The organism is Neorhizobium fuzhouense (assembly GCF_042611105.1).
Classification (GTDB): Bacteria; Pseudomonadota; Alphaproteobacteria; order Rhizobiales; family Rhizobiaceae; genus Neorhizobium; species Neorhizobium galegae_A.
This window is the reverse complement of sequence record NZ_JBHFFP010000014.1, coordinates 1-57,671: the sequence shown is the minus strand read 5'-3', so window position 1 is coordinate 57,671 and position 57,671 is coordinate 1. Positions and strand designations below refer to the sequence as shown.

The following is a 57,671-nucleotide window of genomic DNA, read 5'->3' as shown; positions in this document are numbered from 1 at the left end:
CAGGCCGATCTGCCGGGCGCGGAAGGCTGGGCGGTGGAGCAAATGACGCTGACTGCCCATGCCGGGACCCATCTCGACGCACCCTGGCACTTCGCCTCGACCATGAATGGTGGCGAGCGTGCCTGGACGATCGACGAGGTACCGCTGGACTGGTGCATCCGGCCCGGCGTGAAGCTGGACCTGCGCCATCTGCCGGATGGCCATGTCGCCACCGCAGACGAGATCCGAAGCGCCGTCGAGGCAACCGGCGCACTGCTTGAACCTTTCGACATGGTGCTCGTCAATACCTTGGCCGGCGCGGCCTATGGCCGACCCGACTATATCGGCCGCGGCTGCGGCATCGGCCGGGACGCAACGCTCTGGCTGCTCTCACAGGGCGTGCACATCACCGGCACCGACGCCTGGTCCTGGGATGCGCCATTCAGGGTCACCGCCGAACGCTTCGCCGCGACCGGCAATGCGGGCTTGATCTGGGAAGGCCACAAGGCCGGCCGCGACGGCATCTTCCTGCACATGGAGAAACTGGCGAGACTCGAAGAACTCCCTGCCCGCGGCTTCACCGTCTCCTGCCTGCCGGTGAAAATCAAGGGCGGCTCGGCCGGCTGGTGCCGGGCGGTGGCAATGTTTCCGGGTGATTAGGGGCCGAACCTATGTGTCCTAACCAGAAGGTGACAGTCGCCCTCCGACACATGATGGCAATCACTCACCCCAGCTGCGCTCGAGGACGGAGATCCAGTTCTCGTGGGCGATCTTTTTCAGCTCCTGATCACCAAACCCGTGGCGACGGAGGGCGTCGAGGAGACGCGGCAGGCCGGTCACGTCCTTCATGTCCGCCGGGATGGTCGTGCCGTCGAAATCGGAGCCGAGCGCCACGTGGTCGATCCCGATGCGGTCGGCCACATAGGCGGCGTGCCGCACAAGCAGGTCGAGACTGGTATTGGCGTCCTTGATGCCGTCATCGCGCAGGAAGAGAACACCGAAATTGATGCCGACCAGGCCGCCCGTGTCCCTGATGGCATCGAGCTGGCGGTCGGTCAGGTTGCGGCTGTGCTGGCAGAGCGCATGGACATTCGAATGGGACGCAACGAGCGGCGCGTCGGAGATCCTGGCTATCTCCCAGAAACCCGCTTCGTTCATGTGCGACAGATCGATCATGATCTTCAGTTCATTGCAGGCGCGGATAAGGTCTCGGCCGGCCTCCGTCAGGCCGGGGCCGATATCCGGCGAGGATGGATACCGGAAGGGAACGCCATAGGCGAACACGTTCGGGCGGCTCCAGACCGGGCCGAGCGTGCGAAGGCCTGCCTGGTGGAGAACGTAGAGGGCGTCGAGATCCGCCGCGATCGCTTCGGCCCCCTCGATATGGAAGACAGCCGCAAAACTGCCGATCTCCATCGATCGGCGGATGTCGGCGGCGCTGCGGCATACGGTAACGGCACCCTGCGAGCGGGCTTCGATATCAAAGAGCAGGCGCGCCATGGCGAGCGTTTCATTGAGCGCATCGGCCTGATCCGGCGTCGGGAAGTCACCATTCGCATCCTTGGCCGTGCCCGGCGAGGGCACGTAGATCGCGCAAAGCCCACCGGCAAGACCACCCGTCCTTGCCCGTGGCAGGTCGATGTGGCCTGCCTCCTCGCCGTCCAGAAAACGTCCCGCCGGATCCTCTCCACCGCTGCGTCTCAAACGAAGAAGTACATCGTTGTGGCCATCGAAAACGGGAATTGGAGGGGTGAGCATAACGTCAAACAGCCTCTGCGCGCATGGTGTGTGCGGATGTTAGTAGGCAGCCGGTGCACCCGCCGCAAATGCAAACCGCGCATAACCCGTTCGAAAAATGGAATTGGTCGCTCGAAAAGACGCCTGATATGAGGCTTGCATCATTTTTCAGCAAAGTCCGGGGAAGTCCGGGATTGCGAACATCTGGTCGTTCAAGGGGAATTTCATAATGGTATCCAGACGCAATTTTCTGATCGGCAGTGCTGCCCTGCCCTTCCTGTCCTATATCGAACTGGCGGACACGGCATTCGCGGCCACGCCCAAGGATATCCTGGTCGTTGCCCAGCAGCTCGACAACATGACGAGCCTTGATCCGCATGAGGGCTTTGAGGCCGTCGGCGGCGAGATGATCAGCAACATGTACCAGAAGCTGGTGCGCGCCAGTAACGACAATCCCGATCAGGTCGTGCCCGTCGTCGCGGCCTCCTGGGAAGCGGATGCCGACAGCAAGGTATTCACCTTCAAGCTCTCCGACCAGAAGTTCTCCTCCGGCGCGGAGGTCACGGCGGAAGATGTTGCCTTCTCGCTGCAGCGCGCCATCAAGATGAACAAGAGCCCGGCGTTCATCATCAACCAGTTCGGCTTCACGGCAGAGAATGTCGAATCTCTGATCGTTGCCAAGGATGCCAAGACCGTCACGCTGACCACGGAAAATCCGACCTCCATCTCCTTCCTGCTGTTCTGCCTGTCGGCCAACATCGGCGCGATCGTCGAAAAGAAGGTGGTGCTGGCGAACGAGGTCAACGGCGACCTCGGCAATGCCTGGCTGCAAAAGAACAGCGCCGGTTCCGGTCCGTTCATGCTGCAGGCGTGGAAGGCGTCCGAAAGCATTTCTCTGCAGCTCAACCCGCATGGTCCCTACAAGGGCAACCTGAAGCGCGTCATCGTCCGCCACGTGGTTGATCCGTCCTCCCAGCTTCTGATGCTGCAGAAGGGTGATGTCGATATCGCGCGCGACCTGACGACCGAACAGTTGAAGGCGGCCCAGAACGACAAGGACATCACGCTCGTTCAAAAGCAGATTGCGTCGCTTGTGCTGATCTCCCTCAATCAGTCGCATCCGAACCTCGCCAAGCCGCAGGTCTGGAAGGCCGTGAAGTGGGCGCTCGATTACGAAGGCATGCAGAAGAATATCGTGCCGCTGAGCCACGTCGTTCACCAGAGCATGGAGCCTCTGGGCTTCCCCGGCACGGTGAAGGATATCCCCTACAAGCGGGATGTAGAAAAGGCCAAGGCCCTGATGGCCGAAGCCGGCCTCGCAGACGGGTTCGACATTGCGCTCGATCATTATGCCGCCCAGCCCTATCCCGACCTTGCGCAGGCCATCCAGGCCAATCTCGGCGAGATCGGCATCCGGGTGAAGCTGCAATCGGCGGAAAACCGCCAGGTTCTCACCAAGATGCGCGGCCGCCAGCATGAGATGGCGCTGTCTGCCTGGGGGACCGATTACTTCGACCCGAATTCGAATGCGGAAGTCTTCTGCATCAACAAGGACAATTCGGAAAACGCCAAGAAGAAGCCCTTCGCATGGCGCTCCTCCTTCAAGGATGACGCGCTGACCGCCAAGGCCGAAGCCGCGCGCGACGAGAAGGATCCGGCCAAGCGCATCGCTCTTTACGAAGAGCTGCAGCGGGAATTCATGGAGAACAGCCCGTTCGCCATCATGTTCCAGACCACCAAGACCGCGGCTTGCCGCACCGGCGTGGAAGGCTTCCGTCTGGGCGTTCTGTCCGAAGGCAATAGCTATCTGGAGACCAAAAAGGCTTGAAGAACCGTCTTAAGTCCTTTTCCGCCATGCTGAGCAGCGTCGTCCTGACGCTGTTCGGCCTCACGGTTCTTACCTTCCTCATCGGCCGGGTCATGCCGGTCGATCCGGTCATTGCCGCCGTCGGCGACAATGCGCCGGAGGATGTCATCCTGCGTGTCCGCGCCGAAATGGGGCTCGACCAGCCCCTTCCGGTGCAGTTCCTGCATTATCTCAGCCAGCTTCTGCACGGCGATTTCGGCATGTCGGTTCTGACAAAGAACGCAGTCGCCACCGATATCGCCCGCTTCTTTCCGGCGACGTTCGAGCTGGCCACCGCAGCCCTGCTGCTGGCCACGCTTGTCGGCATTCCGCTCGGGGTGTGGGCGGCCGTACGGCAAGGCTCGTTCACCGATCAGGCAATCCGCGTCCTGTGCCTGGCAGGTCATTCGGTGCCGGTCTTCATGCTGTCGATGATCTCGCTTCTGATCTTCTATTCGGCCCTTGGCATCGCGCCGGGACCTGGACGTCAGGACATCATCTATGACGGCATGATCCCGACGGTCACCGGCCTGATGTCCGTCGATACCCTGCTTGCGGGCGATCTCGACGCCTTTTGGGATGCCTTGGCGCATATGGCCCAGCCGGTCATCATTCTTGCCTATTTCTCCATGGCCTATATTGCCCGGATGACGCGCGCCTTCATGATTGATGCGCTGAAGGGCGAATATGTCATCACCGCCCGCGCCAAGGGGTTGTCCGGCCTCAAGGTCGTCTGGAGCCATGCGTTTCCGACCGTTGCCGTCCAGCTCATCACCGTTCTGGCGCTCACCTATGCCGGCCTGCTCGAAGGTGCCGTCGTCACGGAAACGGTCTTCTCGTGGCCGGGCATCGGGCAGTATCTGACGACATCGCTGATGAACGCCGACATGAACCCCGTCATCGGCTCGACCCTTCTCGTCGGCCTGATCTATGTCGGGCTCAACCTGTTTGCAGACATTCTCTACCGTCTGCTCGATCCGAGGGTGCAATAATGGCGTCCGCTTTCCGTACCTGGGCGCTGAGCGAAATGCCCTCCTCGCGCCGGCAGGCCACCTGGGGCAACCGCTACCGCGCCTGGCTGAACCTCAAGGGCAATCCGCTCGGCATGATCGGGCTCACCATCATTGCGATCTTCGTGCTGATGGCGATCTTTGCGCCGGTGCTTTCGACCCACAATCCGGCCACGCAGGACCTGGCAAACCGGCTTGCGACACCCGGCGCCGCGCATTGGCTGGGCACGGATGAACTCGGCCGCGATGTCTACAGCCGCATTCTCTACGGCGCTCGTGTCACGCTCGGCATGGTCATCGCCGTCGTTGTGCTCGTCGCCCCGCTCGGTCTCGCCATCGGCTGCATCGCCGGCTATTTCGGCGGCATCATCGACACGATCCTGATGCGCCTTACCGATATCTTTCTGGCCTTTCCCCGCCTCGTTCTGGCGCTCGCCTTCGTCGCGGCATTGAAGCCCGGCATCGAAAGCGCCGTCCTTGCCATCGCGCTCACCGCATGGCCACCTTATGCCCGTATGGCGCGTGCCGAAACACTGACGGTGCGCGGCAGTGACTTTATTGCCGCCTATCGGCTGACCGGTGCATCCTCCTGGCGGATCATCTTCCGCCATATCGCGCCGCTCTGCACGCCGAGCCTGATCGTCCGCGTGACGCTGGACATGAGCTCGATCATCATCACCGCGGCGTCGCTCGGCTTTCTCGGCATGGGCGCGCAGCCGCCCTCGCCGGAATGGGGCGCGATGATTGCCACCGCCAAGCGCTTCATGTTCGAGCAGTGGTGGGTGCCGATGATCCCGGCCATTGCGATCCTGCTCGTGTCACTGGCCTTCAACTTCCTCGGCGACGCACTGCGCGACGTCCTCGATCCGAAGGGGAACTAAGCCGTTGCTCGTCGACATCCAGAACCTCCATATCGGCTTTGAGAGCCGCACCGGCTTCACGCCTGCCGTCAAGGGCGTCTCCTTGACGCTCGGCACGGAAAAGCTCGGCATCGTCGGCGAAAGTGGCTCGGGCAAAAGCCTGACCGCTCGCGCCCTGATGAAGCTTTTGCCGAAGCAGACGCGCATTTCTGCGGACGCCCTGACCTTCGACGGCATCGACATCATGTCCGCCAGCGAAAGAGAGATGCGCCAGATCCGCGGCAAGCGGGCGGGCTTCATCCTGCAGGATCCGAAATATTCGCTCAACCCGGTCAAGACCATCGGCAGCCAGGTGGCGGAAGCCTGGCGCACTCACAAGGGCGGCAGCAAACGACAGGCGGCGGAAGCAGCTGTGATGCTTCTGGAACAGGTGAAGATCCGCGATCCGAAAAAGGTGGCGGCCTCCTACCCGCACCAGGTATCGGGCGGCATGGGCCAGCGCGTCATGATCGCGATGATGCTTGCACCGGATCCGGAACTGCTGATCGCGGACGAGCCCACCAGCGCCCTCGACGCCACCGTTCAGGCAGAAATCCTGCGGCTGATCGAGGAACTGGTGTCGGAACGCGGGATGGGCCTGCTGCTGATCAGCCACGACCTGCCGCTGGTTTCGCATTTCTGCGACCGGGTTGCCGTGATGTATGCCGGGCGCGTGATGGAGGAGGTGAAAGCCTCCGAACTCCTTTCCGCGCAGCATCCCTATACGCGGGGACTGTTGAACTGCATGCCGTCGCTCCTTCATCCGAAGGACCGTCTGCCGGTGCTCACCCGCGACCCGGAGTGGCTGAAATGACCATTGAGATCGAAAACCTCTGCATCAGTTTCGGCGACAGGCAAGTCGTCAAGGGCGTCACTTTTCAGGTCGCCCAGGGCACGAGCTTCGGCATCGTCGGCGAAAGCGGCTCCGGCAAGTCGACTGTGCTGCGCGCCATGGCCGGTCTCAACACCGACTGGTCGGGACGCATCGCATTTTCCGGAGAAGCGGCACCGCTTAAACGGCCGCCGGCGTTTTTCCGCAAGGTGCAGATGGTGTTCCAGGATCCGTACGGCTCGCTGCATCCGCGGCAGACCATTGACCGCATTCTGTCGGAACTGCCGCTCGTCCATGGCATGAAGGACATCGATAGCCGGATTGCCAAGGTCCTGTCCGCGGTCGCCCTGCCGCAATCGGCGCGTTTCCGCTTTCCGCACCAGCTCTCCGGCGGCCAGCGCCAGCGCGTGGCCATTGCCCGCGCCCTGATTGCCGATCCGCAGGTGCTGCTGCTCGACGAACCGACCAGTGCGCTGGACGTTTCCGTGCAGGCGGAAATCCTCAATCTTCTTGCAGATCTGAGGGTTGAGCGGAACCTGACCTATGTGATGGTGAGCCACAATCTCAGCGTCATCGCGCATCTCTGCTCGCATGTCGGCGTCATGATCGATGGCCACATGGTCGAGCAGGTGACGGCACAGGATCTGCGTCTCGGACAGGTAGAGCATCCGCATACACGCGAACTCAGAAGCCTGAGCGTCGAACTCGAAGAACCGGCCTGACCTTTTTAAGGTTCTGGCGGACCCAGGTCCGGTTTTCGAGGATTATTGGAGAAGTGCATGTCGATCACGGCTCATTGGGAAGCGGCGCAAGCCGTTGCACGAAAATTCGCAGCCGGCTGGGGCACTGACCAGCCGGGCGGCGCCGTCATCGGCTTTGATGAAAGCGGCATCCGTTTCACTGAGGCCGGCGGCGTCGAAAGTCTTTCGACCATGGCGCCGTTCAGCGCCGACAGCGTGGTGCGTTACGCCTCCGTCACCAAACATGCCTTCTGCACCATGGTGCTGTCGCATCCGGACGTGATCTCCCTGAATGATACGCTCGGCGCGCATCTTCCGGAGCTTCAGGCCCCCCTGGCGAGCGTTACCGTGGGCCGCGCGCTCGACATGAGCGGCGGGCTTCCCGATACGCGCGAATGCCTGTCGCTGCTGGGGCTTTCCGTCTACACCGAGACGAAGGCCGGCCCCTTGCTGGAGTTCCTCGCCCGCCAGACGCGCCTCAATTACGCGGCCGGTACCGAGGTCTCCTACTCGAACACCGGTTACCGCCTCGTCGAAGCGGCGCTTGAACGGAAAGGGCTGTTCTTTCGCGACTTCATCCGCTCGGCAGGCGGACAGGAAATCGTGCTTGATGCGCCGGATGGGTGGAATGATGCCGTCGCAGGTCTTGTACCGGGATACTGGCATGACGGTGAGAAATGGCAGCTTTCCGCCGCCGGCCTGCATATCTCCGCCTCCGGCAGCATGACGGGCAGTGCAAAGAGCCTTGCCGACTGGCTACGCCTTCTGCTCTCCGACAAGCCCCCGTTCACCGGAATGCTCGATCGCCTGGCGGCGCCGCGTCCGCTGTCGGACGGCAGAGAGAGCGGCTATGGCCTTGGGCTTCGCCGCACACTGCTCGGAGGTCGCGAATTCACCGGCCATGGCGGCTCGCATCCCGGCTACAAGAGCTATTTCCTCATCGATCGCGACAGCAAGAGCGGCTTTATCATCGTGTCGAACCGGGAAGACACCAACGGCAACAAGATCGCCCAGGAGACGATGGCCGCGCTGCTCGACCTTCCCCTGCCCCTCCCCTCGGCGTTGCTGGCGGATGGTCTCTATGTCACGGAGACGGGACCCTTCTGGCTGGAGGTCAAGGGCTCTACCCTGACCTGGCTCGATGCCGATGAGACCGTTTACGAGGATGAAGGCGGCTTCGTTTCGACCTTTTCCGCCTCCTCCCCTCTGCGGCTGGCGATGGAGGGCGAGGCCATTGTCGGCGAGATCGGCCACGCCGCCCGCCGCCTCCTCCCGGCCGTCGATACGGGCGTACCCGCCTCTCTTGATGGTCAATGGCGATCAGAGGAAGGCGCGTGTTTCGACATCGATGGCGCAGACGTGGTGATGGGTGTCGGTCCCGTCCGTCATCGCATGCCACTTGCAGCGCTCGGAGGCGGTCGTTTCCTGTTCACGCTGCGGGACGGTCCCTGGACGAAGCGTGTCTGCCTCCATCTCCTGTCGGACAATCGCCTCGAACTCGTCCTGTCGCGGGCACGCATGATCGAGTATCGCCGCGCTGGCTGATTGCATTTTTCCGCCAATCGGACCAAGGAAAAACGTCCGTCCGTTTTTCCGTGAGGTTTGCTGTGGAAGTCAAATGGCTTGAAGATTTCCTGGCCCTCGCCCAGACGCTGAATTTTTCCAAGGCGGCGGAAGAGCGCCACGTCACACAGTCGGCCTTCAGCCGCCGGATCCGGCAGCTGGAAGCCTGGGTTGGCACCAGCCTCATCGATCGCGCCACCTATCCGTCGCGACTGACCGATGCCGGGGAGCGCTTCGTGCCGATTGCCGAGCAGACCCTTCAGGGTCTTTATCAGGCACGGCGCAATCTCCAGCACGAGGAAGGCGACAACGCCCGCACGATCACCTTCACGGCCCTGCACACGCTGTCGTTCACCTTCTTTCCCGATTGGCTGAACGACCTCAATGCCAAGCTCGGCCCCATCGTTTCGCATATGCGGCCCGATTCCGGCAGCATGGAGGAAAACCTCAATTCTCTGATCGACGGGGATTCTGATTTCCTGCTGACCTATCAGAACCCGCATGTGCCGATGCTGCTCGGCCTGCAGTTCGAACACCATCGGCTGGGCGCAGAAACCATCATCCCGGTCAGCGCCCCGGACGAGAACGGGCAGCCCCGGCACCGCATCGCGCCGGGTTTTGCCCATGTCAGCTATCAGAAGATCTCGTTCTTCGGCCAGTTGATCGCCGGTGCGATGGCCGATCGGCTGCCGGCGGAAAACCGCGTCCACGTCGGCAGCATGTCGGTCGGCCTGAAGGGCATGGTCATGGCCGGTTGGGGGCTTTCCTGGATACCGGAAAGCCTGGTTGCCACCGAGCTTTCCGATGGCCGGCTGGTGAGGGCAGCAGAGCCGGACTGGGATATCGATGTCGAAATCCGGCTTTATCGTTCGCGCGAAAACCGGCGACCGATCGTCAAGCGCACCTGGAACGTGCTGACCTCCGCTTAAGGCCTCATCAAACCGCAGTGCGCCGGGCGTTCTCCATGTAGAGCGTGCGCAAACGCTTGAACATCGGACCGGCCTTGCCGTCGCCGACGGGCTTGCCGTCGATCGAGGTGATCGGCACGATGAAGTTGGAGGCACTGGTCAGGCAGGCTTCCCGCGCCGACATGGCTTCGTCCACCGAGAACGGACGCTCCTCGATCGTCAGGCCCTGCTCGCGGGCAAGATCGAGAACCGCAAGCCGCGTGCAGCCGGGCAGCGTCGCGTGACCATTGCCGCGCGTGACGATCTTGTCGTCATGGGTGATGATATAGGCCGTCGAGGACGCACCTTCCGTCACATAGCCATCCTCGACCATCCACGCCTCGTCGCAACCCTCGGCCTTGGCGATGCGCTTGGCCAGAACCTGCGGCAGGAGACAGACGCTCTTGATGTCGCGGCGCTCCCAGCGCTGGTCCGCAACGATCTTGACCTTCAGGCCCTTTTCGACCGCCGCCACATGTTCCAGCGTCTTGGCCTGGGTGAAGAGAAGAAGTGTCGGCGCAAGGTCTTCCGAATAGAGGAAATTGCGATCCTCGGCGCCGCGCGTGTACTGGAGATAGACGACACCTTCGGTCAGCGCGTTTTCCGCAACGAGCCGCTTTTCGATGGCGACGATCTCGTCGGTCGAAATAGGCAGTGTGCCGCCGATTTCCCGCACGCTGCGCTCCAGACGCGCCATATGCAGCGGACTATCGATCAGCTTGCCATCGAGAACCGCCGTGACCTCGTAGATGCCGTCGCCAAAGAGAAAACCTCGATCGAAGATCGAGATATGCGCTTCGTTTTCGGGCAGGAAGGCACCATTGAGATAAACGATGCGGGGTGTTGCGGCAGGCATGGAAACTCCGATTGAAGGCATTAGAGGCGCTTGAGAGCGTCAAGGGAAATCGCTTGAATGGTCGAGGGCTTGCCGGATGTGGCATTGTAGCCATGGGTGGTCGTTGCCGTCGTCAAGGAGTTGAGGATGGCCTCCTCGCTGGCCTCGATGACGGCTTCGAAAAGAGGGGAGACGACGTCATTGGAGAGAACCGGGTAAGCGGCCAGCGCCTTGCGGCGCTCCGGCGTGCGGCGCACCTCCTCGGCCGTGGAGAAGGCAAGCGCATAATCGCCGGAACCGTTGCTGAGGGCAGCGCCCGTGCGGGCAAGACCGCCGAAACAGCGTTCGGCAAGACGTTTGAGGTTGCGCGCGCAGAGCGGCGCATCGGTTGCGACGACCATGACGATCGAGCCATCCTTGTCATGGCCTTCCGCCTCATAAGTTCGCCCGTCCACGCGCAGCCGGCCACCATAATTCGACTGGACAAGCACGCCGACCGTATAACGGACCCCGGCGACCGAGAGGATGCGCGAACTGGTGCCGATGCCGCCTTTGAGACCGAAGGCAACCGTTCCGGTTCCTGCACCGACGGCCCCCTCCTCCACCGGACCGGTTTTGGAGCAAGACAATGCCTGAAGCATTTCCTCCACGTCCGGCCGCGCTGCACGGATGTCATTGAGCCGCGAGTCGTTGGTCTCGCCGACGACCGCGTTGACGGAGACGACCCGTTCATTCCCCACCTGCCCCAGCGTGTGGCGGTTGATGGCCTCGATCGCACGCCCGACGGCCAGCGTATTGGTCAGCAGGATCGGCGTTTCGATCTCGCCAAGTTCGGCGATTTGCGTTGATCCGGCAAACTTGCCGAAACCGTTGAAAACAGCCAGTGCCGCCGGCACCTTGTCCTGAAACAGATTGCCGGCATGGGGCAGGATGGCGGTGGCACCTGTCCGTGTCCGGTTTCCGTCCACGCAGGTGACATGGCCAACGGCAACGCCCTTCACATCCGTGATGGCGTTCAACGCGCCCGTTTCGTGATGCCCGACGGATAACCCAAGGGAACGCACACGCGCTCGAACTTCGTAACTCATTGAACTCGCTCTGGATCCAAGGTGTCGGCACGCTACTTCAAACAAGGCGCAATCGACATGCTAAAAACGGAATAGTTTGAGACCGGCTTTGCAACGGGCAGCACCGACAGCCTGCTTTGCAGCCTAGCTGATCCAGCCCAGTGCGGTTGCAGCGCTCAAGGCTTCCGAACGGCGGTTGCAGCCCAGTTTGCGATAGAGGTTGCCGAGATGGTATTTCACGGTGACTTCGGAAATGTGCAGCGTTGCGGCAATCTGCTTGTTGGACAATCCAGCCGCCGCCAGTTGCAGCATCTGCGCCTCCCTCTGGGACAGGCCGCCCTTCAGCGCGCGGGCATGCGGCGAGTTCAGCGAAGAGCCGAAGATCGACAGCGAACGCCGGACACTGACGGATTTCTCGATGAAACTCCGGAGCAGCCTGTTCTCCAGAAGCGGCGAGAGGAACAGCCGTTCTTCCGACAAAACCCCGTGGCAGCCGAGGCGATTGGCGCTTTCCAGTGCCGATAGAAGGTGGCTGCGGGCAAGAGCCGTCTCCCGGCGCTGGTGTGCCGCGTAGCTCAGCCAGATTGCCAGCGCCACGCGCTCGCGATGGGTGACCTTCGGATTGGCCATCAGGGCTTCCAGCTGCCGTGCAAGATAAGGCCGGGGCGTGGAAAGATGGACGGCTTCACGAAGCCAGGCCATCACATAGGCAATCTCGTCGCGGCGCGTGAGGCGCGACAGATCGTCCACGGCACTGTCGATCCAGTGCTTGCCCATGGGCATGCGGATGGCAGAGAGTGCGGCGGCCGCTTCGCGCCAGCGCCCGGCATTCTGATAGGCGATGGCGGTGCGGATTTCCATCATGGCATGAAACTGCAGACCGTCCGACAGATGGATCCAGAGGCCGTCCAGAAAGCCCGGGCGCACGCCCATCGGGAAATGGTCGATCAGCGCCTGTGAGGCATAATGCAGGGCGAACTGCATCAGGCTCGGCCAGATCTCGGCGGCGGCGAAATCCTCGAACTCGGCCTGCACAAACTGCAAAAGGGCCCGATGACGTCCCGCCTCGTAATCGATACATGCCTCGGCAAGGCGCAGCATGCGAAATTCCGCGCCCGCCGGATGCGGCACCTGTTCAAGACGCGCGCGGGCGTCCTGCACGGCCTTGCGGGCCAGAAGCACATCGCCTCCCATCAGCCGCAGCACGGTCTGGTGGAGGTGAATGAAGAATTCCAGAAGCGGCTGGCCGCCCATCTTCTTCAGATAGATCAGCGCCCGCGCCGCAGCGGCTTCGGCCTCACGAAAATTGCGGCGGCGGATCTCGAACTCCAGAATTGAATTGTAATAGGACGCCCATTTCCCGTGTTCGCCGGGGGGATAATCCGCCATGAACTCGGCCAGCCGCTCGAAGATGGCATCGTTCGGCGTCAGGTCCTCCGAGATCATCAGGTTAAGGCGGAAGGTGCGCGCGCCAAACGAGAAGCGCGATCCCTTCACCAGCACCTTCATGGGGTCGAGGAAGTCGAGGCCCAGATGTTTCGACAGCAGATGGCGCACGCGATGAAGTTCGCCCTGCTTCATCAGCGCCCGGCAGATGGCAAACAGAATGGTCTCGTTCTCGGCCACCATCTCGTGCGAGAACCGCACGATGGTTTCCTGGAACGCCGCGACGCTGCTGCGATAGATCAGATCGCGGCCCTGCGCCCGTTCCAGAATGGCGGCCGCCTGCACCTCCAGACCATGGTCCAGCAGCAGGTTCATGGCGGCCAGCACCTGCCCGGACTGTTCGAGCGTGGACGCGATATCTTTGAGAGCGGCGGGGCTCACATAGGCCGCAAGGCTCTCCCCGCTTGCCCGCCGCAGGGCCTCGATGAGCACAGGGTAGCGATCCGGTTCAGCAAGGAGACGCGGTGGCAGCAGGGTGGCAGCAATCGCCGGCACCGGCTGGTCGGGTGCCTTCAGCCACAAAGACATGGCCGCCATGTCGCCCGGCGTCAGATGGTCGAACAGCGCCTCCCGGCAATAGTCGACAAGGCTTTCTGCTTGATCCGCGGCACAGGTGGCCAGCCGCAGAAAGGCCGGCCAGCCGGCATAGGTTTCGATCGCGGCCCGCGCGGTGTCGGCTGGCAGTGAAGCGAGATCGCTCTGATGGAAGGAGAGGTCTTCCGCAGAAAGGACAAGGCTGCCGCCATGCAGACGCGTCCGCGCCAGCCCCGTGACCTTCTGCTGCGGCCGGCAGGCGATGACGATCCGCTCGGCGTTGTCGATGACGGCATCGGAAAGCCTGAGCGACCGGGCCTTGCGCGGCAGGTCCCAGAACAGCATGCCGCCCTCGAGATCCGCCTGCTGCGGATGGAGCGCGGTGCAGACGCGTGCCCCGGCATCCTCTGCCATCTGCCGCAGCAGCACGCTCTTTCCCGCGCCCGCCCCCGCCTGGAGAAGGAGGACGCGGTGATTGCTATCGTCCATCAGACGGCGAAGGCGGGGCCTGTCGAGAAGCATGTCCATGGACAGGGGATAGGGCATCTGAAAGGCAAAACCTATACCTTTCGAGCAAAAAACTATACCAGGCCGCGCTTGTTCGTGGGAAGGCGGCAGGAGAAATTGCCGGCGCATGTTTCCTTGCAAGGGGATCTTTCTCGACGATGCGGCATCACCCGTTGACAGCCATTCTGGCCCGGCTCGGCACCTTCCTGCTGGTGATGGTGGTGCTGTCCCTGATGATCTTCACGCTTGCCCGCGTCGTGCCCGGCGATCCGGCCCGCATGGCGCTCGGACCGGCGGCAACGCCGGAACAGGTGCAGGCGCTGCGCCTGCAGATGGGGCTCGATCAGCCTATTGTCGTGCAGTATCTCGCCTATATCACCAAGGCGCTGCACGGCGATCTCGGCACCTCGCTCGTCTCGCAGCGCCCGGTGACGACCGACCTCGCCCAGACGGTACCGGCCACGGTGGAGCTCGTTCTCGTCTCCGTCGTCTTCATGTTTCTCGTCGCCATTCCACTCGGCGTGATCACCGCCCATTACCGCGACCGAGCGCTGGACCATGGGGGTCGCATCCTGTCGCTGACAGGGGTGACGATCCCGAGCTTCCTCTTCGCCATCACCCTGCAATTGCTGGCGGCGCGGGTGCCGGGAGGATGGCCGATCATCGGGCGCCTTGATCATGGGCTTGGCTGGCAGGGCGGCCCGACCGGCTTCCTGATCCTCGACGGCCTTCTTGCCGGGCGGCTCGATGTCGTCGGCAGCGCGCTGCAGCACATCGCGCTGCCCGCCTTTGCGCTGTCGATGGCCGGCATCGGCCAGATCACCCGCATCACCCGCTCCTCGATGATCGAGAACCAGCGCAAGGACCATGTGCTGACACTGCAGAGCTTCGGCGTGCCCGAGCGCGTCATCATCTTCCGCTATCTGCTGAAGCTCTCCTCCATCGCGCCGCTCACCATCATGGGGCTCGAATTCGCCTCGCTGATCGGCAATGCCTTCGTCATCGAGATGATCTTCGCCTGGGGCGGCTTTGCCTCCTACGGCCTCAACGCCATCCTGCAGAAGGATCTCAACGCGGTCACCGCCGTGGTGCTGGTGGCGGGCCTGTTCTTCATCGTCGCGAACCTCGTCGTCGATGTCCTGATTTCCATCATCGATCCGCGCATGCGCCGCAAGGAGGCACTCTGATGGCCGACATCAAGATGTTGGACCCGGCCGACCGCGGCCTCAGCGCCGGTTACATGATGTGGTACCGCTTCAGCCGCAATCCGGCTGCCGTCATCGGCACGCTGATCCTCCTGTCGGTCGTCATTCTCGCGGTCTTTGCGCCCTGGCTCACGCCCTATCCGAAGCATGTCGGCAGCATCGTCGATTTCAAGGCGCGCCATCTGCCGCCGGATGCCGGCCACTGGTTCGGCACCGACAAGGCCGGCCGCGACATCTTCTCGCGCACCGTCTTCGGCCTTCGGGTCTCGCTGCTGCTCGTTCTCGGCGTGCTCGGCATTTCCGTGCCCGTCGGCACCGTGCTCGGCCTGATTGCCGGCTATGTCGGTGGCTGGACGGAGCGGCTGATCAGCGGGCTCACCAATGTAATGCTCGCCATGCCGCCGCTCGTGATGGCGCTTGCCGTCTCGAACCTCCTCGAACCGACGCTGATGAACGCGATGATTGCGATCACGCTCCTCTGGTGGACCTGGCATGCGCGGCTGATCTATTCGGTGTCGAAGTCGATCGCCTCGGAAGACTATATCGAGGCGGCGCGGCTGGCCGGCGCCGGCCCCTTCCACATCCTCTTCCGCGAAATCCTGCCCAATTGCGTCGCCGTCATTTCTGTCAAGACGACGCTCGATGCCGCCTTCGTCATCCTGTTCGGCGCGACGCTGAGCTTCCTCGGCTTCGGCGTGAAGCCGCCGACGCCGGATCTCGGTTCGATGGTGGCGGACGGACGCCAGTTCATGCCGGATTTCTGGTGGGAGGTTCTCTGCCCCGGGGCTGCAGTGCTTTACGTCACTCTCGGCTTCAACCTGCTGGGCGACGGCCTGCGCGACATGTTCGACGTGGAGGGCTGATGATGCGCGACACTCTTCTCAGCGTCGAAAACCTGTCCGTCGACTTCACCTCCTATGGCCGCACGCGCCAGGTGCTGCGCGATGTCAGCTTCTCGGTTGCCGCCGGCGAACGCGTCGCCCTGATCGGCGAGACGGGCTCCGGCAAGTCGGTCACCGCCAAGGCGATCATCGGCACGCTGCCCCGCAATGCGACCATCCGCACCGGCCGGATCCTTGTCGAAGGCCGCAATGTGCTGGACCTGCCGCGCGCCGGGCGCGAGGCGCTGAAGGGCACGGCCTTCTCGCTGATCATGCAGGACCCGCTCTCCTCCTTCAATCCGGTGTTCCGTATCGGCACCCATCTCGATGATGTGATGCGCTTTGCCGACCGCCGCAACGGCATCGCGACGTCGCGTGCAGAACGCCGCAGCCGCATTGCCGCCGTGCTGCGCCGCGTGCAGCTTGGCGATGCCGAGCGGGTGATGAATGCCTATCCGTTCGAGCTCTCGGGCGGCATGCGCCAGCGCGTGCTGATCGGCCTTGCCTTGCTGCACCAGCCGAAACTTCTGATCGCCGACGAACCGGGAACCGCGCTCGACGTCACCACGCAGGACGAGATCCTCAACCTGATCAACAGCCTGGTCAGCGAGGAAAACATGGCGCTGCTGATGATCACCCACAATCTCGGCGTGGTCCGCAAGGTCTCCGACCGCGTGGTGGTGATGCATCACGGCGATATCGTCGAGACCGGCCCGTGCCGGACGATCCTGAGTGAACCGGCGAAGGACTATACCCGCGCGCTGCTCGATGCCGTGCCGGCCCTTTACGGCCCCCGCGTCACCGACATGGCCCAGAGCGACCGCGCGCCGATCGTCCGCATCAGCAACCTCAACAAGATCTATGGCCGCCGCAACGGCTATCACGCCGTGCGTGACGTGAACCTCACCTTGCGTGAAGGCGAGATTTTCGGGCTCGCCGGCGAATCCGGCTCGGGCAAGACGACGGTCGCGCGGATGATCATGGGGCTTCTGCGGCCGACCTCCGGCGAACTGGTGATCGATGCGCCGGCGCCGGCAAAAGGCCGCCGCCTGACCCAGATCGTCTACCAGAACCCCGGCACCTCTCTCAATCCGAAGCGGACCGTGCGCCAGACGCTGACCCTGCCGCTGAAATCGATCGGCCTGCAGGGGGCTGCGCGGGAAGCGCGCCTGGTCGAGTTGATGGGCCTGGTACGCCTGCCGCAATCCTATCTGGCAAAGTATCCGCATGAACTCTCCGGCGGCCAGAAGCAGCGCGTGGCGATTGCCCGCGCGCTGGCGGCCGAGCCAAAAATCCTCATCCTCGACGAACCGACCGCAGCCCTTGACGTCTCGGTGCAGAAGACGGTCATCGAGCTTCTGGTGCAGCTGCGCGAGGAACTGGGGCTCACCTATCTGATGATCAGCCACGACTTGTCGCTGATGCGCAATTTCTGCTCGCGCATCGCCGTCATGCTGCGCGGCGAGATCGTCGAGGAGGGCGCGACGCCGGCGGTGTTTGCCGCTCCCTCCCATCCCTACACCCGGGCGCTGATTGCCGCCATTCCCGTCGTTTCCGATGTGGAAGAGCGCGAAAAGCCCGTCGTAACCGAAGAGGAACGCATGCGCTTCCTCGTCAAATCAACAGACTGACGCAAGAGGAGCCTCACGTGTATCGCGTAGGGATCGACGTCGGCGGCACCAATACGGATGCCGTCATATTGCAGGACAAGACGGTTCTGGCCGGGGTGAAGGCCTCGACCACGGAAGACGTGACGACGGGCGTCATCGAGGCTCTGGAAAACGTGATCGCGGCTTCCGGCATCGACCGCAAGGCGATTGCCGCCGTGATGATCGGCACCACGCATTTCACCAATGCGGTGATCGAGCGCCGGCATATGGATGAAGTCGCCGCCATCCGACTCGGCCTGCCATCCGGCGCCGGCCTGCCGCCGATGGTCGACTGGCCGGACGACATCCGCGAGATCGTCGGCAACCATGGCTATCAGGTGAAGGGCGGCTACGAGTTCGACGGCCGCATCCTCTCGCCGCTCGACGAGGACGAGATCGTCCGCATTGCCGGCGAGATCCGGGCCAAGGGCCTGAAGGCGGCCGCCGTCACCTGCGTCTTCAGCGGCATCAACGATGCCATGGAGCTGCGCACGCGCGAGCTTCTCTACCGTCACTGCCCCGGCGTGCCGGTGGTGATGTCGAAAGATATCGGCCGTCACGGGCTTCTGGCGCGCGAAAGTGCGGCCATCATGAATGCCAGCCTGCTCTCGCTTGCCGACCGCACGGTTGCCGCCTTCCAGAAGGCGCTGGTGCATGCGGGCCTCACCTGCCCCTTCTATATCACCCAGAACGACGGCACGCTGATGGCGGCCGACGTGGTGCGTGCCTTCCCGGTGCTGACCTTCGCCTCCGGCCCGACGAATTCCATGCGCGGTGCGGCCTTCCTCACCGGTTTGAAAGATGCCGTGGTGGTGGATGTCGGCGGCACCACCACCGATGTCGGCTCGCTCTCGCACGGCTTTCCGCGGCAGGCCTCGACCACCGTTGATATCGGCGGCGTGAAGACCAATTTCCGCATGCCGGACGTTTTCTCCATCGGCCTCGGTGGCGGTTCGCTGGTCGTCAACGGCGAGAAGGGAATTTCGATCGGCCCGAAATCCGTCGGCTACCGCGTGCGCCGCGAGGCCTTGTGCTTCGGCGGCTCTACGCTGACGGCAACCGATATCGCCGTTGCGGCGGGCAAGGCGGATGTCGGTGACAAGGCTCTGGTCGACAGCCTCGCCGCTCCCCTGGTCGAGGCGGCCGTCGCCCGCATCAATGCCATGCTGGAAGCCTGTGTGGAGCGCAGCCGCATTTCCTCCACACCGGTACCGGTCATAGCCGTCGGCGGCGGCTCGATCCTGATGCCGGACCGGATAGGCGAGTTGGAGGTCCTGCGACCCGAAAACTTCGCGGTCGCCAATGCGGTGGGTGCTGCGATCGCCCAGATCAGCGGCGAGACGGACCGGGTCTTTTCCCTGATCGACGGCAGGACGCGGGAAGCAGCGCTTGCCGAGGCGGAGGCCGAGGCGCGCGACAAGGCGATCGCCGCCGGCGCCATCCCCGAAACGCTCGAAGTCATCGAGCGGGAGGATACGCCGCTTGCCTACCTGCCGGGCAACGCCACCCGCATTCACGTCAAGGTCGTCGGAGAGATGGGAGCCTATCATGGCTGAGAGCCGCAAACGCAAATATGACGAGGCCGCCCTGCGCACCCTGACGCGCGATGATCTGGAAGCCCTGGAAATCGGCGCCGGCATTTTGGGCACCGGCGGCGGCGGCAATCCCTATCAGGGCAAGCTTCTGGCGCTCGAGGCGCTGAAGGCCGGATACGAGATGAAGATCCTCGCCACCGATGCCATCGAGGCGGATGCGCTGTGCATGTCGATCGGCGGCATCGGCGCACCGGTCGTCGGCGTCGAGCGCATCCGCGAGGGCCGCGAGGGCCTGCGCTGCCTCACAGCCATGGAGGAACTGATCCGCACGCCGGTCGATGCCATCGTCTGCGAGGAGATCGGCGGTGCCAATTCCATGAGCCCGCTGGTGACGGCGGCACTCGGCGGCCTGCCGATCCTCGATTGCGACGGCATGGGCCGCGCCTTCCCGGAAATGCAGATGACCACCTTCTCGATCTACGGCCACAGCTCCACGCCGTCCGTGATGTGCGATCTGCACGGCAATGCGGTGATCTTCAGCCACGCAGTCTCGGAAGTCTGGCATGAGCGCATGGCGCGCGCCTGCGTCGTCGCCCAGGGCGGCGGGGCGATGCTGGCGACGGCGCCCATGCAGGCGCACTTCGTCCACCAGTTCGCCATTCCGCGCAGCTATACCAAGGCGATCGCGCTTGGCGAAGCGGTCATCCGCGCCCGCCGCCAGCAGGAGGATCCGATCGCGGCCGTCTGCGACCTCGAAGGCGGCCGACGCATCTTCAACGGCAAGATCACCGATCTGAAGCGCCATCTGCGCGGCGGCTTTGCGGTCGGCGATCTGGAGCTTGCAGGCTTTGACGGCTGGACCGGCGAAACCGCAAGCGTCGCGATCCAGAACGAATTCCTGATCTTCCGCCGCAATGGCGTGGTCGAAGTGACGGTGCCCGATCTGATCGTGCTGCTCGATGTGGATACCGGCTATCCGATCACCACCGAAATGCTGCGCTACGGCCAGCGCGTCGCGGTGATTGCGATCCCCTGCCACGACCTGCTGCGCTCGGCAGCCGCGCTTGAGGTCGTGGGCCCCTCAGCCTTCGGCTATCCGGACATCGCCTTCTCGCCGCTGCCAAAGGCGGCCTGACCCTTTTCGCGTCCCATCCGCAAACAACAGGCGTGACAGGTCCCGCCGCATAAAAGAGGAGAACTTCCAGCATGAAATCCATGGTTTACAAGCGTCTCGCCGCACTTGCGCTCGGCACGGCGCTTACGCTCTCCGCAGGTCTTCCGGCAGCCTCTGCCGCCGACAAGATCTCGACCGTCGTCAATGTGCAGCAGATCTTCAGCTCGCTCGATCCGGCCAAGGTCACCGACTATACCGGCTATATGGCCGTGGTGAACATGTATGACGGTCTGACCACCGTCAGCCCCTCCGGCGAGATCGTGCCGCATCTGGCAAAGTCCTGGGATGTCTCGGGCGATGGCCTGACCTATACCTTCCAGCTCCGCGACGATGCAAAGTTCCAGGACGGAACGCCGGTCAAGGCCGCCGACATGGTGTGGTCCATCCAGCGCCTGCTCGGCATCAACAAGGGCCCGTCCAACCTCATCACCGGCGTGCTGAAGCCGGAAAACGTCACGGCTCCGGATGAGAAGACGCTTGTTCTGAAGATCGACCGGCAGTTCTCGCCGTTCCTTGCGGCAACGCCGCTGATGATGGCGCTCAACAAGACGCTGATCACCGCCAATGCCAAGCCGGACGACAAGTGGGGCGAGGCCTATGTCGGCGAACATTCCGCCGGCTCCGGCCCCTACAAGCTCGTCAGCTACAACCGCTCCGCCGACATGGTGATCGCCCGCAATGCCGATTACTTCCTCGGCTGGACCAAGGGCACGCCGGTCGACGAGGTCCGCTTCGTGCAGACCAGCGACGATGCCACCGTCAAGGCGCTGGCGGAGAAGGGCGAACTTGGTCTTTCCTCGCACGGCCTCGGCAACGATACCTACGAAGCCATCGGCAAGATGGCGAATTACAAGCTGATCCAGACCCGCACCTCCGGCGGCTTCGTCATCAAGCTGAACACCAAGGTCTATCCGACCGACGACGTGCATGTGCGCCGCGCCATCGCCTATGCCACGGACTACAAGACGATCCAGGAGATCATCTATCCCGGCACCGACATGCAGGGCCCGCTCTCGACCGCCTTCAAGGATGCCCATAACGGCGACATCAAGCCCGGCACCTTCGATCTGGAAAAGGCGAAGGAGGAACTGGCGAAGTCGAAATATGCAGGCCAGAAGATCACGCTGGTGAACAGCTATGTCGCCTCGCTCGCCTTCGAGGCGGAAGTGGCGCTTTTGCTGCAGGCCAATCTGGAGCAGATCGGGATTACGCTCGACATCAAGCCGGAGCCGTGGAACCGTATCGTCGAGCTGTCCTCCAAGCCGGACACGACGCCCGCCTCCACGCAGGTCAACATTTCGCCGACCTATCCCTCGCCGGACTCGATGTTCTACAACCAGTACCACTCCAAGGCCTCCGGCACCTGGATGTCGATGGAATGGCTGCAGAACCCGGAGATCGATGCGCTGATCGACAAGACGCGCGGAACGACCGACGTTGCCGAGCAGAACGCCGTCTACAAGGACCTTCAGGCGAAGATCGCCGACCTGCAGCCCGATGTCTGGGCCGTGGCACCCAACCGGCGCTATGCCGCCAACAAGTGCCTGCAGGGCTACCAGTTCATTCCCATGCAGAGCTGGGACCTGAACTTCGCGAACTTCACCTGGGATTGCAAGGCGAAGTGATCCTTCCCGCATCATGATGACAACCGGCCCCGCCCGCGGGGCCGGCATACCCCCTCCTTGCCCTGCCGAAGGTCGGACATGCTTGAAGAATTCGCAGAAGAACACATCGAACCGCTGGCCATCGGCGCCTGGATTCTCGGCACCGGCGGCGGCGGCGACCCCTATATCTCCACGCTGAACCTCAGGCGGCTCTATGCCGAGGGCGCCCGCGTCGACCTGATGGATCCGATGGCGCTCGACGATGACGACATGGTCGCCGTCGTCTCCAAGATGGGTGCGCCACTGGTCGGCCAGGAACGGCTCGGCGATCCCGTGCATCTGGCCCGCGCCGTCGAGGTGATGGAGGATTATATCGGCAAGCGTTTCCGCGCCATCATGAGCGTAGAGATCGGCGGTTCGAATGCGCTCTCCTCCTTCCTTGCCGCGGCCGTTCTTGATCGTCCCGTCGTCAATGCCGATGCCATGGGCCGCGCCTATCCGGAAGCGCAGATGACCTCGTTTGCGATCGGCAACCTGCCGATGTTCCCGCTCTCGCTGGTCGACGTGCGCGACAACGAGGTGATCGTGACCCGCGCGGCCTCGTGGAAATGGATGGAGCGCATCTCGCGCAAGGTCTGCACCGAAGTCGGCTCGACGGCTGCCACCTGCAAGGCGCCCCGCACCGGCCGCGAGGTGAAGGAATGGGGCATTCACGACACGGTCACCAAGGCCGTCGAACTCGGCAAGGCGGTGCTTGATGCCCGCCGCAGGCATGCCGATCCGGTGGATGCCATTCTTGACCACGAGGGCGGCAAGCAGCTGTTCCGCGGCAAGGTGATCGATGTTGCCCGCGAAACGACCGGTGGCTTCCTGCGCGGCCGCACGATCATCGAGGGGATCGATGGCGATCGAGGATCACGGCTGGAACTTGCCTTCCAGAACGAATGGGCGGTTGCCTTCCGCGACGGCGAACCGGTTGCGATGACGCCGGATCTGCTCTGCCTTCTCGACACCATCTCGGGCAGCGCGATCGGCACGGAATCCGTCCGCTACGGCCAGCGCGTCACCGTGGTGGCGCTGCCGGCGCCGGCCCTTCTCACCACGCCTGCCGGCATTGCCGCCGTCGGCCCCCGCGCCTTCGGCTATGACATTGACTTCAGATCGGTATTTCCATGAAACGCATCGGTATTGACGTTGGCGGCACGAACACGGACGCTGTTCTTGTCGATGGCGAGCGCATTTTGGCCTCCATCAAGGTTCCGACCACCCAGGACGTGCTGTCGGGCGTAAAGGCTGCCCTCTCGCATGTGATCAACGCGCCCGCCGCTGCCGGTATCGCCGTTGATGCGGTGATGATCGGCACCACGCATTTCACCAATGCCGTGGTGGAGCGCGCCCGCCTGGAACGGGTGGCGGCAATCCGCGTGGCGCTGCCGACCGGCCGCTCGCTGCCGCCGATGTGCGACTGGCCGCGCGACCTCTACGACGCTGTCAATCCGATGATCGTCATGGTGCATGGCGGGCACGAATATGACGGCAGCCCGCTGGTGCCGATGAACCCGGATGAAATCCGCGATGCCGCGATGCGCATCCGCGATGCCGGCATCACCTCGATTGCGATCTCCGCCACCTTCTCGCCGCTGACCACCGAATGCGAGGTGCGGGCCGCAGAAATCGTCCGTTCCGTCATTCCGGATGCGAAGATCACGCTCTCCCACACGCTCGGCCGCATCGGCCTTCTGGAGCGGGAAAACGTCGCGATCCTGAACGCCGCGCTGCAATCGCTGGGCAAGACAACGGTGCAGGCCTTTGCCGATGCGCTGTCGGAGATCGGCGTGACCGCCCCCTTCTATCTCACGCAGAACGACGGCACGGTGGCGCTGGCGGATGTCGCGGCGGCCAATCCGGTGCACAGCTTTGCCTCCGGCCCGACCAATTCCATGCGCGGCGCCGCCTTCCTCACCGGGCTCGAAAATGCCATGGTGGTGGATGTCGGCGGCACCACCTCCGATATCGGTTGCCTCATCGGCGGCTTCCCGCGCGAGGCCAACAACATCGTGCATATCGGCGGCGTGCGCACGCTGTTTCGCATGCCGGATCTCTTGCCGATCGCGCTTGGCGGCGGCACCATCATCAACCCGGACACCGGCGCGATCGGCCCGCGCTCCGTCGGCTACCGAATCCTCACCGAAGCAAAAGTGTTCGGCGGCTCGACGCTCACCACTTCCGATATCGCGGTCGCCGCCGGTATTGTCGAGATGGGCGACCGGGACCGGGTAAAGGGGCTCGATCCGGATCTCGTGCGGGCCACGCTCGCAAGGATCAGCGAGATGGTGGCCGACAATTTCGATCGGATGAAGACCTCTGCCGAGGATGTGCCGCTGATTGCCGTCGGCGGCGGCGCCTTCCTGATCCCGGACAAGGTGCCGGGTGCCTCGGAAGTGGTGCGGGTGGAGAATGCCGGTGTCGCCAATGCGCTGGGCGCTGCCATGGCGCAGGTCTCCGGCGAGGTCGACCAGGTGTTTTCCGGCATGAGCCGCGACGCGGCGCTGGCGGCTGCAGAAAGCGCCGCACAGGACGCCGCCATTGCCTCGGGCGCTCTGCGCGGCAGCCTCAAGACGCTGGAAGTGGAGGATATCCCGATCGCCTACCTCCCCGGCGGCGCGCGGCGCGTGCGCGTGCGCGTCATCGGCGATATCGCGTCCTAGGTCGCGGCCTTGTATCCGCTGACAATGATCGGGCCTCTCCCCGGAGGTCCGATCGCCGCCTTGTCGTTGAGGAGACAGAGCGGGCCTTGCTGGAGCAGGTGTGATTTCAGCCTGAATTGCGAATGCTGAACGTCGCCAATCACCCACCGTTCTAGTCTATAGATACATTGTGGGCAAATCCCTGATTGGCAGCCATCAGCTGCGCAGAAACCTTGACCGATATCGCTTCCGATGAGAGTATCGTATCACTTGATTGATACGATATCCGGCGATAGCCATGCAGCTCACCATTGATCGTACATTGCCGGTGCCGTTGCGCAGCCAGCTTCACGGCCTGATCGAGTACGGGATCAGTTGCGGCGAGCTGGCGCCCGGAGAGACGCTTCCTTCCGTGCGGGAGTTGGCGGAAACGCTGGGCGTCGCGCCGATGACGGTCGCTCAGGTCTATGCCGACCTCAAAGCCGCCGGCCTCGTCGAGACACGCCCGGGGGCAGGCACCTTTGTCAGCGAGCGCCAGCAGCGGCCGGCACCGCCGGTCGGCGAATTGTCGATGCTCTACGGAAAGATCGATGCGCTGATCGAGCAGAGCCGCAAGCTCGGCATGCGCTCGGCGGACCTGATGGCTCTCATCGGCGGACGCGTTTCGCAAAGCAGCGCCCGTGACAGCAGGCGCCGCATCCTCATGGTCGGCCTGTTCCGCGAAGCGACGGAAAGCTACGCCCGTTTCATCGCCGACCGCCTGGGGCCGGAGGCGATCGTCGAGGCATCAACTGTGTCCGCCCTCGAAAACGACCCGGCACTGCGGGCGCGTGCCGCCACGGCGGATCTTGTGGTGACCTTCGTCAACAAGCAGCAGCAGGTCGAAGCGCTCCTGCCCGACACCCGCGTGGTGGCGATCCGCTTCACGCCCTCGCAGGAAACCCGGCAAGCGCTGGCCGCGCTGGATTCGCTCGCTCGCATCGCAGCCATCTCCCGCTTTCCCGAATTCCTGCCGATCCTCAAGAGCGGCGTGACCCGCTTTGCTCCGCATGTCGCCGACGTGATTGCCGATACCCTCGACAGCCCCGATCTGGCAGCGATGATCTCCAAGGCCACGGTGCTGGTGTTCGCAACCGGGGCGGAAGACGTCTTGGCTGAGATCGCCCCGGACATGCCGGACATCGAATACCGACACACACCCGACACCGCAGATATCGAGCGGATCATCCTGCCCGCCTTGCGTCTGTTGGGCCAAGCGCCACGGCCGGGCCAGGGCGACCATTTACAGTCAGATCTATTAGAGAAGGAAGCGACTTGATGAGCCAGCCGATCGTGATCTGGGGAGCGGGCGCCATCGGCGGCACGCTGGGGGCGGCGTTCCTGCGCGCCGGTGAGGAGGTGATCTTTGTCGACACCGCAAAGGACCATGTGGATGCCATCAATGCTGGCGGTCTTCGCATCGCCGGGCCGATTTTCGAAGGCACTTTCCCGGCCAAAGCCTACATGCCAGCCGAACTGGAAGGGCAATACGAGCGGATCTACCTCTGCGTAAAGGCGCATCACACGGAGGCTGCGACGCAGGCGCTGGTGCAGCATCTGTCCTCGGATGGCTATGTGGTCTCCGCCCAGAATGGCCTGAACGAACAGGTGATCGCGCGCATCGTCGGCGAACATCGCGTCGTCGGTTGCTTCGTCAACTTCGGCGCCGATTACCTGGAGCCGGGCCTCGTCCACTATAGCGGCCACGGCGCAGTCGTCATCGGCGAACTCGATGGGCGGTTCTCCGATCGCGCCGAGGAAATCTACGACCTGCTGAAGCAGTTCGAACCGAAGGCGCTGATCACCAACAACATCTGGGGCTTCCTCTGGGGCAAGATGATCTACGGCGCGCTGCTGTTCGGCACGGCCCTCACCAATGACAGCATCGCGGATGTTCTCGACAACCCGGTCGCACGCCCGATCCTCAGAAGGCTCGCGCTGGAGGTGGCAACCGTCGCAGCCATCAACAACATCACGCCCGAAGCCTTCGACGGCTTCAATCCCTCGGCGTTTGGACCGCTTGCGCAGCAACAGGAGACCGATCGCTCCTTTGACGACATGGTTGCGCATAACCGCCGCTCATTGAAATCCCATTCCGGCATCTGGCGGGATCTGGCGGTGCGCAAGCGCAAGACGGAGGTGGATGCGCAGGTCCTGCCCGTCGTCGCCATCGGCCGGGATTCGCGTGTTGCGACCCCCATGGTGGCAAGACTGGTCGACATGATCCATGAGATCGAAGAGGGCCAGCGTCCGCTCGATCTTGCCAATCTGGAAGAACTCGGGAAGGCCGGCGCATGAACATTTCATTCGAGGGGAAGATCGTCGTCGTCACCGGAGCGGCCCACGGCTTCGGGCGGGCCATCGCGCAGGGATTTGCGAGCCGCGGCGCCCGCGTCTACGCATGCGACGTGAACGAAGCCGGGCTTGAAGAGACGGTCGCGCTTTGCGGCGCGCATACCACTGCCCATCGTCTCGATGTCGGCAATCGGGCCGACGTCCAGGCCCTGGTCCCCTCCTTCGGCGCCGTCGATATTCTCGTCAACAATGCCGGCGGCGTGCGCGGCCAGGTCGGGCGTCCGATCGAGGAGATCAGCGAGAGCGACTGGCAGGCCATTCTCGACGTCAACCTGTCGGGCGCCTTCTTCATGGCGCAGGCGGTTGCGCCTGCCATGAAGACGAAACGGTCCGGCCGCATCATCAACATCTCCAGCGGCGCCGGACTCGGCATTTCGCTCACCGGCATCCAGTCCTATGCCAGCGCCAAGGCCGGCCAGATCGGGCTGACCCGTCAGCTCGCCCATGAGCTCGGCCCCTTCAACATCACCGTCAACAATGTCGCGCCGGGCTTCGTGCGGTCCAATCCGGCAACGGAACGTCAGTGGGAGGCCATGGGCGAAGACGGACAACAGCGGCTCGTCAACAACATCGCGCTGAAGCGCCTTGGCAGCGCCGAGGATATCGCCGCCATGGTGATGTTCTTCGCCAGCGAGCATGCAAGCTGGATCTCCGGCCAGATCATCAGCGTCGATGGCGGCAAATAACAGCGGCGAGGACGCCTTGAGAGGCGTCCCCGGTTGCTTCCTGGTCTCCCCGGCCCTTATTCCGGCTGGATGTGAAACACCTGCGCATGGGTTGCGACATAGAAGTCGCCCTCTGGCGTGACCCAGCCGCGAAACATGCCATCCGTATTGTAGGGCGCCGTGATCGATCCGTCGGCGCCGACAGCGACGAGACCGGCGCCGACGTCATGCTGCTTCAGGTCGTGCTGGATGACCTTGGCGGCCGCCGCTTCAAGACTTTCACCCAGATAGGCGATGCGGCTGGCGACTTCGTGTCCAACGGCATAGCGCATGAAGTATTCACCCTTGCCGGTTCCGGAAACGGCGCAGGCGCCGTCGCGCGCATAGGTGCCCGCCCCGATGATCGGCGTATCGCCGATGCGGCCATCCGGCTTGTTGTTATAGCCACCGGTCGAGGTGGCGGCCGCAAGATGCCCCTCACCGTCCAGCGCAACCGCACCGACGGTGCCATGCTTCTCCGCTTCGCTTGCCTTTGCCGCCGTACCCGCCGCCGCATGCGCCTTCATCGCCGCAAGCGCTTTCGTGCGCCGTTCGGTGGTGAAGTAGTCCGGTTCCACCATCGCAAGCCCCGCCTGTTCGGCAAAGGCATCCGCTGCCGGCCCACCCAGAAGAAGCGCATCGCCATGCTCCATGATCTTGCGGGCAGCCTTTACCGGATTGCGGATGCGCCGCACGAGCGTGACCGCGCCAGCCTCCAGCGTCCTGCCATCCATGATCGACGCATCGAGTTCATGCCGACCTTCGGTATTGAGTGCCGCGCCGTATCCGGCATTGAAGTGCGGGCTGTCCTCCATGACGACAACGGCTGCCTCGACCGCGTCGAGCGCCGCACCGCCTGATGTCAGAACATCCCACCCGGCTTTCAAGGCGCGGCCGAGATCGACCCGCGCAGCCGCCCATTCTTCCTCGCTGAGGTCGAGCTTTGCCATCACGCCGCAGCCGCCATGAATGGCCAGAGCAAGAGTTCCCATCTGTGTCTTCCCGATTGATGTGTGTTCAAAATACAGAAAAGGCCGGGCAAGGCGCCCGGCCGGTCGTTGTAGTGAAAGTTATGCCTATTTGACTGGGCGGATGTTCATCGCCAGCGTATCCTCGTCCGAGCGGGGAACAATGGTGATGGTCTTCTTCATGCCCCAGGCGGAAATGGTCGAGGCAATGGCCAGATAGGGCCGATCGGTCGCGACAAGCGCATTGGCATCCATCAGGAACTTTTCGCGCTTTGCCGTGTCCATCTCGACGGCGGCGTCCTCGATCAGCTTGTCCATCGTCGGGTTGACATAGCCGCGCAGGTTGAAGGCCCCCAGCTTCTTTGCCGGATCGTTCGAATGCGTCAGCGACGACAGCGTGTAGTTCGACTCACCCGTCAGCGTGCCCCAGCCGGACATGGTCAGGGAGTAGTCGCCCCGGGTGTTGGCGGGGAAGAAGACGGCACCCGGCTGGGCGTTGGCTTCCACCTGGATCCCGACCGCCGTCAGCATCTGGGCAATCGTCGTGCCGACATCCTTGTCGCCCGGCAGGCGATCATTGGTGAAGGAGAAGGTTACCTTGAAGCCGTTGGGATAGCCGGCTTCGGCCAGCAATGCCTTGGCCTTGGCAGGATCGGCCTTCGTCGGCTTCACCGCCGGGTTCCAGCCAAAAATATTCGGGGTGACAAGCTGCGACTGAACCGCACCCATGCCTTCCATGGCAATCTCGGTCAGGGCTTCCCGATCGATGGCGAGATCGAAGGCTTCGCGGACCTTGGCATCCTGGAAGGGGTTCTTGGGTAGCGGCGATCCGTCCTTGGCGCTGACCTGCGGGGGCTTGTCGCGGAAGTCGAAAGCCATGTTGAACAGGTAGACGCTGTCCTCGCGAACGATGGAAAGCTTGCTGTCCTTTTCGAGCGTCGGCACGTCTGACGACGGGATACGTGCGATCATATCGACCTGACCGGCCTTCAGCTGGGCAACGCGCGCCGCATCATTGGGGATTTCCTTGCGGATCACCTTGTCCCAGGGCTCCTTTTCGCCCCAGTAGCCGTCGAACTTCTCAAGAACGAGCTGTTCCTTCGGCGTCCAGGATACGAACTTGTAGGGGCCGGTGCCGATGGCAGCCTTGCCAGAATTGAAGCCTTCGGCAGCCTTGTCGGCGCTTGCGGAATAGTCCTTGGCCGCGGTGTGCGACACGACGAACAGGCGGATGAAGTCGTTGGGCAGGTTCGGGGCGGGACCATCGGTCTTGATGCGGATCGTATAGGGATCGACGATCTCGATTCCACGCACGCGACGGACATAAATGGTCGTCGGGTTGGGGCCCGCCACCGCCGGAATGCGTTCGATGGAGAACTTCACGTCTTCGGCGGTGAAATCGGAGCCATCATGGAATTTGACGCCCTGGCGCAGCTTGAACTCCCAGGTCGTGGCATCGACGGCCGTCCAGCTGGTGGCAAGACCCGGCTCAAGTTCCAGATTGTTGCCGGATTTCACAAGCGAATCAAAGATATGCTTCATGGCTTCGGCATGGGTGCCGGCCGCTGTGAAATGCGGGTCGACCGACAGCGGACCGGCTCTCACGCCGATCGTCAGGTCTGCGGCAAGCGCTGCCGACGATACGCCGCCCAGCAGGGCAGACACCAGCGCGACGGTGCGCAACACCTTGGAAATGCTCATTCTTCGTTCTCCTCTATGTTTATCATGGGTGGCGAGACAGGTGAGTTTACGACGACCTTTGCCAGAAGCTCGGACAGCATCAGCATTTCCGCCGGCGTCAGGGCAGACACCATGGCTCTTTCGCGCTCGACCATCGGCTGGATGGCGGCGTCCACGATGCGCCGGCCTTCGTCCGTGATGTAGAGGACGAAGCTGCGCAGATCCGCCGGATCGACTTCGCGACGAATGATGCCCTTGTCGATCAGCTTCTGGATGGCCCGGCTGATGGTGTTCTTGGGGAAACCCGAGGAGACGCAGATGGCACTGGCTGTCAGCCCGTCGGCCAGCCCAAGCGAGTAAAGCACGACGAATTCCGGCCGTGGCAGACCGAACTCCTTTTCCGTCCAGCGATAGATCGGCACGTTGAACTGCAGCGCCAGGAAGTTGATGCGGAACGAGAGCCAGCATGGGTTTTCCCACAGTTTCACCCCCACCAGCGCATCGACCGGCTCTCCCGTCGACAAGGTTTTTCCACCCTGGCGAAGAAGCGTTTCGAGCGACGCCTGCTCTAGCTGCACCGTCATATCTCCGCCTGCCCCATTTATATTTTGTACCGTATGGAACTTGACGGTCAGTTATTTGCCTGTCAATCTCTTTTTTTAGTTCCTTATGGAACGTTATCTCTGATGAGTGCAGAGCTCGCCGGAGCTTATTTTTTGTGCGCATGCGAAATAAATGACGGTCGCTGCGCCAATGGGGACAGGAGTTGCGCATGAAGATTGCCGATATGAACTGGATGCAGGTCGAAGAGCGCGCCGCAAAGGACGACCGCTGCATTCTTCCGATCGGCAGCGTCGAGCAGCATGCCTATCTCAGCCTTGCAACCGACATGATCCTGGCTGAAAAAGTGTCCGTGGATGCCGCCGAACCTCTTGGCATCCCGGTGTTTCCGGTTCTGCCCTATGGGCTCGCATCCTCCTTTGCAACATTCCCGGGCACGCTGACGCTATCGCTCGCGAGCTATATCGGCATCATTCGCGACCTGATGGACAGTATTCACCGGTCGGGTTTTCGCCGGATCCTGATCGTCAACGGCCATGGCGGAAACACACCGGCCACGGTGGTGATTTCCGAATGGCTGAACGCGCATCCGGACAGTTCGGTGAAATTCCATGACTGGTGGCGGGCGCCGCGGACGCTCGCAAAGGTTCAGGCCATCGATCCGGCAGCCTCACATGCCTCGTGGATGGAAAACTTCCCCTGGACGCGCACGAACGACCCGCGCCAGCCTGCCAGTGCAAGACCGCAGGTGGACTATGCCCGCCTTGCCCGCGTTGACGCGGCACGCAAACGCGACATGCTGGGAGATGGCAACTATCACGGCCTCTACCAGCGCCCCGACGAAGACATGCTGGCGATCTGGGAGGTTGCGGTCGCAGAGACCCGGGATCTTCTCGAAGGCGACTGGCACTAGCTTCATCCACACGCATCCAAGGCCAAACCAAGCCCGCGCAAGACGGGACGAGTCATGAGGACGGGGATCCATTGTTCGGTTTTATCGTGCAGCGCCTGTGGCAGGCCGCCATCGTTGTCTTTGCCATGTCGGCGCTGGTCTTCACAGGCGTCTATGCGGTGGGCAATCCCATCGACGTTTTGATTTCGCCTGACGCGACACAGGACATCCGGGCTGCCGTCATTGCCCAGTATGGCCTGGATCAGCCGTTGTGGCGGCAGTATTTTGCGTTTGTCGGGCGGGTCTTCGAGGGCGATTTCGGTCGATCGCTGGTCTACAACATGCCGGTCAGCGAGCTGATCCTGTCACGACTGCCCGCGACGCTCGAACTGACGCTGGCGGCCGTCATCTTTGCCAGCCTCGTCGGTATTCCGATCGGAATGTATGCCGGCTACAAGCCGTACAGCCCGGTCTCGCGCGCCGTCATGGCGATCTCCATCCTCGGCTTCTCGGTGCCCACCTTCTGGTTCGGCCTGATGCTGATCATGGTCTTTGCCGTCCAGTTCGGCATCATGCCGGCCGGCGGACGGGGTGAAACAGTCAGCCTTTTCGGCATCGAGTTCTCGTTCCTCACCATCGATGGTTTGCAGCATCTGGTCCTTCCAGCGCTCAACCTTGCTCTGTTCAAGTTCTCGCTGATGATCCGGCTCGCGCGGGCAGGAACGCGCGAACTGATGCTGAGCGATACGGTGAAATTCGCCCGCGCCGCCGGTCTGTCGGAGTTCACGGTTCTCAGCCGCCATGTGCTGCGGCTGATCTCCATCCCGCTCGTCACCGTCTTCGGGCTGGAACTGGGCTCGACACTTGCCTTTGCCGTCGTCACCGAGACGATCTTTTCCTGGCCGGGGCTCGGCAAGCTGATCATCGACAGCATCACCTCCCTCGATCGACCGGTGATGGTTGCCTACCTGATGCTGGTCGCCCTGTTGTTCATCGTCATCAACCTCGTGGTCGATCTCACCTATGGGCTGCTCGATCCGCGCCTGAGAAAGGGACGTGCCTGACATGCGCGACACTCTGTTTGGCCGTTTTCTCGAAGAATATTCCCGCAACAAGGTGGCAACCGGTGCGGCGATCATCGTCTTTCTCATCGTTCTGATCGCCTTGATCGCGCCCTTCGTCACACCGCAGGATCCTTACGACATTGGAAGCCTTGTGCTGCGCGATGCGCGCCGGGCGCCGGGTTATGTCGGCACCGGCGGCTATACCCATTGGCTCGGCACCGATTCTCAAGGGAGGGATCTGCTTTCCGCGATCATTTACGGCCTGCGGATCTCGCTGCAGATGGGCGTGATCGCCGGTGGCATTGCCTTCGTCATCGGCGCGATGGTCGGTTGTTCAGCCGCCTATATCGGCGGGCGCTACGAGAGCCTCGTCATGCGCATCGTCGACCTGCAACTGTCCTTCCCGGCGATCCTTCTGGCCTTCGTCATTGCCGCATTGCTGGGACAAGGCCGCTACCAGCTCATCATGGCGCTGATTTTCGCCCAGTATGCCTATTTCGCGCGAACCGCCCATGGCGCAGCCTCCGCGGAGCGGCAGAAAGACTATGTCGAGGCAGCCCTCTCCATCCCCCTGTCGCCCTTGCGGGTCGTGGTGAAGCACATCCTTCCCAATTCCCTGCCGCCGCTGATCGTGGTCGCGACCGTCCAGGTCGCAAGCGCGATCTCGCTGGAAGCCACCCTCTCCTTCCTCGGCGTCGGCCTGCCGCCCACCGAACCCTCACTCGGCATGCTGATCTCCAACGGCTTCCAGTATCTCCTCTCCGGCCGCTACTGGATCTCCATCTATCCCGGCCTGGCGCTGATCCTGTTCATCGTGTCCCTGAACCTTGTGGGCGACCAGATCCGCGACCAGCTCAATCCGAGGCTCCGCCGATGACCGACACGCAGCCACACCCCACCACGGCGCCCTTGCTCGACGTCACCAATCTCGCCACCTGGTTTCCCACCGGGCGTGGTGAGATCAAGGCCGTCGATGGCGTCTCCTTCTCTCTGGCTCCCGGCGAGGTGCTGGGGCTCGTCGGCGAGTCCGGCTCGGGCAAGTCGATCACCGGCTTCTCGATCATCGGGCTGATCGATGAACCGGGGCGCATTGTCGAAGGCTCGGTGAAGCTGGAGGGGCGCGAACTGATCGGCCTTCCCGCGCACGAACTGCGCGCCATCCGGGGCAAGACCATTTCCATGGTGTTCCAGGACCCGATGATGACGCTGAACCCGGTGCTCAGCATCGGCACGCAGATCAGGCTTGCGCTTGAAGCGCATGAGAGCATCACGGCGGCGCAGGCGCGTGAACGAGCGATCAAGGCGCTGGCGCAGGTGCGCATATCGGACCCGGAACGCAAGGTGGATTTCTTTCCGCACCAGTTCTCCGGCGGCATGCGCCAGCGCGTGGCGATTGCCATTGCCCTTCTGCATCGCCCGAAACTGATCATCTGCGATGAGCCGACCACGGCGCTGGACGTCTCGATCCAGGCCGAGATCCTTGCCGAGATGAAGGAACTGGTCGCCGAACTCGGCACGGCGCTTATCTGGATCAGCCATGACCTGGCGATCGTCTCCTCGATTGCGGATCGCGTTGCGGTGATGAAGACGGGCAGGATCGTAGAAATCGGTCCGGCACTCGGCGTCCTGACCCGGCCGCAGCATGACTATACCCGCGCACTGCTGGACGCCCTGCCCTCGCGGGCAAAGCCCGGAGAACTGCTCCTGCGCGCAAGTGGCATAGCCGATGCGGCACCGCCGCCACGAAAGGCTGCGACCGCCAATCTCCCGCCGCTCGGCAGCCCTTATCTGGTGATCGACGAGGCGGTGAAGCGCTTTGAAAAGCCGGCCGGCATCATGCGGCGGCTCGCGATCAAGTCGGGCATCGCGCAGCCGGTGACCTCAGTCCAGGCGGTCGATGGCGTCAGTCTTGTCCTGAAGCGCGGCGAAGTGCTGGGCCTGGTCGGCGAGTCCGGCTCCGGCAAATCGACACTCGGCCGCATGGCGGCAGGCATCACGGTTCCAAGCGCCGGCACGGTTCGCCTGAACGGGCAGCCTGTGATGAGCGCTGGTCGTTCCCCCACAAAGATAACGACACGCGTCCAGACGATCTTCCAGGATCCCTTTGCCTCGCTCAACGGCCGCATGCGCATCGGTGACATCGTCGCAGAGGGGCCGCTTGCCCACAGACTTGTCACGCGTTCCGAAGCGCGGGGCTATGTGGCGGACTGGCTGGCGGCCGTCGGCCTTGATCCCGCCTTTGCCAATCGTTTCCCGCATCAGTTTTCCGGCGGGCAAAGACAGCGCATCGCCATTGCCCGCGCGCTTGCCATGCAGCCGGATGTCGTCGTCTGCGATGAGCCGGTGGCGTCTCTCGACGTGTCGATCCAGGCGCAGATCATCAACCTGCTCATCCGGCTGCGATCAGAACTGGACCTGTCGCTGATCTTCATTAGCCATGATCTGTCGGTCGTGCGCCACCTCTGCGACCGCGTCGCCATCATGTATCGCGGGCGGATCGTCGAGGAAGGCGAGGCCGGCGCCCTCTATGCCGATCCGCAGCACGACTACACCAAGCGCCTGCTGGCAGCGGTCCCCGTCCTGCCGATGGCAGCAGAATAACCGGAAGGAAGAGTAGCAATGGAACCCTGGCAATGGGACGAAGCGACATGGCGCGGCAAGGTCGACAAGGTGCGCGCCGGCCGCTCGCTGAAACCGAAGGCGTGGAAGGGCGCAGCTCGCTGCGCCGTCGCACTGTCCTTCGATAGCGATCACGAGACCAACGAGCTGCGCGACGGTGGCGAATCCATCGGACGTTTGTCGCAAGGGCAGTATGGCAACCGGGTCGGCGTGCCGCGCATCCTCAATACCCTTCGGTCCGCCGGGGTTCCGGCCACCTTCTTCGTTCCCGCCGTTGCCGCCTTGCTCTACCCGGATGAACAACGGCAGGTGATTGCCGAGGGCCATGAGATCGGCCTGCATGGCTGGATCCACGAGGTCAATACGAAGGTGCCGCCGGAGAAGGAGCGCGAACTGCATCTGCGCGCCGCCGATACGCTCGAAAAGATCACCGGCGTGCGCGCCGTCGGCATGCGAACCCCCTCCTGGGATTTTTCACCGGTGACGCTCCAGATCGAGCGTGAACTCGGCTTGCTCTATGACAGCTCGCTGATGGCCGATGACGATCCGTACGAGCTTGTCGAGGACGGCGAGCCGACCGGCCTGGTGGAACTGCCGGTGGAATGGATCCGCGACGACGCGGTCTATTTCAACATGAACAGGTTCACCGCGCACCGCCCCTACACGCCGCCGCCCGCTGTGCTCGACATCTTCAAGCGGGAATTCGACCGCGCTTACCAGGAGGGCGGCCTCTTTCTCCTGACCATGCACCCGCATGTGACCGGCTACCGCTCGCGCATCTTCATCCTGGAAGAGCTCATCCGCCATATCCAGGAGCACGACGATATCTGGTTCGCCACGCATGCGGATATCGCCCGTTTTGTGAAAGACGGTGGTTAAGGCGTGCACTGAAACCTGAAAGGGTTGCGGCCCATTGCCCATGCCCTTTACGCTCAACTCAGAGCCGGACAGTTGAACGGAAAGGACCCGCTTCAGAAGGCGCCGATTGCGTCATTGACCTGATCGCGCCAGCGGCGGGCTGCCACCAGCTCGGGAGGAAAAAGGCCGGGGATTGCAAAAAAGGCGGCAGACGGATCGGTGGCATTCATCACGGCGGCGGCCTCCAGGATTTCTGCCCGGCGCGGATCCTCGCAGTCGCCGCGCTTCTTCACCGCCGCCATCCAGACGCCAACCGCATAGGCTGTCGCCGCCCCCTCTTCGCCTTTCTCCAGGGCATCCAAGGCCGGGGAAAGCAGCCGTTGCGGCAATTTCTGGCTGGTGTCGAGCGCGATCTGCAGGTTGCGGTGATCGATCGTCGGGTTGGAAAACCGCAAAAGCAGCGCCGTGATATAATCAGACAGATCGATCCCCGGCACCGGATCGAGCGTCGACGCCACCTCTTCCATATGCGCTCGCGCCTTGGCCGAAAGGTCCGGCACCGCCATGACCTCGCGGATATAGTCGAGCCCTGACAGGATGCCGAGATGCGCCAGCAGCGTGTGGGTGCCATTGAGCAGCCTAAGCTTCATCTTTTCGTAAGGCTCGACATTTTCGACAAGGATTGCACCGCCAGCCTCCCAGCGCGGCCGACCCGAGACAAAGCGATCTTCAATCACCCATTGCAGGAAGGGCTCGGTCTCGAGCGCCAATGCGTCCTCTGTGCCGAGCAGCGCCTTGGCCCGTGCACGCGTCGCGTCGGTTGCGGCGGGCACGATCCTGTCCACCATGGAGCAGGGAAACGCCCCCTCTTCGGCAATCCAGCTGGCAAGCGCCGGATCGCGGCGCTGCGCCATTTCCAGGACGAGACGGCGCACGACCTTGCCGTTTGAGGGAAGATTGTCGCAGCAGAGCACGGCAAACGGCGCCACGCCGGCGGCGCGCCGCAGGGCAAGCCCTTCCACGAGGAAACCCAGCACACCGACGGGCGCATGCGGCATCTTCACATCGGCCACTACTGCCGGATGGTTATCATCCAGCCCGCCGGTTGCCGGATCAAGACCATAGGCCTTTTCCGAAACGGTCATCGTCACCACGCAGGTTGCGGGATCGGCAAGGGCTGCCAGCACGCGTGCCTTATCCCTGGCTGCGCAGATCCAGCCGACGGTCGCACCGATCAACTCGCACTGGTCGCCCTTTTCGCTGCGGGTGATGACGCAATAAAGCCCATCCTGTGCCTCAAGCGCATCCACCGGATCGGCTGAGCGCAGGTTGACCGCAACAATCCCCCAGGGCCCGAATTCAGCTTCCAGGGCGCGCTCAGTGAACACCGCCTGATGTGCACGGTGAAAGGCGCCAAGCCCGATATGGACGATACCGGGTTTCAGGTTTGCCCTGTCATAAGCGTGCAGGCGCACGCGGGCTGGCAATCGACTTGCGCTGGAGAGATGTGTCATGATCAGGCTCCAAGGCCATAGCGGGCATGCGACAGCGTCCGCTCAATGCCGCGCAGTTCCGCCAGCCCCTTCAGCCGGCCGATGGCGGGATAACCGGGCTGGGCACCGCGCGTGAGGTCGTCGAGAATTTCCTGTCCATGATCCGGCCGCATGGGAATGCGGTGATCCTCGCGCCCCTCTTCGCGCCGGCGCGCCTCTTCCGATAGAAGGGCTGCGATGACGGCGACCATGTCTGTCGCGCCCTCAAGGTGCTCGTCCTCGAAAAACGAGCAGGGAACCGTGTCGCTGTCGCGCGTGACATTGCGCAGATGCACGAAATGAATGCGATCGGCAAAACGCGTGGCAATGAAAGGCAGGTCATTGTCCGGCCTTGCGCCGAGCGAACCGGTGCAGAGTGTCACGCCATTGGCGCGGATGTTCACCTGATCCAGCATGTGGGCATAATCGGATTCGGTCGACAGGATGCGCGGCAGGCCGAGCAGCGACCACGGCGGATCATCGCCATGGGCGCAGATATTGATGCCGACATCTGCTGCCACCGGCGCCACTTCGCTGAGGAAATCCACGAGATTCTGCTGCAGCCGCGCGCGGTCGATGCCCTGGTAGGAGCGCAGCTTCTCGAGCAACTGGTCAAGCGTATAGCCATCCGCGGACCCCGGCAGGCCCGCGCCGATATTTTTGGCCAGCGCGGCGATCTTTACATCCGTCATGCCGGAGAAGCGTCTTGCTGCTTCCTCCTGCAACCAGTCCGGATAATCCGCAGCAGCCTCCGGGCGCTTCAGGATATGGATGTCGAAGGCGGCAAAATCCACCAGATCAAAACGCATGGCCTTGGCGCCATGGCCGGTCTCCCAGCGCAGATCCGTGCGTGTCCAGTCGAGAATCGGCATGAAATTATAACAGACGGTGCGGATGCCGGAGGCCGAAAGACGCCGCAGCGTTTCCTGCCAGTTGGCGATATGACGTTTCCAGTCGCCGGTCTGCGTCTTGATGTCTTCCGACATCGGAATGCTTTCGACAACGTCCCAGACAAGGCCGCCGGCCTTGATCTCCTCATGCCGCCGGGCGATCTCGTCAACCGGCCAGACCTCGCCGGTTGCGATGTGATGGAGCGCAGACACGATGCCTTCGGCGCCCGCCTGTGCCGCATCGCGCACGCTGACTTTGTCGATCGGCCCGAACCATCGCCATGTGTGTCTCATCGTCTGTCCTTCGTATCCGGTTGGTTCGTTTAAAACGTGATCTGCACCTTGCAGGCCGCTGAGCGGTCGCCAGCCTGCTCGAAGGCCTCGACCGCCCGTTCAAGCGGGAAGGTGTGGGAGATGATCGGCCTGACGTCGATCTGCCGTGTCGAAATCAGATCGACGGCCTGAGCAAATTCGCTGTGGAAACGCTGCGAGCCGCGCCAGACGATTTCCTTGGCCACCAGCGCATTGAGCGGGATCGTCACGTCCCCGGTCACACCGACCTGGACGATCGTGCCGCGGGGCCTGATCGCGGCAAAGGCTGACCGCAAGGCCGGTGCTGCTGCCGAGCAATCGAAAATCACGTCAAAACTGCCTTTGTTGTCCTGGAAAGGCAAAAGCGCGTCCTGGTTGCTGGCGACATTGATCGTCTGCGTGGCGCCCATCGACGGCGCGCGCGACAGCGCCGCGTCCATCAGATCCGTCACCACGATGCTGGCGGCACCGGCATGGCGGGCGGCGGCCACCGTCAGCAATCCGATCGGCCCTGCTCCGGTGACGAGAACGGCCTTGCCCGAGAGATCACCGGCCTGGGCAACCGCATGCAGGCAGACGGCGAGCGGTTCTGCGCAGGCCGCCTCTGCCGGCGTCACACCTGTGCCGACCGGATGGCACTGGATCGCCGGCACGACGAGCTTTTGCCGGAACATGCCGTTTTCGTGCGGCAGGCGCATGGCAGAGCCCATGAACCGCATGTGGAGGCAGTGGATCGGCTGGCCGATGCGGCAATACTGGCACTCACCGCAGGGCTGCGACGGGTTGATCGCAACAAGCTGTCCGGGAGCCAGCCCCGAAACGCCCTCTCCGAGGGCTTCGACATAGCCGGATGCCTCATGACCCGCGATAATGGGTTCGCGAACCTGAACCGGGCCGAAACCGCCGTCCTGGTAATAATGCAGGTCCGAGCCGCAGATGCCACCCGATGCCATGGCCAAAAGCACGTCGCCCGGCCCCGGCCCTGCATAATCCAGCGTCTCCACCCTCAGATCACGCCGGGCATGGAGGCGTGCAACACGCGTCTGCATTGTCGAGGGTCCCTTCCATCTCGAAATTGTCAGCGTCCATAGGCGCAAGGTTTATCGGATCAGACCCAGCTGCGTCGGCAGCCAGAGCGTGATGGCGGGAATGAAGGTGATCAGCGCAAGTGCGATGAACAGCGGGATCATCCAGGGCAGGATGGCCAGCGTCGTTTTCTCCACCGAGAGCTTCGAGATGCGCGACAGGACGAAGAGCACCATGCCGACCGGCGGCGTCAAAAGACCGATCATCAGGTTCAAGGTGATGATGAGGCCCAGATGCACCGGATCAATGCCATAGCGGGCCGCAACCGGCATCAGGATCGGCACCAGGATACTGATGGCCGCGATCGTATCGAGAAAGGCACCGACGACGAGCAGGAGGATGTTGACGATGATCAGGAAGGTCCACCAGTTGCTGGTGAGGCTGAACATGAAGTCGGAAAACAGCTGCGCTGCCTGGCTGACGGTCAGCAGCCACGCGAAGATGGAGGCGGCCGTGACGATGAACAGCACGGAGGCCGTGGTCTCGATCGTATCGAAGGAGGCCTTGGCCAGCGTTCTCACCGTCATCGTGCGATAGCGGACAAGACCGAGAAACAGCGACCAAAGGACAGCCGCGACCGCAGCTTCGGTCGGTGTGAACCAGCCCATGGTCATGCCGCCGATCAGAAGCACCGGGGTCATCAGCGCCATCACGGCGGAAAAATCGAAATACCAGTCCAGTGCGACCAGAACCGCAAGGCCGATCAGCACGGCCACATTGACCGACAATCCCGCAAGCACCATCAGGTAGATGGCCATGGGGAAAGCAAGAACGATGGCCACTTCCATCGAAGCGCCCAGCAATTGCTTCAGCTCGAAGGGTGTATCGGAGCCCCAGCCCTTGCGCTTGGCGAAGATGTAGACCGTCAGCATCATCAGCACGGTCATGACCACGCCCGGAACGATGCCGGCCATGAACAGCGCGCCGATGGAGGCATTGGCCATCATGCCATAGATGACGAAGGGCAGCGATGGCGGAAAAATCGGCCCAAGCGTTGCCGAGGCGGCGGTGACGCCGACAGCGGCTTCGATCGGATAACCGTGATCCTTCATTGCCTTGATTTCGATGGTGCCGATGCCGGCGGCATCGGCAAGGGCCGTGCCCGACATGCCGGAAAACACCACCGAACCGATAATGTTGACCTGCGCCAGACCGCCCTTCATCCAGCCGACGAGGGCCAGCGCGAACTTGTAGATGCGTCCCGTCACACCGGCGATGTTCATCAGGTTGCCGGCGAGGATGAAGAAGGGCACGGCGATCAGCGGAAAACTTTCGACGCCGGCGATCATGCGCTGGGCCGCGATGATGTCGGGCGCAACGCCGTAGAGGATGAGATAGGCAAGCGAGGCCACCGCCATGGAGACGGCCACCGGCGTGCCGATGATCAGGAGGAGGAGAAAGGAACCGATAAGAAGCAGCATGGATCAAATTCCTCCTGCGTGGAGATCGTCCTGCGCCTGCTGGCGCACAGTCTTATTCCCCGTCAGGTCCTTGAAAAGGTTATGGGCGGAGCGGACAAACATCAGCGCAAAAGCGGCAAAGACCGAGTAGAAAACGATGCCGCGGGGAAGATCCACCGTCACCATCCGCTCCTCGCCGACGATCTCGAGGTAACGCCACATCAGCCAGGTGATATAGGCGAAGAAGATGATGCCGATGATATCGACGACGAGTTCGAGCGGCCTGACGGCCCATGTCGGCAGGAAGCGGTAGAGCAGGTCGACCTGGATATGGCGCATGGTGCGCACGCACATGACAGAGCCGAGGAAGACCACGACCACCAGGCAGTTGGCGGCAATTTCCTCCGTCCAGGCAAGGCTGTCGTTCAGCACATAGCGTGTAAAAAACTGCAGGAAAACAGACAGGCCCATGCTCCAGAAGACAATGAGCGTTACCCAGTCTTCAATGGCATAAGGGGACAGATCGACCGGCGCGGCATCTTCCTCGAAGGCATGCGCCATCTCTTCCACGCTGATCGGCGCGTGCGGGTGCTCCGTCATGGATCGGCTCCAATCACAACGATTTCAGGAAAGGGCCCCGGCGCAACCCATGCGCCAGGGCGGCATCATTCACTTGATGGCTCGGATGGCTTCCCAATCGGCCTTGTCGTAGCCGAAGTCCTCGAACTTGGCCTTTGCGAGAACAGTCTTCTCGAAATCGGCCTTGTCGACCTCGGTCACCGTGATGCCCTTCTTCTTGAATTCCTCGACCAGCGCCTTTTCACGCGCTTCAATGGTCTTGGTGGTGCGGGCGGCGGCTTCCAGCATCACATCAGTGAAGATCTTCTTGTCTTCATCCGAAAGACTTGCCCAACGGGTCTTGGACACGACCGTGTTCAGGTGGTCGACGATATGGCCGGTCAGAACGATGTTCTTCTGAACCTCGTAGAACTTCTTTGCCTCGATCGTCGTCAGCGGATTTTCCTGAGCCTCGACCGTGCCGTTCTGCAGCGCCAGATAGACTTCCGCAAAGGCGATCGGCGTCGTGTTGGCGCCGCAGGCCCGCGGCATGGCAAGATAGGCCGGCACATCCGGCACGCGGATCTTCAACCCCGCCATGTCGGCGCATTTGGCAATCGGGCGGTTGGATGTGGTGTGACGCGTTCCGTAATAGCTGACGGCCACGATATGGTTGCCGGTCTTTTCCTCATAGCCGGCGGCAAGTTTCTTGAAGACATCGCTTTTCGTGTAGGCGAGCAGATGGCTCGGATCGCGGAAGATGTACGGATAATAGGTGACGCCGATCGGCTTGTGATCGCGCGCGGCAAAGCTGGAGCCGGAGATGATGATGTCGACCGTGCCGAGCTTGAGACCCTGGTTGATGTCGGCTTCCTTGCCCAACTGCGAAGCCGGGAAGACATCGATCTTGTAACGGCCGTTGGTGCGCTTGGCGATCTCGCCTGCCGCCCAGACCGAATCGGTGTGGAAGGGCTCGGATGTCTCGTAGACATGGGCCCATTTGAGGACTGTCTCGGCATGCGCCGAGACACCGGATGCGACGATGACCGCCGCAGCGGCAAGAAGCGTCTTCAGTGTCAGTTTCATGTGTTCCTCCCAATTGAAACAGAACTGCAGGGCAGACCGCCTGAATGACAGGCGGTCAGTCTTCTCTGGTCGGCTCCTCCCCGAAGCTTTCCGAGAATCTCTTTTGCGCAAGCGTCAGATGACGCCGCATGGCCTCGCGAGCGGCGGCAGGATCACGGGCTGCCAGGGCATCGCGAATGATACGATGTTCCTCAAGCGCCAGCTTCCAGGTGTGCGGCCCTTCGAAATAGCTCGCAAGCTTGGTAAAATAGGGCGACATCCGCGTGTCGTAGATCAGCCCGGTGAAATGCTTGAGCGCGGAATTGCCGATGATATCGGCGATGGCCGTATGAAAATCCCGGTCGCAGGCAAGCGCAACAGGCGCATCGTCCAGCGCTTTTTCCATGCGTGCCAGGATTGCATCGATCTGCGCAAGGTTTGCCGGCGTGACAAGTCTTGCCGCCTCTTCCGCAATGCCGCTTTCGATCAGGCAGCGCGCCTGCAGGATTTCCAGCGGCCCCTCGCCCGCCTCACCGCGTAATTCCCCCTCGACCGGCCGGGGCCGGCTGCCGATATAAACGCCCGAGCCCATGCGGATCTGGATATAACCCTCGACCTCGAGCACGATCAGTGCCTCGCGCACCGTTGGCCTCGACACCGAAAACCGTTCGGCAAGCTCTCGCTCGGGCGGAAGCCGCGAGCCGGGCTTCAACTCTCCCTTCTCGATCAGCATACGGATCTGATCCGCCACCTGACGATAAAGCCGGCGCGGCTCCAAAGCCACGAACATCGATATCCTCCCCGGCGCATCACTCCCCTGATGCACATTTGGCCAGATTGTCTGACCAATTGCAACTATGAGGTTTTTTGGGATGCTGTCAAGCGGGGCTTGGCGATGCCGTCGTCGTGCCGAAGACCCAAAGGAAATTGTCTTGTGCATACACTAGACGTTTTATTCGGAACGTGCAATCCCTTGGCGACAGATACAGCTCGAAGAGCCCAGCCATGCCAGTTGTCACCGGTTCAATTGCCTCCAAACTCTACCGCCGCACGAGCGACGCGCTTCTCTTTGAAATCCGCAGCGGCGTGCTGCAGGACGGCATGCGCCTGACAGAAACCGCCATTGCGCAACGCTTCGGCATCAGCCGGGCGCCGGCGCGCCAGGCACTGGCCGAACTCGAACACGGCGGGTTTTTGAAAAAGGCCGCCGGGCGCGGTTACGACGTGGTTGCTCCCCTCCATCCGTCCGGCCCATGGCCGACCGGCACACTGGATATGGAGCCGGACCTCAAATCCCGGTCAGCCTGGGAAGCGATCTATCCGGATGTCGAGATCGAGGTCGTCTCGCGCACGGCGCTGGCCAGCTGGCGTATCAACGAGGTCATGCTGGCGCGGCATTACGGCGTGAGCCGGACGGTTGCCCGCGATGTGGTGGCCAGGCTTCAGGAGCGCGGTATCATCCGCAAGGATGCCAGCGCCCGATGGCACGCACCGGCACTCTCGGAAACGCTGATCAACGAACTCTACGAACTCCGTTGGGTTCTGGAGCCGCTTGCCCTGCAAAAAGCGGCAACCCATCTGCCCGACGGGTTTCTTGCGACACTGCGCGCCAAGATCGAGACGGCCATGGCAACGGCCGAGGTCAGCAGCGAGCAGTTGGACGCGCTCGAGCAGGACCTGCATGTGGATCTCATCGGACGATGTGGCAACCAGCCACTCTTGCGCGCCGTCAGCCTGCCGCAGGCGCTGCTCATCGCGCACCACTTTCTTTACCGGCGCACTAGCGACCTGTTCGAGAGCGAACCCTTCCTGCCCGAGCACCTGAAGATCATCGCGCTTCTGCAGGAACAGGATGTGGCCGGCGCTTGCGAGGCGCTGGTCGATCACCTGAAGGTGTCGCGCGAGCGCGCCATGCGGCGCATCCGCGCCGTCGCACAAACCACAGCGCCGGCGGACCTGTCGTATCTCGAACGGCTTTAGGCACCCAATTTCGACGCATGGGTTTGCGGTCCGCCCATCAGCCAAACGGATCCGCACCGGGGAGGAGGCCCTGTCATGAAGATTGCAAAGGTTGAACCGTTCATTCTGCACCTGCCGCTGACGGCAGACAGCATTTCCGATTCCACCCACAGCATCACCCATTGGGGTGTGGTGGGTGCAAAGATCACCACGACCGACGGGCTGGAGGGCTATGGCTTTACCGGAACGCATGCCCATCTGGCGTCCGACCGGCTGATCACGGCCTGCATTCGCGATTGCTACGCGCCGCTGCTCATCGGCGAAGATGCGGGCGACCATCAGCGCCTGTGGACGAAGCTCGCGCGCCATCCGGCCCTGCAATGGGTCGGACGAGCCGGCATCACCCAGCTGGCGCTTGCTGCCGTCGATGTCGCGCTATGGGATCTGGCGGCAAAGAAGGCCGGCGTGCCGCTCTGGTCGCTGCTTGGCGGCGCCCGCACCGAAAAACTCGAAGCCTACAATACCGATATCGGCTGGCTGTCATTTTCGAGGGAAACGCTTGTCGCCGGCTCCGCGCGTGCCGTCGAGGAAGAAGGCTTCACACGCATCAAGATCAAGGTGGGGCATGATGATCCGAACATCGATATCGCCCGTCTCGAAGCCGTGCGCGACCGTGTTGGCAGCGCCGTGCGCATCGCCATCGATGCCAATGGAAAATGGGACCTGCCCACCTGCCAGCGCTTTTGTGCCCGGGCGCTGGACCTCGACATCTACTGGTTCGAAGAACCGATGTGGTATGACGATATTGCAAGCCATGCCGCACTTGCCCGAGCGACATCTATCCCGGTTGCACTCGGCGAGCAGCTTTATACGGTCGATGCCTTCCGCAGCTTCATCAATGCGGGGGCCGTACATTACGTCCAGCCGGATGTCACCCGCCTTGCCGGCATCACCGAATATATCCAGGTGGCAGACCTTGCGCTCGCAAACCGCCTGCCCGTCGTGCCGCATGCCGGCGAAATGAGCCAGGTGCATGTTCACCTCAGCTACTGGCACCCGGCGTCAACGATCCTCGAATATATCCCCTGGATCAAGGATCATTTCCACGAACCGGCGAGCGTGGAGGGCGGCGTCTTCCGCAGGCCGCAGCAACCGGGCGCCAGCACCACACCGCTCGCACAGGCCTTCGAGCGCCACGGCCAATCGCTCGGATAGCTGGCCGCATCGTAAGCGGGAGCGTGAAGCGTCACACGGCCGCCTCCCGCTCCTGCCTCGGGGTCAGTTCACCTTCATCGGTTGACCGGACGATGTGGGATCACGACGCCAAGCACCTTTTTTGCGGAAGGGATAAGCCCCTGACACGGAAGGATATCAGCTGCTGGCAGCAACGCCGAAGCGATCAAGCATACCCACAATCTTCCGATCTTGTTCCAGATCAGGAAGCAGGGCCGGCTGTCGGCTTGCGCCAACAGAAGCATCCTGCAGGAAGAGTGCGCGTTTTACCATGGCGGGGGCGAAACCGAGCGCGTAAAGATCGGTACGGAAAGCCGTGAAAATCGCCTGCTGCCGCTCGGCTTCAGCAATGTCTCCGTCGTTGTAGCCTTTCAAAATGCCGGCCAGAATATCCGGAAGGGCATTGCCGAGGCCGGAGATACAGCCGGCTGCACCATTCTGCAATGCCCAAAGCACCAGATGGTCGGAGCCGGAATAGACATCGAAGCCGGGCATGTCACGGGCCACGGCGAGATAGGCTTCCAGTGTTTCCTTCGCGCCGCCTGAATCCTTGATGCCTGCAATATGGCCATGGGCGGCGAGCGTACGGGCCGTTTCAGGCTCGATGTGGTTCTGCGTGCGCGGGGGGATATCGTAGAGATAGATCGGGGTGTCGACCGCATCGGCAACGTTCGAGAAGTGCCGGATGAGACCATCCTGGGTGCAGGCGATGAAGAAGGGCGTAATGACGGCAATAGCTGTCACGCCGATCCGGTCGAATTCCTTCGCCAGCTTGATCGTCTCGAAGGTCGCAGGCATGCCGGCATTGGCGATGACGTCCACCTTGCCATCGACCTCTGCGACAACGACCTCTGCCAGCTTCACCTTCTCCTCGAAGGTGAGCGCGGTGAAATCACCGTTGGCACCGGCGCACATGATATTGTTGCCGGCTGCCACCTGACGGCGGATCTGCGCGCGCGTGGCGTCAAAGTTGATCGTCTCGTCCTCGTTGAAGCAGGTCACGAGTGCGACAAAGGCCTTTTTCGACATGATGGAGTTCTCCGAAAATTTCTGATTTACAAGGCGCTGCTAAGGCGAGCGGCTCGGTTCTGCGCCTGCACATCGGGATCGGGGTCAAGCCCGGCGGCGAGCAGGGCCTGGGTATAGGCTTGCTTCGGGGTCTCGAAGATCTCGCGCACGGTTCCAAGCTCCACCACATCCCCTTCTGCATGACCATGACATGGTCGGCAAAATCGCGTACGACAGGCAGGTCGTAGGCGATGAAGATGAAGGCGATACCCATCTCCCGCCGCAGCTTGTCGAGGAGCGCGATGACCTGTGCCTGGACCGAGACGTCGAGGGCGGAAACCGCCTCGTCGCAGATGATCAGTTGCGGTTCGAGCGCCAGAGCCCGGGCAATGGCGATGCGCTGGCGCTGACCACCGGAAAACTGATGCGGATAACGGCCCATATGCTCCGGTCCGAGCCCGACCTGCGTGAGGAGTTCGGCAACGCGGGCCCGCCATTTGGCCTTAGGGAGAATATCGGGATGGATGACCCAGGCTTCGGAGATGAGCTGGTAGACGGTCATGCGCGGATTGAGCGATTGGGTCGGATCCTGAAAGACCATCTGAAGATCGCGGCGCAGCTTGTAGAGTTCGGCAGGCAATAAAGTAAACAGGTCCCTGCGCTTCCAAAGCGCAGAGCCGGAATCCGGTTCGTCGAGACGCAGCAGGATACGGGCGAGCGTCGATTTGCCCGACCACTGCCATGGTCTCGCCGGCCATGAGATCGAAGGAGACACCCTTCAGCGCCTGGAAGGCGCTGAAGGTCTTGCGCACCTCGCGCACGCTGAGCACCGGCTCGGCATGGGAGAGCGGCGAATGCATCTCGCCCTTTCCGGGTGCAGCGGCAATCAGCTTCTTCGTATAGGGGTGCTGGGGGTTCTTGTAGACCGCCCGCACCGTGCCCTGCTCCACCAGCGCGCCCTTTTCCATCACCACCACCCGGTCGGCGATCTCGGAGACGACGCCAAGGTCGTGGGTGATGATCAGCACGGCCATGCCGGTTTCCTGCTGCAACTCCTTGAGCAGCGCCAGCACCTCGGCCTGCACGGTGACGTCGAGTGCCGTCGTCGGTTCGTCCGCGATCAGCAGGTCCGGCCGGAGTGCCAGTGCCATGGCGATCATGACGCGCTGGCGTTGGCCGCCGGAAAATTCGTGCGGATATTTGTCGAGCGCGGTCTTCGGATTGGGAATGCCGACGCGGTCGACCAGGCGCAGGGCTTCTGCCTGCGCCTTCGCGTCATTGGTGCCATGTGCCGTCAGCGCCTCGCGGATCTGCCAACCCACCGTATAGACCGGATTGAGATGGCTGAGCGGATCCTGGAAGATCATCGCCACGCCCCGGCCATTGACCTTGCGTCGCTCAGCCATCGGCATCTTCAGCAGGTCGGCGCCGTCGAGCAGGATTTCGCCAGAGGTAATGCGCCCGGGCGGCATATCGATGAGGTTCATGATGGCGGAGGAAGAGACGGACTTGCCGGAGCCGCTTTCGCCGAGAATCGCCAATGTCTCGCCGCGATCGAGATGATAGGAGATGTCGCGCACCGCCTTGACCACGCCGTTGGCCGTGTGGAATTCGACGGAGAGGTTGCGGATCTCAAGCAAATGGTCAGCCATTCTTGCGGCCCTTCATTTCCAGCCGCCAGCGCTGCACCGGATCGAGCGCGATACGAAGCCAGTTCGATAAGAGATTGAGCGACATGGCGCCGACAGCGTCGGTGCAGCCCCTCTAGCGCCACCGGATAACAAGGTCGTCCACCTGGCGGATGCCTGCATGGCCGTGGATACGCAGGTGCTCTTCCCCCATATCGAGGTCAAGATCCGCATTGAGGAGTGCCGTAAGGGCCTCCTCCATCTCAATCCGTGCCAGCGCTTCAACCCAAGCACCTGTGTTCTCCGCCGCCGAAAACGGGGTGCCATTTGCCCAGTGGCCGCGTGAGGTTGAACTGATCAGGATCGATGAAGACGGCAGGATCTCGAAGACCGGACATCGTCGACAACAGGACCGGGCTACCCCTTGGGATGACATGGCCGTCGAGATTGATGTCTTCGATCGCCAGGCGCGGGATCGATGCGACGGGCGGCTCGAACCGCAATGCTTCCGCCACGGCAGCCGCCACCATGGCCGGTCGATAGCGCAACGCCCGCCATAAACAGTCTTGCCGCTCCAGAAGCAGTCCAACCATGATGGCGATGGCCGCCCGCGTTGTATCGGAGCCGCCCAGCACGACCGAGGCGATCTGCATGACAGCCTCGACGGGCGACATCTCGGCCGCCTGATCGACGCTTGCAACATAGTCCGACAGAAAGTCGCCCCTTGGCCGCTTGCGGCGATCATCGATCAGCCCTGCCACATAGGAGGAGAGATCGCGTGTGGCCGCTTCGATATCGGGCAGGTCCTCCTGCGTCCACGAGGTGGTGAGGATCTTCGATACCCTGTAGGCCATGGAGGTGAAGAGGGGAATATCATCGCGCGGAATGCCGAGGATCGCAGCAATGGTCGCGGCAGGGATCACGGCCGCATATTCATCGCGCAGGCGCATCTCTCCGGCGCCACGCTTTGAGGCAACAAGCTCCTCGGCCAGAATTCGGACATTCGGGCGCAATCCCTCCATCATCCGAAAGGCAAAGCTGCGGGAAAGCGGGCGCCGGCGACGGTGGTGGGCGTCACCGTTCGAAAACAGCAGGCTATTGGACACCAACTCCAAGACCGGGCCGCTCGCGATACCCCTTGCCCTCAAAAGCTCCGTCTCGATCTGCCGTGTGCGGGGATCGCTCACGAGTTTTTCGACATCATGCGCGCGCAGCACGAGGAAGGCACCGTCCTCCCGTTGCACAAAGGGAAAAACAGGCCGCAATTCCTTGTAGAATTCGTGCGGCGCCGAATTGAGAGCGGCAAAGCTTAGAACGGGCGGGGCGGCGGTGATCGGGGACGATAGCGACATCGGGAATGCAGGCCTCTTTTGTTGACTGCCCCGTTCTCGGCCATCCGCAATGCCTAATGTTTTCAGGACCGGGCATTGTGGTTTCAGCTGTAGGACAAGACGCGATTTCGGCAGGATTTTTTCACCGGATTGCAGGAGCGGTGCAGCGGATCGCTCGTTTTAAGGTTGCCAACTGACCCGGCACTCCGTCGTCTTGCGCACGAACATGTGCCCCTGAAAGTCTGGCCTCCCCTCAAGCCGAAGGTTTGGCAGTCGTTCGACAAGCGCAGAAGGCCCCTCCTCCAGTTCAGCCCGCCCCAGAGCATCGGCAACACATCTGTGTGCCCCGCCCCCGAAGGCCAGCCGTGCCAGTTTCAGGTTGGACCGCGAAATGTCGAATGCATGAGGCCGCTCGAAAACGCGCTCGTCCCGCAGGGCGGACATAAACGACAGCAGCACCAGTTGCCCGGCCGGCAAGACCCAACCGTCGATCTCGATGTCTTCGACGGACACCCGCACGACACCCGCTATCCCCGGCTCAAAGCGCAGGCCCTCTGCAACAGCATTCGGCACCAGCGTGAGGTCTTCGCAGACAGCTTGCCATTGCTCCGGCTCCGATAGCAGGTGAACGGCTTGCGCAACGAGCCCGGTTCGCACGGACTCCGTGCCTCCAATGATCAGCTGGACGATCTGGACAAGCAGTTCCAGTCTCGTCACGTCATCCTCCTGCGAAAGCCGGATATACCGGGACAGGAAACCCTCTGACGGATTATTCTCGGCAGCCTGGACGAGGTCCTCGAGATAGTTCCGCAGCCGACGTGCCGCCTGCTCGGCATCGGCGACGGCCTGCTCAGTCGGATGCGGTCGAAAGAACTCGTCCATGGCGTGGATATCCTGCATGAACGTCGGCACGTCCGGCTCGGGAACACCAAGAAGGCCGGCAAGGGCAAGGATCGGCAGCTTTGCCGCATAGTCGGCGGCAAGATCGAGAGTCGCGCCGTCCCGATAAGCATCGATCAAGGCGGCCGCCGAGCGTCGGACATGCTGTCGAAACTCTTCCGACACCTGCTGTGCAAGCGCTCGCGACAGCCCCGAACGCCGGCGGGCGTGCGCATCGGCATTGGCAGTCAGCATGCCCTGTTCGAAGATGTCGAACAGCGCGCCCTCGCTCATTCCGGCCTGGGCGGGTATGGCCGTTCCCGTGGCCTGCAATCTCGGGTCCAGCAGAAGACGGCTGACATCCTCATGCCGCAGGATGACGTAGCCGCCGGTATCGAGCGCAACAAAGGGATAGGCCGGGCGGTATCTGGCAAAGGTGCCATGAACGTCCGTTTCCAGATCGGATGACGCAACGACAGGAACGGTGTGGAGAGTGTCCAGCATGATGTGTGTCTGCCTTTTCAGAAACGCGAGATCGATCAAGGCCTGGATGTCAGGACGGCGAGCACCCAACGGGCAGGGCTTGCGGGAAGGCCCCAGGCAGCGAAACCTCGAATGAGGCGAATGACGTGTCGGCGCGCGCACACGCGCCGACCTGCAATGGTCTCAAAGCTGCGGGCCTTACAGCTCGTGCTGGGTGCGGATGAGATCGGCCGCCCTTTCGCCGATGACCACGCATGGCGCCATGATGTTGCCGGTCATGATCCGCGGCATGACGGAGGCATCCGCGATGCGCAGGCCCTTGATGCCGTAGACCTTCAACTGGTGGTCAACCACCGACATGCTGTCGCGGCCCATTTTGGCCGTGCAGGACTGGTGCCAATAGGTGACCGCCGACCGGCGGATAAAGTCGACAAGGCCTTTCCGGTCGCGCGCGCCTGGCGCTGTCTCGCCCGTCACCAGCGGCTGAAAGGCGGCGCCATTTCCGAGTTCCCGGCAGAGTTCGACAGCAGCTATCGCCGCGGCCATGTCTTCCGGTTCGCTCAAGCAATTGGGTTCGATCAGCATCGGATCATTGACGCCGGCACCGGAGAGCCGCAGCCAGCCGCGACTTTTCGGCTGTGCCAGCCCCGCAAACATGGTCCAGCCATGGTCGGGGGTTTCCAATCCCGTTTCCGCCGGAGACGGAACGGGGAATTCCAGCTGGCACTGCAGCAGATCCGGCTGCGTCAGGCGGGAATCGCTCTTCCAGTAGAGCGTCGCCTCGCATCCGCCACCGCCGACACCCTCGGGCTTGCGATAGGCCCAGGTGCATCCGAACGCGATATGGTCCTGATGATTTTGCCCCACGCCCGGAAGCGCCTGAACAACCAGGATACCATGGGCGGTCAGCTGATCCCGTGGTCCGATACCGGATTGCATCAGGACCTTGGGCGTGTTGACAGCGCCCAGCGACAATATCGTTTCGTAATGCGCCCTGAAGCGCCGGCGCTGGCCGTTCACGACAGCCTCCACACCAACCACTCTCTTGCCGTCGAACAGCAGGTGCGACACCAGTGCCCCGGTCATGATGGTCAGGTTTTTCTTGGCCGAGTGCGGCGCGACATAGGACTGGTAGACGGATTGACGCTTGCCGTCCCGGATACGCAGCTCCGCAATCGACGCGCCGCCCTCGCTCTCCATCATCGCGCCGTTCGGCGTATCGTAGACGGGAATTCCGAGCGCCTCGGCAGACTGCAGCAGGGCATGGGCAACCGGCTGCGGGGCTTCGGGTTGCGCGACGAAGGCAGGGCCTCCAGTGCCACGACGAACCGGATCGGGCGCCCCGCGCCAGTCTTCGATGCGGCGGTAATAGCCAAGGGCGGCTTCATAACCCCAGGCGTCGTCGCCGGCTTCGGCGGCGAAGTAATCCCAGTCGGCCTTATGGCCTCTCGACCAGACCATAACATTGATGCTCGACCCGCCGCCGAGCCCCTTGCCCATGCTCAAGGGAAGCTGGCGCCCCTCAAGGCCGGGCGTCGGCTGGCCGACAAAGCCCCAATCTCGGGACGAGCCGAGATTAAGCGGCCACTGCGCAGGATCGCGCACGCTGTCGGCACGATCATCGCCGCCCGCTTCCAGAAGCAGGACCTTCGGGCCGCCGCATTCGGCAAGGCGTGCAGCAACGACCGAGCCACTGGATCCGGCGCCGCACACGATAAAATCAAAGGCCTCGGGCTCATGGACCGAGGGCATTTCGTCTTCGCAGTTCTCTGGTTCTTGCGCAGTGGGGAGCATTGGAGATCACCTCGTTGACCAATATGTCGTGTAATCCTGCCTACCGCTTCAACTTTCATTTTTCAATGTTTTTATCAAATTTATCACTTTTCATTTGTAACTTGAGCGTGAGGCGCCTGTGATGCGCGCACCGGCAGCGCCCGGGCGGACGCTTCATCCGCAGCACCGGGCAGGAGTTTTTAAGGGACGAAAGGGTTGCCTCAGTCAGACGCGGTCGGCTTGCGGCTGTCCGCCCAGCGACTGGACAACCTGGAATAAAACTCAGGCACTCTCCACGACACGCGCCAGCGTGTCGAAAATTGCATTCGCCAGCGCCGCTGAACTGAACGGCGTTCGCAACACCCGCGCCTGCGAAGGCTGAAACCTCGGGCGCAGTTGAGACGTCCGGTCCGTCAGAAGGAGGATTTTCCCGCAGCCGAATGCCGTCTCCACGACAGTCAGTTCGGCTGCGGATGTAAGGCACGTCTGGTTGAGGATCACCATGTCGGCTTCAATCCCCGAGCCCAGCAATTCCGCAAGGCATCCAATGCTCCGACAGCCGATAGGCTCGTAGCCAAGTGCCGCTGTCTTTTCCTCGTAGAGATCGCGCAGGGTCTTGTCGTTCTCGACGATCATGATGCATTCGCCGTTGCCCAGCGGCACTGCGCGTTCGTTGAAGAAACTGTCGATCGACAAGGGTGCGAGATCGGTCGCCGGAAGGAAAAGTTCGAACGTGGTTCCCCCTCCCGGCGTGGCTGCGACATGGATGCCGCCGCACAAGGACGAGACGATGCCGTGAACCGCCGACAGGCCCAGGCCCGATCCGCCGGACTGGGAATTCGTGGTGAAGAACGGCTCGAAGGTGTGGGGCATGACATGCGGCGCAATGCCGGGCCCTTCATCGGCGACCGAGAGGCGCACGTAGGATCCAGGTGCAATATCGCCATGCGTAAGAAGCCGCCTGCGCTGCAGCTGGACGGGATGGACATCGATGGTGACCGTTTTTCCCCGTTCCGAAGCCTGACTGGCATTTTTGCACAGGTTCATCACCAACTGGTGCACCTCGACCGGATTGCCCTCGATGACGACCGGCTCTTTGCACAGCGTGGAATGAATGACCACATGGTTTCCGAGTGTGACCTGCAACAGCGGGAGGATGTCGGCAACGGCATCAGCGACATCGAACGGCTTGACGATGCGTTCGCGCTTGCGGCTGAAGGTCAGGATCTGGTCGACGATCTGCTTGGCCCGTGCACCGCTCTTCAGGATTTCCTCGACATAATGGCGCGTCGGCGATGACTTTCGAAGCAATTGGACCGCCATTTCGCCATAACCGAGGATCGCCCCGAGGACGTTGTTGAATTCGTGCGCGATACCACCGGCAAGAGTTCCAATAGCCTCAAGGCGTTGGGCATGCTCCAGCCGATGTTCAAGCCCCTGCTTTTCCTGCCGGCTTCTATCGGCATCGATAAATTCCATGAATGTCTTCAGCGTGGAGTGAAACAACTGCCTCTCGTCGAGGGTCAACCGGGGCTGCCCCGGCTTGAACAGAAAGATGAGAGCGGCGACGTCCTTGTCCGCCAGCCTGGCGCCGACCAGCAGGCTGGGAGACATGCCATCGGGTTGCATCATATGACAGAGCCGGATCACCGGACAGCAGCCCGACCTGTTGTGCAGGCGGATCGATGGCATCTCGCCGCCATGATCCAGATCCTGGGCAAATGCCATCAGGTGCTGGTGTGTTCGTGGCCCATCGTCAAACTGATACGCATCCTTCACCTCCGCGCGATCAGGATCATAAACGACGTAGCTGCTGCCGCGGGCGCCGAAGAAGCAGGCCATGGTGTGCAGGGCCTTGCCAATGAAAATCGGAAAATTCTCGTGCACGGATTGGGTGAGATCCGCCTTGATGTCTGCCACGACCTGCTCGTAATGCAGCTCCCGCTTCAATTGTCGCGTCTGTTCGCGAAGGCGATAGATCAGGATGCAGATATAAAGCAAAAGCAGGGCCGCCGTGATACCGAGTACGATGCGGCTGACATGGGCAAGGGAGGCAGCATCCGCTGCAATTCTCAGATATTCCGTCTGCAACTCACCGGCCCGGATCGGCGTCGCTGACGCCTGAATGGCCGCAATTTGAGCATCGACCCGCGGCATGACGGCCAGGATCATCTTCGCATGCACGATGACCGTGGCGAAATTCTCAAACCGCGGCGCTGGCGCGCCGTACCGTTGAAGCTGTGCGAGCTTGTCGTTGATCCGGTGCTTGAGATCCTCATTGTGGCTGGTCGAAAACCGCATCATCATGTTGCTGAGGTCGCCCATCTGCGCCAGCACCTCGGCCACACCCTGATCCTCGACTTCGTTGAGCGATGTCAGTGTCTGGCCAAAGACCCCGAGCGAGTTCTGCAGCAGCGCATTGCGTGTCTTGAAGCCTTCCACCAGCATCTCGTCGCGATCGATATCCTGCGTGAGACCTGAGACGAGGCTGTTGAGCTTTTCTTCGGCGCCGAACTGGGTGCCACCGAACAGGTCCCGCAAGCCATTGACGGCCCGGCGCAGATTGACGACCGACGTAACGAGGCCGTCATAGGACGGCAACAGCCCTGCCCTTGCCCTCAGCACGTCCCGCTGCAAGGCGGCGTGGTTCACATCAACCGCCCGCAGGTTCATCATGATGGCTTCGTGGACGGATCTGTCGGGATGCTTGCCCGCGGCGACCAATGCCACCACGATGACCGTGATGATCAGGATCGAAAGCGGAAGAGTTTCACCGAGCCGGTTCGGTGACAACCGTCGAAAGACGTTTCCCATCATATTCCCCGGTCAGACTTTTCAGGAAGGCTTCGAGATCGGCAATATCGTTCTGAGAGAGCTGACGGCCGAGCTGGCTTCTGCCCATCACCGCAATCGCTTCGCCAAGCGTCGCAACGCTTCCGTCATGAAAATAGGGCGCTGTCACTTCGACATTGCGCAGGCTGGGGACGCGAAAAATATCCGCGCCCTCATCCGGCATCGACAGCCGCCGGTCGAGATCGGATGGCGGCTGCACAAGCTTGGCGTCGGGAGGGCCGAACACCCCGAAGATCTGGAACATGTTGCCACCGACATTCGCCCCCTGGTGGCAGGAGACACACCCATAATCCTCGAACAGTTTGAGACCGCGCCGGGCGTCCGCAGCAAGCGCGCCCTGATCACCGGTCAGGAAGCGGTCGAAGGGGGCATTCGGTGTTGCAAGCGACATCTGGAATGTCACCAGCGCATCCAGAACATTGTCCCGACTGGGCAATGCTCCATATCGCTGGCGGGTGCGGACAGATAAGTCTCGTCCTGCGTCAGGCGGGACAGCACAGTGCTCCAGTCCGCAGCCATCAGGTTCGGATCAGCCAGCACCGCTTCGTTCTGGACCCTAAGCGAGGTAAAACGTCCCCGCCATCCCGGTCGATAATTGGTGCCGACATTGAAAATGGTGGGGGCATTGAAGGCGTGGACCTTGCCTTTATAGCCGATGGTTCTCGGCACCCGAACCGTTCCTCCCGTCTTCAGGTTGTGGCAGGTGCTGCAGGACAGCCTGCCTTCGCCCGATAAAACCGGATCGTGGAAAAGCCGCTCGCCAAGCAGGACCTTGCCGGGTTCGAGGCTGGCCGGTGGCGGCAACGGCGACAAGGCGCTCGGCTGAACTGCGGTTTCAGGCAAGTGCTCACCTGTCACCGGTGCGGGGTCAGCAAGAGAGACACTTCCCGAAGCAGCCAGAGCCGACGCGGCAAGAGTGAGACAATAGCAAATCGCTGCGACGGCGCATTGCCTCTTGCTCATGAGACGCTCTCCGAAAGCCTGTTGCCGGTATGAATGGGTGCGATCACAGATCTAGGATCAATCGCATGATTGCATTTTATATCATAAATATCATATTTATCAATTAATTATGTGCTTCATTCACAGGCGCCGGGATCACGGGGCAAAATGGCAGGCACGCTGCCCATTTCGATCCGCGACCCTTGGCAACCGCGAGGCAAGTTCACCCGGGAAGACGGACACGGTGATCTGAACCCTTCAAACTGGACCATTTTTGGCTAGAGTTTTCCGGTGCATTTTCCTGGCTGGGAAAGGAACGGAA

The 57,671-nt window shown here is 62.3% G+C and carries 47 protein-coding genes and 1 pseudogene (1 of these 48 running past the window's edge); 26 read left to right on the top strand and 22 right to left on the bottom strand.

All coding sequences use genetic code 11. From position 1 onward, the window contains the following. Nucleotides 1-639: the 3' portion of a cyclase family protein gene (locus tag ACEXP3_RS21375; protein WP_377299181.1), read on the top strand. The gene continues 141 nt to the left of window position 1, outside the view; only the last 639 of its 780 coding nucleotides appear in the window; the start codon falls outside the window, past its left edge; the stop codon is at nt 637-639. A gap of 60 nt (nt 640-699) precedes the next feature. Here ACEXP3_RS21375 and ACEXP3_RS21370 read toward each other — a convergent pair whose 3' ends face one another. Further along, a complete protein-coding gene (locus ACEXP3_RS21370; RefSeq protein ID WP_377299179.1) occupies nt 700-1,737 on the bottom strand; it encodes a dipeptidase in 1,038 nt (345 codons plus the stop codon). Nucleotides 1,738-1,945: 208 nt separating this feature from the next. On the opposite strand from ACEXP3_RS21370, the gene ACEXP3_RS21365 reads away from it, so the two are divergent. The 7 genes from ACEXP3_RS21365 to ACEXP3_RS21335 all read left to right on the top strand — a co-directional run bounded on the left by ACEXP3_RS21365 (nt 1,946) and on the right by ACEXP3_RS21335 (nt 9,535). Next, nucleotides 1,946-3,544: an ABC transporter substrate-binding protein gene (locus tag ACEXP3_RS21365; protein ID WP_377299177.1), complete on the top strand. Its 1,599-nt coding sequence runs from the start codon at nt 1,946-1,948 to the stop codon at nt 3,542-3,544. Beyond that, a complete protein-coding gene (locus ACEXP3_RS21360) occupies nt 3,541-4,554 on the top strand; it encodes an ABC transporter permease (protein WP_377299175.1) in 1,014 nt (337 codons plus the stop codon). The genes ACEXP3_RS21365 and ACEXP3_RS21360 overlap by 4 nt, the downstream gene beginning before the upstream one ends. Further along, nucleotides 4,551-5,453: an ABC transporter permease gene (locus ACEXP3_RS21355; RefSeq protein ID WP_210106348.1), complete on the top strand. Its 903-nt coding sequence runs from the start codon at nt 4,551-4,553 to the stop codon at nt 5,451-5,453. Before ACEXP3_RS21360 ends, ACEXP3_RS21355 begins: the two co-directional genes overlap by 4 nt. A gap of 4 nt (nt 5,454-5,457) precedes the next feature. Next, nucleotides 5,458-6,285, top strand: a complete 828-nt coding sequence (locus ACEXP3_RS21350; RefSeq protein ID WP_210106317.1) for an ABC transporter ATP-binding protein — start codon at nt 5,458-5,460, stop codon at nt 6,283-6,285. Beyond that, nucleotides 6,282-7,025: an ABC transporter ATP-binding protein gene (locus ACEXP3_RS21345; protein WP_377299172.1), complete on the top strand. Its 744-nt coding sequence runs from the start codon at nt 6,282-6,284 to the stop codon at nt 7,023-7,025. The genes ACEXP3_RS21350 and ACEXP3_RS21345 overlap by 4 nt, the downstream gene beginning before the upstream one ends. 57 nt (nt 7,026-7,082) lie before the next feature. Beyond that, on the top strand, nt 7,083-8,588 hold the full coding sequence (locus ACEXP3_RS21340; RefSeq protein WP_377299170.1) for a serine hydrolase domain-containing protein: 1,506 nt from the start codon (nt 7,083-7,085) through the stop codon (nt 8,586-8,588). A 62-nt stretch (nt 8,589-8,650) separates the two neighbouring features. After that, nucleotides 8,651-9,535 (top strand): LysR family transcriptional regulator, encoded by an 885-nt coding sequence (locus ACEXP3_RS21335; protein WP_377299168.1) that lies wholly within the window; start codon nt 8,651-8,653, stop codon nt 9,533-9,535. Between the two features lie 7 nt (nt 9,536-9,542). Here ACEXP3_RS21335 and ACEXP3_RS21330 read toward each other — a convergent pair whose 3' ends face one another. The 3 genes from ACEXP3_RS21330 to ACEXP3_RS21320 all read right to left on the bottom strand — a co-directional run bounded on the left by ACEXP3_RS21330 (nt 9,543) and on the right by ACEXP3_RS21320 (nt 13,963). Further along, entirely contained in the window at nt 9,543-10,421 is an 879-nt protein-coding gene (locus tag ACEXP3_RS21330) for a D-amino-acid transaminase (RefSeq protein WP_377299310.1), read from the bottom strand. An 8-nt stretch (nt 10,422-10,429) separates the two neighbouring features. Next, entirely contained in the window at nt 10,430-11,476 is a 1,047-nt protein-coding gene (locus tag ACEXP3_RS21325) for a DmpA family aminopeptidase (protein WP_377299166.1), read from the bottom strand. Between the two features lie 123 nt (nt 11,477-11,599). Next, nucleotides 11,600-13,963, bottom strand: coding sequence for a helix-turn-helix transcriptional regulator (locus ACEXP3_RS21320; protein ID WP_377299308.1), 2,364 nt, complete (start codon nt 13,961-13,963; stop codon nt 11,600-11,602). Between the two features lie 137 nt (nt 13,964-14,100). On the opposite strand from ACEXP3_RS21320, the gene ACEXP3_RS21315 reads away from it, so the two are divergent. The 11 genes from ACEXP3_RS21315 (at nt 14,101) to ACEXP3_RS21265 (ending at nt 27,757) form a co-directional block, all read left to right on the top strand. Continuing rightward, nucleotides 14,101-15,129, top strand: a complete 1,029-nt coding sequence (locus ACEXP3_RS21315; protein WP_210106310.1) for an ABC transporter permease — start codon at nt 14,101-14,103, stop codon at nt 15,127-15,129. Beyond that, nucleotides 15,129-16,010 carry an ABC transporter permease gene (locus ACEXP3_RS21310; protein ID WP_142880652.1) on the top strand — a complete coding sequence of 294 codons (882 nt, stop codon included), beginning with the start codon at nt 15,129-15,131 and terminating at the stop codon, nt 16,008-16,010. Before ACEXP3_RS21315 ends, ACEXP3_RS21310 begins: the two co-directional genes overlap by 1 nt. Nucleotides 16,011-16,012: 2 nt before the next feature. Next, nucleotides 16,013-17,659, top strand: a complete 1,647-nt coding sequence (gene nikE, locus ACEXP3_RS21305) for a nickel ABC transporter ATP-binding protein NikE (RefSeq protein WP_377299164.1) — start codon at nt 16,013-16,015, stop codon at nt 17,657-17,659. Between the two features lie 17 nt (nt 17,660-17,676). Then, nucleotides 17,677-19,233, top strand: a complete 1,557-nt coding sequence (locus ACEXP3_RS21300; RefSeq protein WP_377299163.1) for a hydantoinase/oxoprolinase N-terminal domain-containing protein — start codon at nt 17,677-17,679, stop codon at nt 19,231-19,233. Beyond that, on the top strand, nt 19,226-20,347 hold the full coding sequence (locus tag ACEXP3_RS21295; RefSeq protein WP_142880649.1) for an S-methyl thiohydantoin desulfurase family protein: 1,122 nt from the start codon (nt 19,226-19,228) through the stop codon (nt 20,345-20,347). Before ACEXP3_RS21300 ends, ACEXP3_RS21295 begins: the two co-directional genes overlap by 8 nt. 71 nt (nt 20,348-20,418) lie before the next feature. Continuing rightward, on the top strand, nt 20,419-22,011 hold the full coding sequence (locus tag ACEXP3_RS21290; RefSeq protein ID WP_377299162.1) for an ABC transporter substrate-binding protein: 1,593 nt from the start codon (nt 20,419-20,421) through the stop codon (nt 22,009-22,011). Nucleotides 22,012-22,089: 78 nt separating this feature from the next. Further along, nucleotides 22,090-23,166: an S-methyl thiohydantoin desulfurase family protein gene (locus ACEXP3_RS21285; protein WP_142880647.1), complete on the top strand. Its 1,077-nt coding sequence runs from the start codon at nt 22,090-22,092 to the stop codon at nt 23,164-23,166. Next, the gene (locus tag ACEXP3_RS21280) at nt 23,163-24,698 is read left to right on the top strand and encodes a hydantoinase/oxoprolinase N-terminal domain-containing protein (protein ID WP_377299161.1); all 1,536 of its coding nucleotides are present in this window, start codon (nt 23,163-23,165) and stop codon (nt 24,696-24,698) included. Before ACEXP3_RS21285 ends, ACEXP3_RS21280 begins: the two co-directional genes overlap by 4 nt. A 277-nt stretch (nt 24,699-24,975) precedes the next feature. After that, the gene (locus ACEXP3_RS21275) at nt 24,976-25,995 is read left to right on the top strand and encodes a GntR family transcriptional regulator (protein ID WP_377299160.1); all 1,020 of its coding nucleotides are present in this window, start codon (nt 24,976-24,978) and stop codon (nt 25,993-25,995) included. Continuing rightward, nucleotides 25,995-27,014: a ketopantoate reductase family protein gene (locus tag ACEXP3_RS21270; RefSeq protein ID WP_377299159.1), complete on the top strand. Its 1,020-nt coding sequence runs from the start codon at nt 25,995-25,997 to the stop codon at nt 27,012-27,014. Before ACEXP3_RS21275 ends, ACEXP3_RS21270 begins: the two co-directional genes overlap by 1 nt. Beyond that, on the top strand, nt 27,011-27,757 hold the full coding sequence (locus ACEXP3_RS21265; RefSeq protein ID WP_377299158.1) for an SDR family NAD(P)-dependent oxidoreductase: 747 nt from the start codon (nt 27,011-27,013) through the stop codon (nt 27,755-27,757). Before ACEXP3_RS21270 ends, ACEXP3_RS21265 begins: the two co-directional genes overlap by 4 nt. A 56-nt stretch (nt 27,758-27,813) precedes the next feature. Here ACEXP3_RS21265 and ACEXP3_RS21260 read toward each other — a convergent pair whose 3' ends face one another. The 3 genes from ACEXP3_RS21260 to ACEXP3_RS21250 form a co-directional block, all read right to left on the bottom strand. Next, nucleotides 27,814-28,767: an isoaspartyl peptidase/L-asparaginase family protein gene (locus ACEXP3_RS21260; RefSeq protein WP_377299157.1), complete on the bottom strand. Its 954-nt coding sequence runs from the start codon at nt 28,765-28,767 to the stop codon at nt 27,814-27,816. 84 nt (nt 28,768-28,851) lie between these two features. After that, on the bottom strand, nt 28,852-30,444 hold the full coding sequence (locus ACEXP3_RS21255; protein WP_377299156.1) for an ABC transporter substrate-binding protein: 1,593 nt from the start codon (nt 30,442-30,444) through the stop codon (nt 28,852-28,854). After that, nucleotides 30,441-31,007 (bottom strand): MarR family winged helix-turn-helix transcriptional regulator, encoded by a 567-nt coding sequence (locus ACEXP3_RS21250; protein WP_377299155.1) that lies wholly within the window; start codon nt 31,005-31,007, stop codon nt 30,441-30,443. Before ACEXP3_RS21250 ends, ACEXP3_RS21255 begins: the two co-directional genes overlap by 4 nt. A gap of 188 nt (nt 31,008-31,195) precedes the next feature. On the opposite strand from ACEXP3_RS21250, the gene ACEXP3_RS21245 reads away from it, so the two are divergent. From ACEXP3_RS21245 to ACEXP3_RS21225, 5 genes are all read left to right on the top strand, one after another. Beyond that, a complete protein-coding gene (locus tag ACEXP3_RS21245; RefSeq protein ID WP_210106299.1) occupies nt 31,196-31,897 on the top strand; it encodes a creatininase family protein in 702 nt (233 codons plus the stop codon). A 71-nt stretch (nt 31,898-31,968) separates the two neighbouring features. After that, complete coding sequence (locus tag ACEXP3_RS21240) at nt 31,969-32,940, top strand: ABC transporter permease (protein ID WP_377299154.1); 972 nt, start codon at nt 31,969-31,971, stop codon at nt 32,938-32,940. Nucleotide 32,941: 1 nt separating this feature from the next. Continuing rightward, nucleotides 32,942-33,817: an ABC transporter permease gene (locus tag ACEXP3_RS21235; RefSeq protein WP_210106297.1), complete on the top strand. Its 876-nt coding sequence runs from the start codon at nt 32,942-32,944 to the stop codon at nt 33,815-33,817. Then, on the top strand, nt 33,814-35,541 hold the full coding sequence (locus tag ACEXP3_RS21230) for a dipeptide ABC transporter ATP-binding protein (protein ID WP_377299153.1): 1,728 nt from the start codon (nt 33,814-33,816) through the stop codon (nt 35,539-35,541). The genes ACEXP3_RS21235 and ACEXP3_RS21230 overlap by 4 nt, the downstream gene beginning before the upstream one ends. Before the next feature lie 18 nt (nt 35,542-35,559). Then, a complete protein-coding gene (locus ACEXP3_RS21225) occupies nt 35,560-36,438 on the top strand; it encodes a polysaccharide deacetylase family protein (RefSeq protein WP_377299152.1) in 879 nt (292 codons plus the stop codon). 92 nt (nt 36,439-36,530) lie between these two features. Here the strand turns inward: ACEXP3_RS21225 and ACEXP3_RS21220 are convergent, their stop codons facing one another. The 7 genes from ACEXP3_RS21220 to ACEXP3_RS21190 all read right to left on the bottom strand — a co-directional run bounded on the left by ACEXP3_RS21220 (nt 36,531) and on the right by ACEXP3_RS21190 (nt 44,050). Continuing rightward, on the bottom strand, nt 36,531-37,934 hold the full coding sequence (locus ACEXP3_RS21220) for a mannitol dehydrogenase family protein (RefSeq protein WP_377299306.1): 1,404 nt from the start codon (nt 37,932-37,934) through the stop codon (nt 36,531-36,533). Next, complete coding sequence (gene uxuA / locus ACEXP3_RS21215; RefSeq protein WP_377299151.1) at nt 37,934-39,133, bottom strand: mannonate dehydratase; 1,200 nt, start codon at nt 39,131-39,133, stop codon at nt 37,934-37,936. The genes ACEXP3_RS21220 and uxuA overlap by 1 nt, the downstream gene beginning before the upstream one ends. Before the next feature lie 29 nt (nt 39,134-39,162). Next, complete coding sequence (locus ACEXP3_RS21210) at nt 39,163-40,200, bottom strand: L-idonate 5-dehydrogenase (protein WP_377299150.1); 1,038 nt, start codon at nt 40,198-40,200, stop codon at nt 39,163-39,165. A gap of 51 nt (nt 40,201-40,251) precedes the next feature. Beyond that, nucleotides 40,252-41,658: a TRAP transporter large permease gene (locus ACEXP3_RS21205; RefSeq protein ID WP_210106291.1), complete on the bottom strand. Its 1,407-nt coding sequence runs from the start codon at nt 41,656-41,658 to the stop codon at nt 40,252-40,254. A gap of 3 nt (nt 41,659-41,661) precedes the next feature. Then, entirely contained in the window at nt 41,662-42,237 is a 576-nt protein-coding gene (locus ACEXP3_RS21200) for a TRAP transporter small permease (RefSeq protein ID WP_210106290.1), read from the bottom strand. A 69-nt stretch (nt 42,238-42,306) separates the two neighbouring features. Beyond that, nucleotides 42,307-43,281 (bottom strand): sialic acid TRAP transporter substrate-binding protein SiaP, encoded by a 975-nt coding sequence (locus ACEXP3_RS21195; RefSeq protein ID WP_210106289.1) that lies wholly within the window; start codon nt 43,279-43,281, stop codon nt 42,307-42,309. A 55-nt stretch (nt 43,282-43,336) separates the two neighbouring features. Continuing rightward, nucleotides 43,337-44,050 carry a FadR/GntR family transcriptional regulator gene (locus tag ACEXP3_RS21190; protein WP_377299149.1) on the bottom strand — a complete coding sequence of 238 codons (714 nt, stop codon included), beginning with the start codon at nt 44,048-44,050 and terminating at the stop codon, nt 43,337-43,339. Between the two features lie 215 nt (nt 44,051-44,265). Between ACEXP3_RS21190 and ACEXP3_RS21185 the strand changes: the two genes are divergently transcribed. Both ACEXP3_RS21185 and ACEXP3_RS21180 read left to right on the top strand, forming a co-directional pair. Continuing rightward, nucleotides 44,266-45,240: a GntR family transcriptional regulator gene (locus ACEXP3_RS21185; RefSeq protein ID WP_377299148.1), complete on the top strand. Its 975-nt coding sequence runs from the start codon at nt 44,266-44,268 to the stop codon at nt 45,238-45,240. A gap of 75 nt (nt 45,241-45,315) precedes the next feature. Next, complete coding sequence (locus ACEXP3_RS21180; protein ID WP_377299147.1) at nt 45,316-46,434, top strand: mandelate racemase/muconate lactonizing enzyme family protein; 1,119 nt, start codon at nt 45,316-45,318, stop codon at nt 46,432-46,434. 156 nt (nt 46,435-46,590) lie between these two features. On the opposite strand, the gene ACEXP3_RS21175 is transcribed toward ACEXP3_RS21180, so the two are convergent. The 8 genes and pseudogenes from ACEXP3_RS21175 to ACEXP3_RS21140 all read right to left on the bottom strand — a co-directional run bounded on the left by ACEXP3_RS21175 (nt 46,591) and on the right by ACEXP3_RS21140 (nt 57,370). Then, nucleotides 46,591-47,481 carry a dihydrodipicolinate synthase family protein gene (locus ACEXP3_RS21175; protein WP_377299146.1) on the bottom strand — a complete coding sequence of 297 codons (891 nt, stop codon included), beginning with the start codon at nt 47,479-47,481 and terminating at the stop codon, nt 46,591-46,593. A gap of 26 nt (nt 47,482-47,507) precedes the next feature. Beyond that, nucleotides 47,508-49,112, bottom strand: a pseudogene (locus ACEXP3_RS21170) (dipeptide ABC transporter ATP-binding protein). Between the two features lie 257 nt (nt 49,113-49,369). After that, on the bottom strand, nt 49,370-50,440 hold the full coding sequence (locus ACEXP3_RS21165; RefSeq protein ID WP_377299145.1) for a cytochrome P450: 1,071 nt from the start codon (nt 50,438-50,440) through the stop codon (nt 49,370-49,372). 159 nt (nt 50,441-50,599) lie between these two features. Beyond that, nucleotides 50,600-51,802, bottom strand: coding sequence for a cytochrome P450 (locus tag ACEXP3_RS21160; RefSeq protein ID WP_377299144.1), 1,203 nt, complete (start codon nt 51,800-51,802; stop codon nt 50,600-50,602). Nucleotides 51,803-51,979: 177 nt separating this feature from the next. Next, nucleotides 51,980-53,533, bottom strand: a complete 1,554-nt coding sequence (locus ACEXP3_RS21155; protein ID WP_377299143.1) for a GMC family oxidoreductase — start codon at nt 53,531-53,533, stop codon at nt 51,980-51,982. A 303-nt stretch (nt 53,534-53,836) separates the two neighbouring features. After that, nucleotides 53,837-56,368: a two-component system VirA-like sensor kinase gene (locus tag ACEXP3_RS21150; RefSeq protein ID WP_377299142.1), complete on the bottom strand. Its 2,532-nt coding sequence runs from the start codon at nt 56,366-56,368 to the stop codon at nt 53,837-53,839. Beyond that, entirely contained in the window at nt 56,325-56,810 is a 486-nt protein-coding gene (locus ACEXP3_RS21145) for a cytochrome-c peroxidase (RefSeq protein ID WP_377299141.1), read from the bottom strand. Before ACEXP3_RS21145 ends, ACEXP3_RS21150 begins: the two co-directional genes overlap by 44 nt. Beyond that, nucleotides 56,807-57,370 (bottom strand): cytochrome-c peroxidase, encoded by a 564-nt coding sequence (locus ACEXP3_RS21140; protein ID WP_377299140.1) that lies wholly within the window; start codon nt 57,368-57,370, stop codon nt 56,807-56,809. The genes ACEXP3_RS21145 and ACEXP3_RS21140 overlap by 4 nt, the downstream gene beginning before the upstream one ends. Between the last annotated feature and the right edge of the window lie 301 nt (nt 57,371-57,671).

Bases quoted from the DNA above. Each gene is read 5' to 3' on its own strand.
- ACEXP3_RS21370 (WP_377299179.1), bottom strand. From the start codon at position 1,737: ATGCTCACCCCTCCAATTCCCGTTTTCGATGGCCACAACGATGTACTT.
- ACEXP3_RS21365 (WP_377299177.1), top strand. From the start codon at position 1,946: ATGGTATCCAGACGCAATTTTCTGATCGGCAGTGCTGCCCTGCCCTTC.
- ACEXP3_RS21345 (WP_377299172.1), top strand. From the start codon at position 6,282: ATGACCATTGAGATCGAAAACCTCTGCATCAGTTTCGGCGACAGGCAA.
- ACEXP3_RS21340 (WP_377299170.1), top strand. From the start codon at position 7,083: ATGTCGATCACGGCTCATTGGGAAGCGGCGCAAGCCGTTGCACGAAAA.
- ACEXP3_RS21325 (WP_377299166.1), bottom strand. From the start codon at position 11,476: ATGAGTTACGAAGTTCGAGCGCGTGTGCGTTCCCTTGGGTTATCCGTC.
- ACEXP3_RS21320 (WP_377299308.1), bottom strand. From the start codon at position 13,963: ATGGACATGCTTCTCGACAGGCCCCGCCTTCGCCGTCTGATGGACGAT.
- ACEXP3_RS21315 (WP_210106310.1), top strand. From the start codon at position 14,101: ATGCGGCATCACCCGTTGACAGCCATTCTGGCCCGGCTCGGCACCTTC.
- ACEXP3_RS21310 (WP_142880652.1), top strand. From the start codon at position 15,129: ATGGCCGACATCAAGATGTTGGACCCGGCCGACCGCGGCCTCAGCGCC.
- nikE (WP_377299164.1), top strand. From the start codon at position 16,013: ATGCGCGACACTCTTCTCAGCGTCGAAAACCTGTCCGTCGACTTCACC.
- ACEXP3_RS21295 (WP_142880649.1), top strand. From the start codon at position 19,226: ATGGCTGAGAGCCGCAAACGCAAATATGACGAGGCCGCCCTGCGCACC.
- ACEXP3_RS21290 (WP_377299162.1), top strand. From the start codon at position 20,419: ATGAAATCCATGGTTTACAAGCGTCTCGCCGCACTTGCGCTCGGCACG.
- ACEXP3_RS21285 (WP_142880647.1), top strand. From the start codon at position 22,090: ATGCTTGAAGAATTCGCAGAAGAACACATCGAACCGCTGGCCATCGGC.
- ACEXP3_RS21280 (WP_377299161.1), top strand. From the start codon at position 23,163: ATGAAACGCATCGGTATTGACGTTGGCGGCACGAACACGGACGCTGTT.
- ACEXP3_RS21275 (WP_377299160.1), top strand. From the start codon at position 24,976: ATGCAGCTCACCATTGATCGTACATTGCCGGTGCCGTTGCGCAGCCAG.
- ACEXP3_RS21270 (WP_377299159.1), top strand. From the start codon at position 25,995: ATGAGCCAGCCGATCGTGATCTGGGGAGCGGGCGCCATCGGCGGCACG.
- ACEXP3_RS21265 (WP_377299158.1), top strand. From the start codon at position 27,011: ATGAACATTTCATTCGAGGGGAAGATCGTCGTCGTCACCGGAGCGGCC.
- ACEXP3_RS21260 (WP_377299157.1), bottom strand. From the start codon at position 28,767: ATGGGAACTCTTGCTCTGGCCATTCATGGCGGCTGCGGCGTGATGGCA.
- ACEXP3_RS21255 (WP_377299156.1), bottom strand. From the start codon at position 30,444: ATGAGCATTTCCAAGGTGTTGCGCACCGTCGCGCTGGTGTCTGCCCTG.
- ACEXP3_RS21250 (WP_377299155.1), bottom strand. From the start codon at position 31,007: ATGACGGTGCAGCTAGAGCAGGCGTCGCTCGAAACGCTTCTTCGCCAG.
- ACEXP3_RS21245 (WP_210106299.1), top strand. From the start codon at position 31,196: ATGAAGATTGCCGATATGAACTGGATGCAGGTCGAAGAGCGCGCCGCA.
- ACEXP3_RS21235 (WP_210106297.1), top strand. From the start codon at position 32,942: ATGCGCGACACTCTGTTTGGCCGTTTTCTCGAAGAATATTCCCGCAAC.
- ACEXP3_RS21230 (WP_377299153.1), top strand. From the start codon at position 33,814: ATGACCGACACGCAGCCACACCCCACCACGGCGCCCTTGCTCGACGTC.
- ACEXP3_RS21225 (WP_377299152.1), top strand. From the start codon at position 35,560: ATGGAACCCTGGCAATGGGACGAAGCGACATGGCGCGGCAAGGTCGAC.
- uxuA (WP_377299151.1), bottom strand. From the start codon at position 39,133: ATGAGACACACATGGCGATGGTTCGGGCCGATCGACAAAGTCAGCGTG.
- ACEXP3_RS21210 (WP_377299150.1), bottom strand. From the start codon at position 40,200: ATGCAGACGCGTGTTGCACGCCTCCATGCCCGGCGTGATCTGAGGGTG.
- ACEXP3_RS21205 (WP_210106291.1), bottom strand. From the start codon at position 41,658: ATGCTGCTTCTTATCGGTTCCTTTCTCCTCCTCCTGATCATCGGCACG.
- ACEXP3_RS21200 (WP_210106290.1), bottom strand. From the start codon at position 42,237: ATGACGGAGCACCCGCACGCGCCGATCAGCGTGGAAGAGATGGCGCAT.
- ACEXP3_RS21195 (WP_210106289.1), bottom strand. From the start codon at position 43,281: ATGAAACTGACACTGAAGACGCTTCTTGCCGCTGCGGCGGTCATCGTC.
- ACEXP3_RS21190 (WP_377299149.1), bottom strand. From the start codon at position 44,050: ATGTTCGTGGCTTTGGAGCCGCGCCGGCTTTATCGTCAGGTGGCGGAT.
- ACEXP3_RS21185 (WP_377299148.1), top strand. From the start codon at position 44,266: ATGCCAGTTGTCACCGGTTCAATTGCCTCCAAACTCTACCGCCGCACG.
- ACEXP3_RS21180 (WP_377299147.1), top strand. From the start codon at position 45,316: ATGAAGATTGCAAAGGTTGAACCGTTCATTCTGCACCTGCCGCTGACG.
- ACEXP3_RS21175 (WP_377299146.1), bottom strand. From the start codon at position 47,481: ATGTCGAAAAAGGCCTTTGTCGCACTCGTGACCTGCTTCAACGAGGAC.
- ACEXP3_RS21165 (WP_377299145.1), bottom strand. From the start codon at position 50,440: ATGTCGCTATCGTCCCCGATCACCGCCGCCCCGCCCGTTCTAAGCTTT.
- ACEXP3_RS21160 (WP_377299144.1), bottom strand. From the start codon at position 51,802: ATGCTGGACACTCTCCACACCGTTCCTGTCGTTGCGTCATCCGATCTG.
- ACEXP3_RS21155 (WP_377299143.1), bottom strand. From the start codon at position 53,533: ATGCCCTCGGTCCATGAGCCCGAGGCCTTTGATTTTATCGTGTGCGGC.
- ACEXP3_RS21150 (WP_377299142.1), bottom strand. From the start codon at position 56,368: ATGGGAAACGTCTTTCGACGGTTGTCACCGAACCGGCTCGGTGAAACT.
- ACEXP3_RS21140 (WP_377299140.1), bottom strand. From the start codon at position 57,370: ATGAGCAAGAGGCAATGCGCCGTCGCAGCGATTTGCTATTGTCTCACT.